This is a genomic window from Pseudomonas sp. FG86 (assembly GCF_057808775.1).
Genome location: NZ_JBMDIS010000007.1, coordinates 1 through 53358, shown reverse-complemented (window position 1 = coordinate 53358; position 53358 = coordinate 1). Strand labels below are relative to the sequence as shown.

Below are 53358 nucleotides of genomic sequence, written 5' to 3'. Positions count from 1 at the left end.
CCTTCAAGGTGGATGACAAGCACATCACCCTGCGGGCCAATGTCGAGAACGTCGCCGATAAGCGCTATTGGAGCTCGGCGGGTGCGTCGGATGACAGCGAGCCGGGGCTGACCCTGTCGACCCCACGCACCTACCTGCTGTCTGCCACCGTCGACTTCTAATACCCGCGCCCCTGTATGGATTGATGGCTTGTTGTGGCGAGCGGGCTTGCCCCGCGTTGGGCTGCGAAGCAGCCCCAAGACACCGTCCCGGAGCTGCCTGACACACTGCAGCGCTCTTATTGGGGCCGCTTCGCGACCCAACGCGGGGCAAGCCCGCTCGCCACAGTTACTGTGTTCTTCCTTTACTGACAGGCATCAGGGCTTGCCCCGGGCGGTCGGAAGCCTTGGAGGATGAGGTACAGCGTTTGAACCGGTTGGACTGCCGCCTGATCGAACGGGAAAGCGCCTGAGCTTTATTTGCGGCCCAGGGGCAATTTGGATACGGTGCAAGCCTGCCCACAAGGACCTCCCCATGACCGAGCCTGCCCCCAAGACCCGCCGCGCGCCCAAAGGTGAAAAACGCCGCGAAGAGCTGCTGGACGCGGCCTTGCAGGTGTTTTCCCTGGAGGGTTACAGCGGCGCTTCGGTGGCCAAGGTGGCGGCCATCGTCGGTATTTCCGTGGCCGGTGTGCTGCATCACTTCCCCAGCAAAATTTCATTATTGATGGGCGTGTTGCAACGTCGCGACGAGGTCAATCAACGGATTGCCGATGAAGTGCGCGCGGAGAAGTCGCTGACCGGGTTGCTCGGAAGCCTGCGCGCGATCAACCGTTCGAACGCCACCGCGCCGGGCGTGGTGCGCGCGTTTACCATCTTGAATGCCGAAAGCCTGCTCGACACCCAACCGGCCTGGGCCTGGTTCCAGGCGCGCTATGCGGCGATTCAGCAACGTATGCAGGGGCAGTTTGCCGACCTGGTCGCAGCGGGGGAGGTGCGCAGCGATGTGGACATCGCCGGGCTGGTGGAAGAAATCCTGGCCATGATGGACGGCTTGCAGATCCAGTGGCTGCGCTTTCCGGAGCAGGTGGACCTGGTGGCGCGGTTTGACAGCTACATCGCGCGGGTCGAGGCAGCCATCAGAACTTGAGTCGAACACAGTCAAATGTGGGAGGGGCGGTGCGACGATTCGACTTGCCCCCGATGGCGGCCTCTGGGCCGACTATTTTTTTGGTTTGGACCGGGTACATATCCGTTGCTGCGGTAACGGCCACTTAGGGTTCCGCCCTTACGGCGGCTCACTTTGGAAAAGCCCCAAAGTAAGCAAAGGGCTCTTGCCCCACCACTCGGCACCTCGCCCAGGCTCGGTGTGCCCGCAATCCGACAGTGATTTGGGGGGCCGCCGCCACGCGCCATCCATGGCGCGGGGCGGCTAAACCGGCATCCCTGCCGGTTTACCCCCCAAATCACTATCGAATTGCGGCCAGCGTGGTTTAACGGGGCGCCTGAGATCAAGATCAAGATCTAAAGCAAGATCAAGGGCGGCTCGCTTCGTGTAAGCGCGCGTCGGATTTGGCACCTCGAAGCGCCACATTTGGCACTGCCTAAAGGGCGCACTCCTTATCTAGGGGAGCAAGATGTTTGGCACCGGTAGACGAGACCTTACGGGCCTCATAACCCTATTAGTGAGGCAAGCCACGTAGGAGGTACTGGGCGCTTCTCTTGTGAAGGGAAGTATGTAGACCCAGGCCAATCGCGCAAGTCCTGCCGGTAGCCCTGCAACTGTTTGTACTGCTCGGCAGTAAGGGTTGTAGGGCGCTCGGCTTCCAGCTCGTCACGGTGACGGGCGATCAGCGGATCGGTCAGCAGCAACACCCGGTCGCGGATGGCCCGCTCGCGGTTTTTCAGATCCTCCACCGTAGGTGGCGGCGCTGGCGCGGTACTCGGACGCCCATCTTTGCCAGGCACAAGGATCGATCCACCCAGCGAAAGCACTCGGTAGATTTCGTCATGTTCTTCCTGGGAAACGTCCACCAGTTCGGACTCTGGCGGGAGCAAACACTTAGGGTTGGGCACAACAACCAGCGGGGGAGAAACGCTGTCATCCGGCACCTCAATCATCGGGGGTACTGCATCAATGTCAGGAACCCAAATGGTTTCAGGCGTCACCGTATCCCCCTCACTCCAATCCGGATTTTTAATCTGAATATGAGGGCGATCCCATGTTGGATCTGGAGTCGCAATGGTTGGTCGCTCCCATTCGGGGTCAGGAACCTGAATAGTCCGAGTGCCGTGGAATATCTCATTGAAGAATGTATTGTCTTTTTCGCTATAGAAAATTTTCATGTATTAAAATCCCCTGGCCTCGACCATCACAACAAGCCCTGTTTGCACTACCCCTACCCATTCCTCGATTCGTAACGTGCAACCATCCACAGTGCCGAGTGAATACGAACCCTGAGTACCACACTGAGCATTAGCCGCCAGTTTGAAGCTCACTCTTGCATTCAAAAATTGATTAGGGAATCGAAAAGGCCAAGTGACATTTATCAACGTAGTCTGACCAAAGTCGCCAAGACTGTATTCCAACCATTGAATTATTTCCCCCGTATCCGCGTTTTTGCTCCACCCATTCGGAGCCAATAGCGCCGTGTCTTTAGGACGGTCCACCTGAAGGCGAACAACTGTTCCATTAACATTTTTCATGTAAGGGGCGGTAATATCCCCACCAATAAATCCAGCCTCAAAACAATTGTTGCCATTGATTTTTAGGGTCACGGCGGCGGCAACAAAAGCGCAGTTAGCAATGTATGGGCCTGCGTATCCAGCGGGCTGATCCCAAACAGTCGTGTTGCCTGCAATAGCAGGCACAGACAACGACTTCGGGACAATTAGGCCGCCATCAGCGCTATAAGACATCAGCGGACCGATGGCTTTATTGTCAGCCGCAACCGTTCCCCACACGAAACCACCTGTGCTGCCGCCTCCCTTATTGCAAATAAATTGCACCGTCCCAGTACCTGACGACCCCCATCCAATATAACCGCCAAGCTCGCTGTAACCCGCCACTTCGGAGTTAAAAGACAACCCCATGAACTTTGGAGAGACGGCGCCGCCAGCTTTAGGCATCAGACCTGAAACGGCTTCTTGAATGGCGACGCCTGTTTCTTTTTTCGTAAAGACATCAGAAAGCTTGTAACCGTCGCGGGAGGTCGGTTTATCAGTGATCTTGTCCCAGGCGCTCGCAAGCTCCTGCAACGCCTTAACAGCCTTCAAAACCTGCTTATCATCTTCCGGCTTCAGATCCTGCCCAGAACCTTGCACCAGGTTAACCAGCTCCCGCTGTATGGCATTCAACCAAGCCACAGTAATCATGGTTGCATCAATGCCGGAGCCAGGCTGGCCTTGGGTGAATTCGCCTGCACCGTTTGCAGTCCCGGTGCTACTGCTAATTTTTTGCATCAGTTATCTCCGTAGCCGAATAGCAAAATGGACTCGGCCGGTTTCAACTGGCTAAGTCGGCATTCAAGTAATTTATTGCCCCAGGACGCCACTGGATCGCCTGCGGCGGTTAGCCCAGCCAGTGCGTAGGTGACAGTTACAGCGGGGGCGTTCACGCGCCAGGTGAAATCCCAGTCGCCGCCGTAAACGCGGTCGCCCGCACGTGCGATGCCCGCACGGGCATGGTGAAAAGTCGTGATGGTTATGTCGTAGCCGAGGGCCTTCGCTAGGGCGATGTAAAAGGGGCTGCTCTGGCCGCCACGTGTTTGCAGTTTGCTAACAACCGCCTGAACGCGCTGTCGGATGGATTGCGGCACGCCTATAAGGCATGGATCGGGTAGTGCCAACACCCGCTCCCAGTCGGCGAGGCCCATACCGGAGTCGGCAAATATCGCGCTGTAAACCGCTTCTGCCTGAGTGTCAGACTGGGTCAGTGCGTTGGCCTCGGCCTCAATGGTGGCAGACAGTAACGTCGCATTACCGTCATAGGAGACAGGAGGCAAGAGCATCCGCAACTGATCGGCAAGCAGGGTCATTTCAACAGGCCCAAAATGATCGTTCCGGGGCGAATCCAACCGATCAGACTTGGATCATCTGATGCCAATACGTTACCTGCCGGTGCAGTAAGAGCACGATCAACCACACCCGCCAAGTTGCCGATCATCGTCTCTATGTGGGAGCGCTTGAGCGTTTCACTGGGCTTCAAGGCCCCCAGCAGTGCGTTGTAACCGGCTTGGGCGGAGGCCTGAACACCTGCCAGCGTGTATCCCGCTGCAAGCTCAACCAGGGCCGACGAATTCACTCGTCGCTCCGCTGGGGGATATGCCCACACATCAGCGAAGACTGAGCACACGCTTGTAACGTGGTCCAAGCACCGCGCTATAACCTCGGCTGACGGGCTTCCAGTGCTGCCAGTGAGAACCAAGTCGATTGAATTGCCACTGCGGCGCTTGGGAATCACCAACACGTCTGCCACGCCGTCGACCTCTTTGGCCCAACGCTTGAAGTCGGCCAGATTGCCTCCTGCTGGTGGTGACTGGATAACATCGAGCAATCGGGCGAGTAACGATTCTGGGCTCTCCTGATCCTCCCCCCCGGTGGTTGCACCGACAAAGCTAGCGTTAGCGTCCATGCCGAGCGGTGGACTGGTGAGGACCAAGTCACCTGTCAGTCTATTGAGCGATGAACCAACGGTGTGAGCCTTGACCAGGACTGTAGTCGTGCCGTCGATGCCAAGTGTCGCGCTAACCAGGCTGTCGAACTGCTCGCCAGTCACGCGATGAGTGAGGGTAGAGCCTTGCAGCAGTTCAACCGACGCAGTGCCTTTCAGAGCGACCACGCCAGTTGCCGCAACAGGGGCTTTGCGCTGAACGCCACGAATGCCGGCAGCGTGCACCAGTTCCTCTACGTCTGCGGTGTCCGGGAAGATCTGGCGGTAAAGCCAGGCCAGCTTCTGATAGATGCCTTCGATTGCGGCAGCAATGGCAGCCGACCGAATGTAGTGGTCACTGTCGGTGCCAATGTCGGCTTCATCGTTGAGCGCTTTAATGTCCCGCAGGATGCCTGCCAGAATGGTCTCAAGGTTTGGCGCGGAAAAGGCCATGTCAAATCACCCTTACAGGTTGGCGAAACACCTGCGGATTGCCGGTGGCGTCGATGATGTCGATTTGTAGCGTGAGCCAACCGTTATGGGGCTGGGTGGCTGTGACGGTGATGGTCTTGGCGCGAAGATCCTTCAGCAGTGGCTTGAGGGCGTCCTCAGCGTATTGCTTGGCAAGGCGCCCCACACGGGGGCGGTCTTTTTCGCGACGAAGTTCGTGCAGGCGGGAGCCCAGGGTGGGATCTTTCCACCAGGTTCCGAGGGGAGTCATGAGGCGTAAATAAACGGCGTTTGCCAGCGTAATAATACGCTGGCCCGTCAAGTCGCCTGTAGTTGGGTTTATGCCTGCGTCCATGGGAATGCATAGTGCAGGGTCATGCGGGGGGAGTGTATTTCAGGGGGGTTTAAGACTCACCGAGGAGGGCCGTAAATTCGATGCCTTTGGGGCGAATCCAAAGCTTCCCGTTTTTTGCTGACTTTCTTAGCGTCCCAAATACTAGAAAATGCATGCCGTCCAGTTGGTCGGTTGTCACCTTATGGTGGGCGAGAAAAGGTTTCAAATCCTCTCGCTCAATCAGAACACTGACGTCATCTTTGAATCCGGTATTGATCCACTGAGGCCCCCCGTAACCCTGCCTAGTATCGAGAATATCCCCCCAAAAGCCCCTAAACTCGCCTACGTGATCATCACTTACGTCTGTAAAGTTCAGGAACAAATCTTTTACTCGATAAGTTCCAACGTCAGGTAGCTCCACCGTCTGGTCAGATTGGGAAAACGCCTCGGAGTAAACCAAGTTTTTGAGGATTGGGCGAAGTCGCCTATGCGATACAGACTTTTTGCGGCCACCTGTTCCGTTATACCGACCACCACTGGAGCCGCCCTTTCCGCCAGCGCCGGGATCTCCATTGATTTGCTCACCTTGACCGTACTTCAAATCAAGAACGATGTGGTCCCCCGGATTATGCAACATGTCCTTATCATCACCGCCGCCTTCGCCTCGCTCAGATTCCGGTGCGGCCAAAGAACAATTCAAGTGAGGACGCGCCCGAAAATGTGGGCCTTGACCACTTTTGGCCTCTTTTACAAACAAGGCTCTTGTCCCACACTTGGTGCAGACTAGGTTGCGCCTCTTTAAGGCAAGCTCAGTTGGCGGAAGTTTGGCGAATTTCGACGCATAATACTCAATACCATCAAGCGTACATTTAGCTATATCCATTGGTGCTTCCTCCTGATCAGGCAAGAGGAATACCAGAAACTCACTGGCTTTGCGATGGCTTGGGGCCACCACCATGGTCGTGCTGGTTATAGATGGCACGGTCTGCTTGCATCGACCGCGTATGATCCTCGATCTCGCCATCTGCCTTGATACTACCTTCCAAATGCAGATCACCCGACATCTCAACCACTGGCGTCTCAAACCGTACCTTGTTCTTGACCTTGAACAGCAGCTCATCAGTCACGACCTCGATGACCCGACCGCGCTTCATATGCACGTAATCGCCCTCATCGGTGTAGAGCGAAACCTCGCCGTCCTTCAGGTTGATCCGATAGCGGCCGTCTTCACTGGCGACCACCACACAGTGGCTGCTGTTACCTCCTATGGGGATCACCACATACTCTGCACCAGGCAGTGGTGCAGAGCTGTAGCCATAGTGCTGTGCCAACTCAGCCGAAACGGACTCACCCGCCAGGCCCTGCAACTCGACGCCAATCAGCGCCCCATGGGTGTTGCTGACCGCCGTGGCGCGGAACGCTTGGCGAACCTTGCTCATCGCCCGCCACACTTGGTCACGCACAAGTTGCGCCATGACACTCATTAAAGCCCCTTGATCATCTGAATAAACGCCGCATCCGGATTGGACTTGCCTTTGTGTTTCTTCACCTTATTACCGTCCAGCACCCACATTTTGTCTTCACGCAAGCGAAGCTCGGTGATAGCCCCTTCGCCACGGGCCAGGCGCAATGTGCGAGACATCAGAAAGTAAATGTCATTCAGACCATGGGGCTCACTGCGCACGTGAACACGCTGGCCTGGGGTCCAGACCTGCCCGTTGGCGGCCCGATGGCCTTTGACTACAGCGCGAATCTCGAAACCCTCCAAGCGACTATCGGCCAAGAGCTTACGAGCGCGGGTTGTCGCCATGTCCTGGCTTTCGCTGGAACTATCCACCACGACCTTGGGGCGAAAGATCCCACGACGGTACAGCGTTTCGTCCTGGACCTGGGAGCTGAGATGGGAACGCTTGGTGTCCAGCCCGTCATTGGCATACTGCCCATGCTGGCCCAGGACGGTGATTTGGCTGTATCGGTTAGCAATAGAGCGGCGCACGGCTAAGCGCTCTACGTTGTTACCTACACCATCCTCACGCATCACCAACGCCCCCACGGGTGGAGTCGTGTAATCAGGCCCGCCGATGATCAGGCGGCCATCCGGCTCCACCCAGGGCCAGAGGCCGTTGGCCTCGGCCACCTGGAGCAGAGCCTCCCAGGCGGTTTGCCCTGGTTCAATCTGTACGCGTCGACGGGTCTTAGCTTGGTCGGCGCGGATCTCGACCTTGTAGGCTCCCAAAGGCTTAACCACCTGGTCCAGAATCTGCGCCAGGGTTGCCTCCCGCATGGACACGAAAGGCGACGAACAGTCCACCAGGGGCGCCGCCAGGTCGCGGCCGTTAATGCGCATGGAGATGCCCCGGCGGGAAATATCGTGTTCAAACTCATCGATCTGGCCGGTGAGTACCCGGTCGCCATCCAGGGTCAGCGAACATGGAGCGCCTTCCTTGATCACGTCTGGTAGGCGCGTAGTGTTCTTGGTGTGTAGCTCAAGCTCAAAAGCATCAGCCGGAGTGAGCAGGTCGGATTCAATCGACCAGCCGTCCCAGGTGTCATGCGCCAGGCCACCAATGGCTAGTCGAATGGACGGTACAGGATCATTCAGCGTAAGCACGCAGAACCCTCCCCGCGGGAATGTTGTGAGGCGTTTTCAGGTCGGGATTGAGCCGGATCAACTCGGTAGCGCGCTCATGGTCACCGTACCATCGGTGAGCCAACAGTCGCAGGCTGACAGGTGATTCAACCTCCCGCTCAATCATCGGCGGGCTCAACAGGATGACCTGGCGAGCACGGGCCTGGATCAGCGCGGCGGTGTTTCGCAGGGCCTCGATCACCGGCCGGGACGTTTCGATGTCGAACAAGCGGCGATGCAACAGGATTGCGCCTTGCACCAACGAGCGCACTAGGTTAACCAGGCCCTCCAGTTCAACCGGGCTCAAGGTGGGCTTTTTACTTTCGTCCTCGATCACGATGGCAACCGCCTGGGCGTGAGCTGCGGCCAGTTCGGTGATGACCAGGACGACCAGGGCAAACCCGCTGGCCTCGACGGGATCATCAGGCATACGGCCAGGCAACAGGCTCGCGTCCGGCGCAACACCTTGACGGGCGCTGATCAAAAAGGCGTTGGCCGCCCGCGCCGGTTCGATGGCCAAGCTATCACCGCCCGGCATGGTTGCCGGAACACCAGTACGAGACAGCAGCGCCGCCGAGTTGCTGGGTGTGTTGTCCTGGATTGAACTGCGGATCTGCGTCGGAGTACGGAACAGGTCGACCAGGGGGTCGAATGCGGCCGACGGATTCTTCGCCATGGAGGTGACGCCGGACACTACGCCGAGGATCTGGGAACGCAGCTGCTGCACGCGCAGGAAAATACCCGGCAAGCCCAAGGCCTTTTCGATCAATCCAACCCAGCCACCACTGATCCACGATTGAATCTCGCCGACCAGGGAGTCGATGCGGCCGAACAGGTCAAAAATCCCATCCTGCCAGCGGTACGCGTCTTCCTGGTCTGACACCCCGATATCAACGAACTCAAACTGACGGGCGAAAAACGGCAGGTCAGGAGTGTCCTCAACAAACAAAAGACTGACTTGGGCTGCGTCGGGGCTGTCAGCAACATGTTTCACCTCGACGTTTTGCGAGACGACGCTCAGGCTGCCATAGATGGGATGAACCAGTTCACCAGGGCCTCGCTGATCGAGCACCCTCAACAGATTCTGTAGCTCGATTTCGTAGTTAACGCCGTAGATGATGAGCTGCATGGGGAAGCGACGAGCGCCGCGACCCAGGTCGACCACACTGTCGCCGTCCTTAAAGGGCGTGCCATGTTCGGACAGCGCTCGTTGCCATTGAAGGCTTTCGTCTAGGACATGGAGCGGCACACCTTTAAAGGATGCGTCCAGCAGGGTTTCTGCCCAACTCATCGGCCGCGCCTCATTTGAATATCAGTACGTTTCTCGACCTCGGCCTGGATCATGGCGGAATCCAGGCGCAGTTCAATGACCAGGGGCTGGTCAAGCAGCCGTTGCAAGCGAGCTGCGGCCGCTGGCGTCTCGGCACCCGCAGAAACGGCGCGGTTTGCGATACCTGCGGCCCACTGATTAGCGCCATCAATGGGCATCCCTGCGGCCGTCATGCCGGTTTGCTGGTGCGCTAGGCGCTGGGCCTGGGACGACAACCAGTCAGCGGTCTGGCTGGGGTTCTGCTCGGCCAAGTCCAAGCGGTTACGGTAAAACGAGGTCTGATAGGTCCGCTGGTCATCGTTCAAAAGCTTGCTGCGTTGGGCATCACGTAGCCGCCCCGCATCGTCGCTTGCACTGTCACCCCCCAGTTGAGTCGCACTGACACCCAATGCAACAGGAGCCAGCCAAGGTGCTATGAAGCCCCCAGGTTTTCCCTTACGCGAAGTCGATCCATCGGGCAGATCGGGCATGCCGCCACCGAGAGCCATCCCACCTGGCCAATTGGTGACGAATACAGATGTCACACCTGTAGCCTCTTCCAGCACCTTTCCAACTGCGATGTTTTTTAGAGTCTCAGGCCCACCCATAAACTTGTTGAGCAAAGCCCCTGCACCCGCTTTGGCACCACGCCCGGCGTAGTAACCGCCAACCCCCAAAGCCGCACCACCGGCAAGCATCTGCTCGCCGGATAGGTTCAGGTCATCAAGCAGGTAATTGCCAAGATCCGCGAACCCTTTGTTCAATGGGGTCGCCATTCGGTCCATGGCCTCGGCCAGCGTGGCCTTCATACGTGCGGCAGTACCACTTGAGCTCTCGGTGTTTTCCTTCAGGTCCTGGCTGTAGATAGGCTCGGCTTTACCCAGTGTTTTAGCGCCAGACTTCATGTCATCCAGCCGATCACCGGTCAACATGCTCCGCCAGCCACGTACTGTGTCCTGATCCATACCTTTGAATACTACGCCCATGAACTTGGCGCGCTGTTCATCGGTTTTCATTGCTTCATACTTGCGTTTTAGTTCGCCGAAAACTTCTTCTGGGTTGCGCGAACTTTTATCTTTGTTGAAGAAATCAATGCCCGTAACTTTAGAAACTTGATCCCTGTACTGCTTGTTGCTGAATACGCGCAAGGTAGATTCGGCCAGTGTGCCAAGTCGATCTGGTTGCAACTCAACCTTGGATAGAGACTCGGTGAACGCCAATGCCTGCTCAATAGACATACCCGCAGCCGCTGCCGCCCCACCAATTTTAGGAAACAAATCGGACAAGTTTTCAAGCTCGGCGTTACCGAGTCGTCCGGCGACTGTCATCTTTTGCAGCAGGTCGAGGGCTGCTCCTTCTTTATTCAAATCAATGTTGAATGCGCCGGATGCAGCAACAACCGCCTTGCCCAGGACTGCTGGGTTTGCACCCGTAATAGCGTTGGCTTGGCCGATGGCATCGCCGGTTTTCTTTGCTGCATCATAATTCACACCCGAAGCAATGAGCGTATTGAATCCAGTGTCTACATCTGCGCGGCTGGCACCGTAAGTTTTGGCTATTCGCCACCCCTCGCTACGCCACTCGTCTTTTTGCCCGTTGGTCATTCCCGCTGTTTGTTTCGTACGGATCAGAACACGTTCCAGATCCGCGCTGGCTTTCAATCCAGCGATTGTTCCAATGCCCACGCCCAGCCCCGCCAGCTTCCCCTGCATGCTTCCACCAAGTCCCTTGATGCGGTCAAACTCCTGACGCACCCCGATGGCGATGGTTTTCAACGTGCGCAGGTTGCGACCACTGTTTTGCGCCATGCGTCGAAAGGATGTTTCCGTCTTGTCCACGCTCTGGCGTAAAGGTTGCACGCCTTGCCGGTCAGTACTCATCAACTCGGTTTTAGTATCACGCGCAGCCTTGCGAGCAGCGCTTGCCATCTCTTTGAGTTCGGCGGAAGTCTTACTGACCTCGATGCGCGTGCCAGCACCTGCCTTGGCAGATTCACGCATGGCAGTGCGCATGACTTTATAGCTGTTGGCTCCAGCCTGACCGACCTTGGTGATGGCCGAGGATGCCTTCCAGCTTTCATCTGCCAGGGACTTTGCGCCTTCCTTGCCAGCCTTCCGAAGGTCGCGGTTGACCTGTTCAATTTCGCGGCGGCTGTTGCCTGAGGTGGCTTGAATACGAAGCGCGACGCGCAGATCGGAACTCATGATGTACTCCCGGAAAGGGCCTTGCAGGAATAGGAAAGGCCCTGGAGCGAGCCAGTCACTTGGGTTTGGGTAGCGCCTTACGCATACGCTGGCTGACGTAGCGTGTGCCCTTGACCTTGCCGACGATCAGATCGACACGGGTATCGATCTCGGCTTTGGTCATGTTGCGGACTTCGGAGAGCCGATAGCCGTTTCGGATGAAGGCGTGTTCGATGCGGCGCCAGTCGGCGTTGCCGCGCTCGGCGGCGTGAGCTTTTTTTCCAGTTCTTCATCAGCTTCGGCAAGGATGGCCAAGTCGATTTCGGTCAACGCCTCCCGCAACAGTTCGACCGTCAGACACTCGGTCGGTATGTCTCCGAGGTTCAACAACTGCCGACGGAATACCTCAAGTGCACCCAGTTGGAATGGACTGCTGGGATATGTCTCGTGGGCAGCGATCCAGTCACCTGCAACGCCCACACGCAGGGTGAAGCGCTTGTGTCGAGTCCCCGCAAAGTACACACCGAGGGTCAACTCACCAGTGGTCGTAAGGCCGTCCCACTGTTTATTCAGTTGTTCAGTCATCGCATTATTCCGTGTAGTAGTTGAGAGCGGCGATGGTCAGATCGCGGGTGGCTTCACCTTCAACCTGGTACTTGCTACCCATTTCCATCAGGGAACAGCCGGTCCAGGTCTGCCGCTTGCTGCCGCCGTCCTGCGGATAGATGGTCAGCTTGGCATCCATCAGGGCGCGCCAGTCCGGCTCGCCGGTTTTCGGGATGGGTACCGAAATTTTTAACTCGTGTTCCTCAATGCCCTTTGCCGTGCCCGAAGGTCGACCCGTGCGGTTCATGGTCTTGACCACTTTGCGCCCGGTTTTGAGGCTCGGCTCAACGCTAGTCACCTCATAGTCGGTGCCGTTGATCTCGAGAACGATCTGCCCTACGTAGTTATCAGCCATCTAAAATCACCTCTTACAAGAGCAGGTCAATACGACCGGCGAACACGTGCAGGCCGTTTACAACATCGGCGGGAATTGAGCTGTTAAGGCGGTTCGCGTCCTGGGCCGAACGTTCAACCACCAGCCCGTCCGCGTTGGCCTCGACTTCCTCGACGATCTCAAGCTCCTGCGCTTTGAGCAGCACGTCCAGCAGCTCGCCGCGCACCGCCTCTGGGGTTTTCTTCGAAAGTTTGGAGCGCGGGAAGCGCAGACGGATACGGTCACGGCACGCCATGCGGATGTAATACAGGGTGCGGATGGTGGTCAGGTCCAGGAGCGACACGTCCGTGGCGCCCGCCGCAGACTTGGTGTACGTGGTCACGGCGCGGACGATCTGAATGACATCACCAGCCGCGACTTCCAGCGGCGTGACACCATTCGCCAGAGCGGTTTCCTGCTCGGTGCGGCCGAGACGTTGAGTGATGGGCGGCACTTTAATCCCGGCCAGTTCCAGGGTGTTCAGCGGCCGCGCTGGATCTTCTTCCGAGGCGATCATCGCGGCATAGGCCGCGGCCACTTGGTGCGCTTTCGATGCAGTGCCTGGCAACACCGCCAGACTGATCGCGCCGGAGTTCAGCGACGTAGCCAGGGTGGTGGCGGCGGACAGCGTGCTGGTCAAAGCCGCAACGCCGATAATGCCTTGCTGCTCCATCGAGTTGGTGTAGACCTTGATGTGTTCGCGTAGCGCAGTCAGTGCTGTGCTGCTGTTCCAGGCTGGTACCAGAATGGTAAATCCACCCAGCGCGGTAGCGTCCAGTGCAGGCTTGATATCCGGTTCTACGTCGCCCTGGACGACCACTCCCACGGCCGACACGGCGGCGTAACGATAAGCCGTGATAAAAGCGTGGGCCATTTCTTCGGCAATGGTGCCACCGAACAAGGCTTTGGCCTCCGGCGCACTGTAGAACTGCGTCGGCACATTGGCCTCGATGGTTGCACCTTCACCCAAGGGAACGATCAGACACACGCTTTGCTTGTTGGTCGGCAGATTCCGTTGTGCCAGGCTGGTATTGAACTCCATGTAAACGCCTGGCTTACGGATAGACGCCGGGATCGTGTCGAATTCGATGCTCATTCAGTGGATTCCTGTGCGGGTTGTTTGGCACTGGCACGCGTTTTTTTATCAACCGGCGGCTCTTTAAGCGCCGACTGATCTACCGGAATCAGCAGCTCTTTTGCAGCCAGACGGCGACGGTAGTAGGAGGTGTCCGCCACGTCGACGGCCTTGGCCTCCCCGATGTACTTGTACGGATCTTCTTCAGTGGGCACCTGATGACCAGGTGCAGCAATAACTTGCATTACACGTCCCTCAATTCAATGTTGTCGGTGGCCACCGGCTCGGGGTTACCCGATGGGGTGTGGTACTGCATGTCGATGCTGAGCAGATCTGGCAGATCAAGCTCAGGTTTTTTCCAGTCCAGTTCGATGACGAATGACTGCCCCAGGACAGACATGTGGTCACTCTCAAACTTGCCGTTGACCAGGTTGGAAAGCTCGGTCGGACGGATAGCCGCACGATCTGTCCAGGGCTGCCATTCCACCAGTTGGTGCATACAGGCCTCCCACAGGTCGTAGCTACCTATGTCCTTTGGGCCGCTACCGCGCCGGGTTTCCCGCTCGCCACGTGGGTGTCGTGTGACAATCACTAGGCGGAAAGTAATCGGCACTGTGTAGCGATCATGACTACGCCGCTGAAACATCACCTTGGGCACCATGACCAGAACGGCCGGACAGCGCTTGAGCAACCCAGACAACAGGTCCGGGTCGCTCAGTTCACCGCCGTAGCTTTCCACAACCAAGCGCGGGATCTTGACAACCAGCTCCTTCAGGCGCGCCTCAATCAGATCCTCCAGTTCGCCCAACATCAGAGCGACCTCAAGGTGGTGCGAGACATGAGCCGTGGCTGACTGGTGAGCTGCATGCCCGACCGGCCCGCCTCGGCGGCACCACGTTCCTTGTCTTCCTTCGCTAGGGTCTCAAGGCGCTTGATTACATCCTTGTAAAGCACCCGCACCGTCGACTCTTCCTTACCAGCATCGTCATACAGGTGATAACGGGCGATCTCGGCCAGATCATCGACCACCCACTCCGGGGCGTCCTCGCCAACAGGGCGAAAGCGCAGGTAAAACGAAATCTCACTGCGCGCCCGAGTCACGGCATCGGCAATCCGTGCCAGAGTCACGACTGCAATTGCCACATCTTCCGCGTCCCAACTATCCAGCGGCTCGCCAGCAGCGGCAGCCACCAACAGTTCTGGCTCAATGTTCCGCTTGTCATCAGGAACAGCTACCTGAGTGATATCACGGGCGCCGAAGCGAATCAGGAGCTGGGTGGCGGACGGCAGTGAGAGGTTCATTTACCTTCGCCCTCGACCTTGGTTGCCTTGGGTTTTCCTGGTTTGACTGGCGGTTTCGATGCCTGCGCCTTGGCGTCTTCACGCGCCTGATCTTCCTGGAGGGCGTTGTCCCAGAGGGATTCAAGTTCTACATCAGACGCTGCTTGCGCCTTGGCCACTTCACGCGCCCGGTCTTCCAGGAGGGCATCCTCCCAAAGGGAATCAAGGTCGCCCGCCACCGGGGCTACGGGCAGAACCACTCCAACACCCAGCGCTGTAACGTTTGCTTCAAGCGTCTGCGACTGATGGTTTTGTGTGGTGCCGGGCGCTTTCGATACATCGACTTCCTGGAAGCTTTCATCGCGGCGGTCCTGTACCTGGTCGAATTCATCCTCCTCATAAGCGAGGATCAACTGAGGCTCTTTTGACAGAGCCCGCAACTGCGCTTCCGAAAAGAAGTCATCCGGGTAACGCGCAACCGTGCTGGAGTGGGCAACCCCGCAGCGGCGGAAGCCGTCGCGTTTTGAGGTGATAATGATGGTCATAACGCCCCCTTATCCCAACCAGCTCGGCGCCAGGATTTCGGCGGTGCCTGCCCATTCGTTGCCACTGTTGGCATCCTTGACCAGGAGCTTGCGCGCAGCGCCTTCGAGCGGGGACGGCACCACCAACAGGCCAGGGTTAACACCGAGTGGACGGCCACCGTCAGCATGGAAACCCTTCATGGCTGCACGCGCTGCGGCGTAGTTCTCGGCGTTGAGCGGTGCTTTCGAGCAGAACGCGAACTGCCAGAACCCAAACCCGACGTTCGCACGGGCATCCACGCCATAGCGGTACTCATCGCGCATGAAGACATTTTCGTCGTCCATGCTGGTCATAGCCTTGAGGTCGTACTTACGGCGCAGTTGGAAGATGATGGGCTTAATTGCCCGGCTGACATCGAGCAGATACCAGGCCGGACCTTCACCGTCCTGATAGTTGCTGACGGAGATTGCCGTGCCGGTGCCGTCGGTGTTCGGGTAGACCGGGTGGTCGGTGTCGAAGAAGTTCTGGCCGTCATAGCACAGAGTTGTCACGCCAGCTTTCAACAGACTAAACACCAGCTCGTCCGGGTGCGCTGTGGAGGCCCGGCCCATCTCGGCAAACAGCGGCTTATAGACGCCGATCTGGTCATCTTCGATGGCGTCACGCGGTACACCTACGGACGACTCATACTTCTTGTTAGTGATCGAGTAGCTATGCGCCGCCATGTTCTTGAGAACACGGTCGCCGATCCACTCGCGGAAGTTCGGGAACTGGCCCAGCCAGCCGTAGGTGTTGCTGGCCGACGTCGACGGCACGGTCGTGGCAATGCGCGCCCAATCGGTCGGCGTAGCTGCCTGGGCGTTTTGGAACTCGGCCCGGTACGCGGTGAACAACGCGGTCAAGGTGCCAGAAGTAATGATCATGAATCGCTTCCTTTATATAGAGGGAGTTACGCCTTTCCCTTGATGAAGTACTCGTCGCTCATGTCCAGCAGCTTGGCGACGTGCTGCTCTTCGGCGTTGAGCGCGGTGGTGGTTTTGTCGGCCTTGCGCTCGTCCAGGTTGGAGGGGGCAGCAACGACCGGCGCCGCATCGACGAATGCCTTGAAGCGCGCCAGGCCGGTTTCGTCCTGGCAGGCGGCGCGGTGGTAGTCGACCGTTGCCGGGGTAATCTTCCCGGCTTGGGTGGCCGAGGTGATCAGCGCATCGACTTGCTTGTTGTGTTCGGTTCTCTTCTGCTCGGCCAGGGCTTGCTCGGCGTTGGTGGCACGCTGCAAAACGCTGTCGTAGTCCGCCCGTGGCATGAACTGCTCAAGGTTGGGCTTCTCGGTGTTGGTCGCTTGGGCGGTTGCCTTGAGTTGGGTGGTGGCCGCAAGGGCCTGTTCTTCGGTCGCCGTTGAAGGCAAGCCGAGTGCAGTCAAAAGCGCAGGTGAAAGCGTCACAGGCGTGACCTCCGTGTTTTCTTGATTAAGGGCGGTCAGCAGGAAGTTAGGTTTATTCGTCAGGCCCGCGCTGACCAGGCGAGCAATACGGGTGGTATCAGGGTCGAAGTCGAAGACAGGGGAAAGGAAGCGGTACTCGCGATTGATGACTTGCGCAGAGGCCCGAGGGGTCCAGTCAACCAGGCCCCATAGCGCGCCGTTGCGTAGCTCCAATTGCTTGATCCAGCCCGCAGCCGGGGCGGATTCGCCCTTGCTGGCTCGGTGCTGGGTGGCATGTTCCCAATCAATGGGCAGGTCGATGGCGCGACCGAGGAAGCTGGACTGGACCAGCGTCCCGGCTTGTTCGTCGAACAGCCATTGCCGACCATCGCGGCCGGTGACGTTGGGACCAGGGGGGATTAGTTCGACCCACTCCGGGGCCTTGCCGTCAGAGACGGTGGCGGAAAGGTCGGTGTTGAGTGCGAGTTGAGTTTTCATGCCGCCAGTGTGTGAGGACTGGCGGGATGAGGGAGTATCAGCGGGGTTTAAGGTTTAGCGAACAGCAGCAACCTAGTTTTTAGATTAGGTCATCATATTTACGTTTAGCACGCAGTCTGGTCATCACCGTGTCACCGTAAGGGGTTAGCGTCCAATACGTCGCTGTATCTTTAACGCTTCTGGCTTTACTGCTTTTTGCAATATAGCCGAGCGCGCGAAGTTGTATCTTAATGGTTTGATAGTCCGAGTCAGAAACTTCGAAATTCATAATCTTTTTCGGGCGATCATCTGCTGGTAAGTTCGTTACCATCAGGCTTTCAATTGCTTCGCTCAGCGTATGCTTTAATGTGGTATCTGATGCTTCATCAATCATGAGCGGGGAAAGTAATGCATGAATATAGTTCCAGCTAATCTCCAATTCGCCATATAAATTCCCAGATGTGCCGTTTGGCGCTCCGTAAGCGAAATAAGTATACCGCACGCTGTACTTATCATTCCCCTGGGCCAAGTATTCTGCACCTTCCGGCTCAGAGGTTTTTATAGACTGATTCTCAAGCTCTAACTCATCTATACGGCGACGGAGACTTAATATTTCTTCCGCAGCACTTTCGTTAGGCACTAGATTTCCGCGAACCCAACCAATAGCCGGATGACTTTTTGTAAGCTTAATCAGGCTTCGGCTTACATGCCCGCCAAGTTCCGCCGGGGTCTCCCAGAACTTGCACAGCTTTTGCTTTACCAATTCATGAAAGCTTTCGAGCTTTTCTCTGTTCTCTGTACTTGTTTCGCTGAACTTGGCAGGCAGCTCACCAATATTACGATGAATAAAGCCAAGGATAGGCTTGCCGGTCTCTAAGGCATACCGATACTCCATCTCGGTGTAGCTTTGCCCTGAAGGCCCTACTGAACCATACCTTCCGGCCAGTACAACGATGTAGTAATCGCTATCATCAATCACCTTTTTGATGAGACTCCATTGATCTTCATTCGTCGCGGGGAACAGTTCCATACCTGATGGCATGCAGTCTTGCTCCAGTAGCGCCTGCATTACTTCTTGCCGTGCGTCCTCAAGATCCCAGAACGTAGAGCTGACAAATACCTGATAACGTTTTTCCATTTCTTGAGGCTCCTTTTTTCTGCTCGCCCGACAAAGCAGGATAGTACGAGCGGTTGGAGCCAATCTAACGCAGGTCTAACGCCTCTTCGTAACATTATTTGCGCCGATGTACCGCCCAAGCAAATCGGCTCCTACAGCGCGCTTGCAGCCGTCAACCTGTCAGTGGCTCGTTAAGGTAGTCATGGATGATGAACAGCACCTCTGTTTCATCCTCGGTAGAGAGCCCTAAGTACTCCCTCGCAGGGATATCACCCCATGGAATAGAGCTACTCTTGCTCGTTTTACCGGACGCGCCTTTCTTCTGCCCGAACTGATGGACCGCACCATAAGGCCGGTCCGTACCGAACGCCAGCTCCGTACTGGTGGCTTGCTTGCGCAGGGTGTCCTGGAGAGTACCTTTCTCCCGGAGGATGCCTGTGCCTTTCTTTCTGGCTAGGGTCACAGGCGAGAGCGGCGCCCAGGGCGAGCCGTCAGGCGCGACCTTACGGCGGAATCGTTCGTCGGTTGACTGGTGAAGGTATTCACCGATGTCATTAAGCGGTGTGGTGAAGTCGTCCAGGCGGCGGCCCAACTCTTCCAGGGCTTTGCCAACCAGACTGCTATCGATGACGACATCAAGCATTGCACCGGCCATGGGGATCTCCTATTCAGGGCGGCTATATAGCAGTACGCCAAGGCGAAGCTGCTCAAGGTACTCCGTGCTGCCTGCCTCTTGCACAAAGGAACTGACTCCGGCCCAGCCATCGCCGCCGACTTCGAACACCGCAAGGGCCGGTGTAGGCTGACCCTCGACCTTGAAGCGGCGGAGGTAGCGGCGGCGCACTACGGCCTTGCTCTGACCTTCTAGCCATTCCAGGCGGACCCACACTTCGTCGGGGGCTTTCAATGTGTCGGCCAGGATAGGCAACTCCCGCGCAACGCCGGAACGCCTAATGAGTAACGGCCCCGTGGGCGTGTTGCTGAACATGTCCCGGCCGATCACCACGGCATCCCCGGTCACGTCCTTGAACACTACGGGGGCTGACTCTGTTGCGCCGAACTCGCCGAGGAATTGATCCAGGTACTTTTGGTCAGTTAGCCCTTCGGGTAGTACACGGGTTGCGGGGACTGTCCGGGGTGAAGGCATGGCGTCTGGTAGTCGGCGGTTTGAGAGACCCGTCGTCGTGGCGCTGTATTTGGCACCTGGTACGGGCTGGGGTAATGGGTCGTAGGCCCGCAACGGTGGTACGGCTGGAGTCAGGCGTGATTGACCTGGTGCGTATTCAAAGCCGGGATCAATGCCCTTGGGTATCCGCACCGTGCGCGGGCCATTGGGGCTGTTCTTGCCGATGACCCGGTCTTCCCACTCAATAGCGGGCGCTGGGCCAATCGTCAGGCCCTGGCGTTCTATGTCCCTGGCCGAGGCCATGAACTTCTTGCACTTGCAGCCCCAGCCGTTTTGCGGGGTGTGCGTCGACCACCATGGATCATCTAGCGGGAGCGTGGTGCCGTTCCAGGCCAGGTGCATTGGACGCGGGTGTGCGCTGTCACCGTGGCGGTAAATACCGTAGGGACGGCGCTTGCGTAATTCCGGGTCCGCCATCTGAGCTTCACGACCGGCGTTATAGGACTGGCGTAGGTTGGTTTCCCAAATGACATTGGTGCGCCAACCGCGCTCGCCCTGGTACTGCCAGCCATGTTTGCCGACGACCTGGTCGAAGTCTTTGCGGAACTGTTCTAGGGTGGTTCCGTTGGCGATGGACTTCTCAACGGCGCCACGCAGATCGGCGAGCAAGTCACGTTTGACTGCGCCAGCCACAACAAAGGCGTAGTCGTGTTCGGCGGTGTACACGTCCGTCCAAGAACGGGTTGGCAAATCGACCTTGCCGCGAAAGTAGTCGATCTGCTCTTTGAACGGTAGAGATCCATGGGACACGGCCATTACGCACGTATCCATTTGATGGATAAGTCTGACGCAACCCTAAATATTTCTTCTCTGTGGCCGATCATATGCCTCTAACCCGTAATTTTTGTGGAGTGATTTTCAGATGATTAAAGAGTTCATGTTTTACTCGTTCCTTCTCGGTGCATTGTTGTTCTTTGTGACGTGGCTGCTGGCAAAAAAAGATAAAGGTATTGCGTGGATCGTCACTGCTATCGTTGGCTTTTTGGTTGTAGCGTTTGTTTTCCCAGGCCCCCAACATGCAGCAGACCTCGCAGGAATTGCAGATAACATCAGTCTGCTGATCTCCAAGGGGTTGTACGTAATTGCCTGGGGTGGTGCAGCAGCCCTACTGCATAAACTTCTTCCTTGAGCTTTGGTGCTTACAGCCCCCGCAATATATCGTCGCGTCCAGCCAAGCTGGCAGCTACGAGCCCGTCAGCAATAGCATCTGCTAGCTGATTAGTAGTCATATCTGGATAGGTTTCAATCAACCGATCCCGAAACTCTTCCAGGCTATGAACGGTGTCGAGCAGTTCCTTGATCTGCTCGACCATGTCATCCAGGTACACCCCTACAGTTCGCTCCATCGTCCGCACCTGGTTATCCACGATATCCCGCACTACTGCCGGTTTCGCGGGCGTTTGCTCTCTGTTGGCTGCCTGTGCCAGCACCGGGGTGGCAACAGGCGAAACAGCGCCCAGCAGTTCCGCACCTGCGGCCGGAGCCGGGATGTTGAGCTTGTCGCGGATAACTGACTGTTCAACCTTCAACCCAAGCGGTACCAATTTTTCCAACGCTTCGATCAAGATCTTGGCGTTTTCGGGCTTGGGTACGTCGAGGATCAATCGCGGATATGGACGACCAGGTGTAAAGTTCAGATCGCACCAAGGGCGCACAAAGTAGCGGTTCAGCGTATTGGATTCGGCCTTGGCATCGGCTTGCAGCAAGTCCAAACGAACTTCGTTATGGATCGTCGCCTGGGCCTGGCTGGAGCCATCGTCGGTGGACATCGTCTGACCGACCACGGCCTTGCTGACCTGCTTATCCCACCACTCGGCCAGGCCCCTGAAGAAGTCCCCGGCGCCGGTCACATTGGCCGCCTGGGTAAAGTCGATGCGCATACTGTCCGGGATCACCGCCGCCGCATCGCTGCCCAAATTCGCCACAGCTGACATCAGGGTGGCGATATCGTCCTTGCTCGCACCAGGCCCGTAGCGACCGACACGCATAGGCATGCCGAAGATGTCAGCGAAGCCCATCCAGTCCTTCCAAGTCCATGCCTTGCACATGTATCCCACCGCAGCCAGGCGCGCCAGACCACCCCGGATCGGCAGGCCCGAACGAATGCGCGGTAGGTGGACAATGAACTTGTACGGTGTCAAAGGAATGCCATCGACCATGTCGGTTTCATCCAGCAGCCGCAGTTCCCGGCCGGTGTCGCGGTCGAACTGGAAGAAGCGCTGGTCCCGTGGTTCAAAGCGCGATGGGTTCCAGGTCTTGCCGCTCCGATCCCACATGATTTCAGAGACGGCATAGCCCTTGCCCATGGCGTCGGTGAGGTCGGCTTGAAGCTCGCCGAACTCAGGGGAGTCGACTATTTCCTTGAGCTGGTCGGCGCGGCGTACATCTTCGGCATCGTCGCTGGCGGCTTCGATACGAATGGCTAAGCCGGACACAGCTAGCTTGCGAGTGCCTAACACCGAGGCGTAATGCAGATCCCGTTCTTCCATTTCCTCGGCAAGGGTCAAGTAGTCATGGGCGCTACCTTCTGCAGCCGCCTGCAGGATGGCAGCAAGTCGACCAGGTGTCAGGCCGCTTGCTACCGACTGGTGCCAAACCTGGCGAATGCCGGTGGTACGGGCTGCGGCCAGTTCTTCGGTGAGCTTGTCGTACTGGATCGGGCGACCGTATTGGTCGACGATTTTGGATTCAGCCATTACCAAATGCCTTTTGTGGAGCGCCAACCGGCGCCGATCTGGATCTCGCGATCATGCTGGGACGCGGGTTGGACTCGGTGATACTCGATGATCTCGACTTCCTGGCGGGAGGCGTAGTCGGCCAACACGGCGGCGATACCGGCGTCGCCGTGGCGCTTGGGGCCAGATCTTTCGCCTTTCTCGTTGGTGCGTTTTTCCGGGATACGGGCCACGCCCTTGACCATCCGAAAGGCGCGCACGTCGCTGACCACGTCCTTGTCGGCAGGGATGTCGTAGAACGTGTCGTCTTCCAGGGAGGCCTTGAACGGCGGCATGTTGTCGCGATACCAGCCCTCGGTGAGCATCACTCGCTCGATGCGGTTGAAGCCGAACTCGACGGCGGTGTCTTCCGACAGTTGCGAGCCGTTGCCCCTGGCGTCGTCAGCGCCTTTGAGGAAGTTGGGTAAGCGACGAATGATGTAAAACTTAATCTGGAGTTGTTGCTTGAACGGGACGTTACGCAGCTCGACCACAAAGGGCGTGCGTTTGCGCAGATTCTGTTCTTTGAGCAATGGCCAGAAGACCGAGAGGTCGCCGGAGCGGCCGAAGTCCATGCCATAGAAGCTCTGAACGTCCAGCGGAATCGCCGAAAGCAGCGGGAGCAAATGCTCTTCGCACCATTCCAGGGACTCGGCCAGGCGCAGGTGTTCGGCGATGGTTTCGTAACCCTGCGGGTACGCCAGGCGCAGTACCGGCACGTCGCGGTTACTGCGCTGCTCAACCAGCGCCATGCTGAGGAAGGCACCGCCGCCTTGAGACGGTACGCAATCCAGCTCCTCTTCAGCAGCATCGCCGTAGAAGTCGTAAACGTCCTGTACCCAGGCAGCTTCTTCCTCGGGCTTGTACTCAATGCCTTTGCGCAGGCAGACCCTGTTGTAAAGCCCATCAGATACGGCTTCGCGGAATGGGCAGCGGAACAATGCCCCCTTGCGCTTGCCTGCACGGATATCGTTGATCAGTTCATTGAAGGCGTTTTCGGTGCCGTCGTGCGTGCTGATCACATGGACTTCACCGCCCCAGATCAATAGCGCCAGTGCGGCTTTCAGCAGCTCGGCCAGATCCTGGTGGAACGCCGCTTCGTCGATCACGACAACACCCTGACGGCCCCGGAGGTTGGACGGTCGGCTGGTCAGCGCGACAATGCGGTGGCCGCTGGGGAAAACGATGGTGTAGGTCTTGATATGTTTGTCGGGGTCGCTGTCGGGCCAGATGCCTTCCTCGATCTCTTCCGCTGCGTAGTTGAAGGCTCGTGCCCACATGGCACAGGCCTGGATGTACTCCACGGTCATGTCCTGGTTGTAACCAAGGTAATAGACCGTCTGACCTGCGGCTGCTTTCTGAGCTGCTGCAACTAGAACATTATCTGCTGCTTCGGCCCAAGTAAGACCAATACGACGTGACTTTTCTCCAACTTTAAGGGGCGCTCGAATGCCAATCCATCGCTTCTGATACTCCAACAACACCGCAGGTGCACCATCTAAAACATTAGAAGATGTCATCGTCTCCAGTGGGGATACAGTCACACGACCTGCCGCTTCCGATGGGGGCTTCACGCTCTCATACCCCGAGTGCTAGGCTTGCGGTGCCAAATAATGTGCAAAGGAGCGCCTTCATGTTTGAATGGTTTTCGAGTGCTGTAGCAAGCGCAAACGCCGCAAAAGAAATAACTCAGTCTCTGCTCACCTTGCGTGACGAAGAACTGGTTCGAAGCCGGGTTTTTGATCTCACAAATAATCTCATGGAGCTGCAACAGCAGCTTATGAATGCGCAAGTTGAGCAAATGGGACTGGTTCAGCGAATTACTCAGGTGGAGGAGCAACTTAGACTTTCTCAAGCTAAAACTAATGTACTGGATCGTTACGAGCTGCAAACCGTAGGTGGGGGTAAGTTTGTATACGCCATGAAATCGGAGTACGCGGGGAGCGAGCCCGAGCACTTTTGCTGCACCAAATGCTTTGATGATGGAAAGCGCTCGATAATGAAAGGAGGTAGGCCTTATGGCGCTCAAGGCTGGATGAAATTTATCTGTCCTAATTGCGATTACAGTTTGGGCATCGATTTTGCATTTATTCCAGATAGCATGAAAAGCCGTTAGCTTAGGAGTCATCCGGCAACCCCCAGTATCTCTCGTCGGATCTCTGCAACTGTTGCTGCGTTTAGCCCGCCCTTTTGGGCGATCTTTTCGACTCTAGATGCTGCTGCCTCGGCCTTTTCCCGCCACTCGGACTGCCACTTCTTCTGCACGACCGACGCTTTGCCCAGTTCCGCCACGGCCTTGGCTACCTTGGGCAAGTCCATCTGGTCGCCGTCGCTCATCAGCAGCTTGAATAGATGTTCCTGGACCAGACGCATCAGCGCTTCGTTGACGGCACCTTCTTCATCCGGTGCCGCAGCCACCACAGCACGCGCCTGCTCGCTCGCCATCTTCAATGCCGATAACTTGGACTCAAAGTCCTGACCATAACGATGCAGCGCCGACTTGCTGATCGAAAAACCCTGGGTGGATAGCTCGCTCGCCAGGGCTTCGTAGTCGCTGAAATTGTTCTCGGCCAGGGCTTTGTCGAGCCAGGTTTTGACCGACTTCGGCAGACTGGCGACTTTGCTGCGCGGGGGCATGGCGTCAGCTCCAGTATTTTTCTGGGCGAGCTACGCCTGGATTGCATGGGATCGTGTACTCGGCAATGTCGACGCCGTAGTGGGTCAGCCCACAAACCCATACGCCACTCGGTTGCTTGTTCAGCGTGACCAGGCCACGGTCGGCAAGGTAGTCCAGTTCGCGCCGCAACTCCAAGCTGGTGGCGTCCGGGAAGATGCCCTGGATCGTAGACAGCACCACAGCTTCGTGGGGATCGACGGGGCGCGACGTGTTGAGCGTCAGGATGATGTACCAACGCAGGGATTCCCGGCGTACCTTGGCTTGATCAATGTTCATGGGCGTAGTCCTTTGAGCTGAACGTTTTCTAACTTGAGCGCCAGGCCGTCGAGCTTGGCTTCAATAATGGATTGATTGCGCACCCAGTCTTCGCGGCGGACGTAGTTCAAAGGCATTTCACCGCGAAGGCGCTCCAGCCCGATCTCGACCTGGCGCAAGCGCTCGCTGTCCTTGTCCACGATGGCGAAGCGTTGATCCAGGCGGCGCTCCATTTGCACCAGGAGCATTTTCATCACGCCGACAAACGCACCGAGGATGGTCACGGCGATACTGATCATCTGCCATACCGGCATTTCAAACGTCGCCATCAGTGCTTGCTCCTTTCGCGACGGGTTTGGCACTGCGCGCAGCGCTGCACACCGGGCATGGCCTGGCGTCTGTCTTCCGGGATGGGCATGTCGCAATCGGCCACCTGACAGAACTCGGCCGATGGGCCTGTTAATACTTCTTGCTGTGCCAAATGGGTCGCTAAAGCGCTTTCGTTGTGCAGGGTTTCCAACACGCTGGCGTAGTCACTTGCTTTCATTGCGGGTCCAATTGATCAGGCGGGTGAGCTGTGCCCGGCAGATTCCGTACAGCTCGCCATTGCGCACCTGGTTGGTCAGGAGTTGTTCCTGGGTGACGCCTGAGTCGAGGTCGTCAGCGGTTCCGGTTCCGCTGGTAGGCGCAGGAGTTCGGCCGGGGCCGTTCGGGGTTGGCATGCTGGCGGTGGGGGCAAAACCGTTGGCGGTGTTCCACACGCGGATAAAGCCAGTAGTGAACACAGCAACAGGCAGTGCCTCCGGCTTCGTATCCAGGGCGCGGCGATAGAGTTTGGTAACACGGGCGATATCTCCCTTTAGTCGGTCGGTGGTTTGACGCAGGCTTTCTTTAGCGTCGGCGAGTTGAGTTGCCAGCGCGTTGCCCTTGTCCTGTTCGGTGCGCAGCTCAGAGAGCGCGGTCTCTGCCGCCAATTGCCTTTCCTTGGCATAGACCTTTTGCAGCTTTTCGACGTCGGTTTGCCCTTGGGATTTAGCCAGGCTGTAGCCCTCGTCATAGCCGTCTTGCCGATTCAAATGCAGTCCATACACCACGATGGCGATCACGCCGACGTACCAGAGCAACGGCTTGACCAGGTCAAAGACACCTTTCATTGGCACACCCCTTGGCCCCACCCATCGCCGACGTACAGGGCTTCCCAGCGCAACAGGATCAGGCGCGGGTATTGACGGTTTTCCTTAAAGGCAGCGGCCGAGCGGCCGTTGTTGAACCGCTCGACAGAGTCGAACCAGGTCAGCGGATCGGCACCCTTAGCCGATGCCAGCTTGCGGTCTTTGATCACCCAGCCCAAACCGCCGTTATAGGCAGAAAGGATCAGCGCTCCTTGTTCGCAGGGGCTACGAGCCTGGATGCGGTTCGCCAGCCAGCGGTCATAGCTGACAAGCGCCTGCATGGACCAAACCGGGTTATACGGTTCGATCTTGCCGAGGGCCTTGGGGAACAACTCGGCGAGCCAGGTGGCGGTCGAGGGCATCACCTGGCCCAAGCCTTGCGCACCGACGGGCGATTTCGCGTTGAACTTCCAGCGGCTTTCCTGGTGGATCTGGGCGGCGAAGGTGGACACCGGGGCATCCAGGCCCCACTCGGCCTGGGCGATGCGGGTTAGATCGCGGCGATAGCGGTCGGCCTGGTCCGGGATCTTGGCCTTGGCGGGTGGACTGGCGGCTAACACCACGAGCAATCCCATGCACGCGGCAGCTATGTAGAGAAGAGAGCGAGAGCGCCGCATGTCAGAGCCCCAACGTCAGGCCGAGGACACAGCCCAGCACGACCAGGGCACGCCGGATGCCAGCCATGGAACGTTCGCAGCTGGGCACCATGTCCGGTCGGGCGTAGGGGAACAGCGCTCGATCCAGCCAGTAACCCAACACACAACCCAGCGTGACCAGGCCGCATTTATAGAGGACGACGGGCAGCTTTGTCGGGGCGACGATGGCCAGGCAGAACAGCAAGGCGATGGTGATCAGCGCCCAGAAGGTCATACGGGGCGTCCGGGGACGCCGCTTCGGTTCGGTGGAAGTCATTGGGATGCTCGCGGTGAGTGGATGGTGGCCCGCAGTGCGGCCAAGTGTTGAGCGGCGACCACGGCGTTGCCGGGTACATGGACGGGTGCCCGGTACTTGGCGAAGGTCGGCGTGATGGTTCTTACAGCGGGGCGCAACTTCTCTTGTTGGCGCACGTGCTGCTCGGTGCGGCCGTCAGCCTGTGCGATATGCAGTTGCACCAACTCCCGCCAGTCGGCCGGAACCTTGGCCCATAGCACCGCCCGCGCAGCATCGTCACCAGCGGAGAGAATGAGCTGGGCAAACTGGCGTGGCCATCGAGGTCGGGCGACTTTGGAGAGAGCGGGAGCGGAGTGCATGGTGCGAACCTGCCGTTGGGGGAACGGTGCCAGCTTCACGTATGGGGGTAATTGGTTGAGTATCAGCGGGGTTTAAGAAAAAGCCCCGCTCGGTGGCGGGGCTTGAAGTCACAAACGAATAAGTTGGGGCACGATAAACAGTGAGACTTTACATACAATCCAAGCAATCATCGGAAGGTAATTCGCCTTCAAGCGACTGGACCTTATGTAGAGATATACAGGTGGAATGAAGCACCACCAAATACTCGGCGGGTTGTGGCCTGCTTGATGAAACTTTCGAGAATCCAGGCCGCATAGGGCAATGACCACTACCAAACCGATGATAACGCCGACACTTGTGTTGATACCTAAATCAACAAATCCCAGTAGAGGCGACAGTGCCAGCAACCAAGCCCAGTGGTTTGATATTGAGTCCTTGTTTAATGGAGGCGGGAGTATCGTGACTTCCGCTTTTAGTTCGGTCGTTTCTATTGGAGCCCAGGTGTCCATCCCGGTCCTCCAAACAAGAGTCCCATGTCTGATTTTGCTGACTTTCAAAAGTTCTTTGATATCGCTTTCGGTGAACGGTCCTACGCGAGAGCCGCCATCGTCATAAAACCATAGCGCCTGGTTCATCAGTGAATACTCCTTCCTTGATCGTCTTCGTAGCCAAATAGGTCGGGCTCACTCTTTCGATGCAGCGCCCGTTGTCGGCGAATGATGTCATAAATTGTTTGGTTCGCAAGGTCGTACTTGCTGACCAGATCAGGGATCGGGGTGTTGTTATTTTTCCAATCCCGATAGATTTTGGCGTCCCGCAAGGCCCGCTTGAGTGCGTCACCCCGTGGCAAGTAAACCACTCGACCGCCCATCACAGAACAAATCGCAAAGACAACATGCCGGGCTAGTTCAGCGGCTTCCACTCCCGGCTTAATTTCGACCAGGAGCTTGGCCTCGGCAATTTCAACCATTTCCCGCAATGAGCCCTCCCAGCGGGATATAACCGTGGGATCTTGCATGTTCGCCAGTACTTTCTTGGCGTCCAGTTGATCGATGTCATCCGGGAACAGTTCTTCGTTCATCGCTCTGGCCTCGCGTGTCGGCGGGCATCATAGGTCAGCGCCGCAACCATTTTCTGAAGTTGTTGAGGGTTCAGCCATTCCACCCGCTCGACCTTGAACATGCGCAGGGCCATACCGTCGGCATAGGCCCAGGAACGCTTGGCCTCGGCGAGAAAGGCCTCTATTTTGCCCACAAGTTTTACTCGGTCTGGCGCCGCCGTCGGCGCTTTGCGACCTTGCTTCTTAGCCGGTGTAGGCTCCCAGCCCAAGCGGGCGAACTCGGCCAGTACAGCGCCGATCTGGTGGGGCGTCAGGTCTTTGGCCGAACGCGCACCCGCCACGCGGCTCAACAAGGCGCGGTAGGTTTCGTCATCCAGTCCAAGGTCCTTCTTGGCGATGTGGATCTTGCTCAATTGCAGGTTACGTGTAGTCATGGTCTTCCTCCTTTGATCAGTAGCTGGAACGCTGCCGGGTCGGTTCGAGACAGTGCGGCTACACCATGAATAGTCATCGTGAGCGCATGCTCTGTTTCGTCGAACTCCCCGGCAGTGCGGATATGTTCCAGCTCGTTTTGGGTGCCGCTGTAGATTTCCATCTTGAGCTTGCTGGCCCCCATAGCCAGGCGCTTATCACTCTCACGTTTGCGCTGGGCACGCTTTCGCTCTCGTGCCAGGCGGGTTTTGCGCTGCTTGGGTGTTTCGTCTGTCATGGGTGGCTGCTCATCAGTACCGGACAACCACGTCCGGCAGACCATCCCGGATGACCGGGACGGTTTCGCTTATTGAAGAGTTGTGGTGGTGGGTTGCCAGCGACAGGCAGGAATGGCACCCAACATCTTTTCGCTGGCAACCAAGTCGAACAGCTTGTTGAAGATGCGTACGGCTTCAGTCGAGTGAGGTGTTCCCAGGTGGGTAGTAGGTACACCTGTCATATCGACGGCGACCGAAGGTTTGCCGTTGTCGTCGCGGTGGTCTTCCAGGGTGATAGTTATCTTGGCCATGTGGATTCCTAGCGCTGCTTATGGAAGGTGATGTGATAGTCGCGAGCGACCTGGCGGACGTACTTTTCAGTCATGTGATGTTTGCGGGCGATCCATTTGGGCGAGTTGCCCAAGGTGGCATCGGCCATGATCAATGCCGCATGCTTGCGGACATCGTTGTGGGGACCGTCAACCTCGGCGGGCATTACGGTCTCCGGTGTTGCCACCGAGGTGGCAGGCGCAAACAGATGGGCATACACCGGCGACCGCTCCGGGTTAATGGTGAACGTCGCCGGGGCGCTGCTCATCTGGTGACCAACTTTCTGGACCTTGCCGCCGCGTGCCAGGAACTCCGCAGTCAGGCGGTCGAGGTTGGTGCGCTCGATGTCGTGTTGCGGCGAATGCATCGGCAACGGATCGCTTCGGGTGTCGTGATAGCGCTGCATGTCAGGCCCCCAATGCTCGGAAGCCAGACTGGTTGCTTTTGGCAAGCTGTTGGATGAAGTGGGCTACAGCGGTGATGCCTTCGCGCTGGCTCGCTGCCTCGGGCACACCAGGAACAAACAGCGTTTCGTTATCTAAGAGGGACAGACGCGCATTCACACTGACGATATCGCGGACTGTCTTTTCTTCGCCGATGGCGAGTGAAATGGCACCCTCTGGGAGACTGACGCCGAAGTCGATATGGCCCGACGCGAAGCAATAGGCAGTGATGGTTTTTTTCATCTCAGACTCCCGCAATATCTAGGCTGATGGGTTCGTACTGGTCGGTATCACCAACACGCTGATACACGCGGATGTAGGACTTGGAGCCAACCACCTGGCAGGCGTCGCCGATGGCTTGCATGGCGCGCTGCCAGCGTTCATCGGTAATTTCCATACGGCGCAACGCCAGGACGCGGGCTGTTCGGATGTCGCCTTTTTGGTCAGTCCGGAAGGCGTCATTTACCAGCGTGACCACTTCGGGGCGCGCCCCGGTGGTCCAGTCCCGCAGGCATTCGTCAATCAATGCCCGCGCAGCCTGCAGGCGTTCGTCGAAAGCGATGCTTTCCTGAACGGCACGCATGATCTTGAAACGCCCGTCGAAACTGATCAGGCTGACATTTCCCTTCTTCCCGCCGATCTGGGCGCCGTACTGCTCGGCGCTGAGTTCGACAAAGGCTTCAATATCACCGAAAGCCGAGGCCTTGAACTTCGCCAGCACATCGCTGGCGGCGCGGGCTTTTTCAACCAGACCGAGTACCAGGGCATCCCGCTCCAGGTCGATAGGCTTGATCAGGATTTCCGGGATCAGTCGCTTTTGCGCGTCGACGCGATAGCCTTCGGGAATAGTTTGTTGTTGTGTCATTGCAAGGTTCCTCAGTGGAGAGTCTGACGCGACCAGTCGGCAGGACGGGAGGCGCTGATGGGTTCGCGCCACTCCAGGGTCACGCCCTGGAATTGCACGTAGAAACGGGTGCTACCGGCCGTGCCATGGCGTTGATAGCCCTCGGTATGACCTAGGTTGATCAGGCGCTGACCTGCTTCCGGGGTGATCACCAGGCGGTTATCAGCCGGATGAAAGCCCTGCACACGAATGCCGTGAGCCTGCAAATTGCGGGCGGCGGCGTTGAACACTCGCAGACGGTCTGCCAGCGTTGGGGTCAGGACTTTCAATTGCGTGCGGTTAATGGAGGCGAGCATGGGCGTTCTCCTGGTTGCAGCAGTCGGGGTTGATTGGGCAGTGTTGGCAGGCGCGCCAGTGCTGCATGGCCTGCGGGTTGTGGGTAGGCGCGGGTTTTTCGCGATAGCTTTGGCATTGGTCTGTGGTGACCGTCTCGTCCAGGGCTACGCACTCAATGCGGCCGAGGGTTTCCATTACCCGCCGCTCGACACCGGCCGTGCTGGGCGATGCATAGCGGTTGGAAAGAATCAGGCTGACGGCCGTACGGCTCATGCCGATGCGCTGGCCGGCCTTGGTTTTGTTGGTGGCCGCAACCTCCGCAGCAAGCAGGCGCACAAACAGCGGCGCGTCCTGGCCCCAGGCCGCAAGATTGACCTGGTTCACTGGGCCACCTCCTGGTCAGCCTTTCGCCACACCACCTGATCCAAGTTCGGGTCGTAGACCTGATCGAAGTCACGCTGGTAGATAGGATGTTTGGGGCCGGTATACCGCGACGGCACCAGACAAAAGCGCGTTTTAACGCCTGGTGTTCCGCCTCGGCGAGTCACGTAGCCAGCCTTTGCCAGGCCCGACAAATAAACCTGAGCGCCATACTCGCTTATGGATACGCCGTTAACGCTGGCAGCGGCTGCGGCCTCGGCGGCGGTGAACTCCCCAAGGATGCGCAACGCCCGCCAGACGTTTTCTACACCACCTGCGTGGGTCGAACGCTTGCCGTGATGGTTGACCCGTGGCGCTTCGACGCCTTCGTCTTTGAGTAGCGTCCATTCGGAATCGCGGCGGTCTATGTTGCGGACTTTGCTGACAATTCCGGCCTTTTCCATATCTCGGAAATAGGCACGTACGGCCTGATCGTCTTGGTTCGATTTGCGCGCAACAGCGTAGGTTGTCAGTGCTTTAGGTCCGGCGTTGACAGCGCGGATAGCTTCCCAAATGTATTGGCGAGGGGACTTACCGCCCACCATCACCAAATCAGCTCTGGCTCTAGGCATCCCTCAAACCCTCCGCACGGGCGCTTCGCCGGTAAACCAGCTGTCGGAGCCCCAGCTAGCCAGGTCAACACGGTCAATGCAGCGGGCGCGTGCTTCGCTGTAGACCTTGTAAAGGTTGACCGCCACGCGACGCAGGCAGCCATTCACCTTCTTGCGCAGGTCATCCAGCAAATCATCGGCGAAGTGCAATTCCGGGTAGCTGGACTCGGCCAGGGCGCGCAGATCGTCGAGGGTGGCTCGCTGTGCAGGCACCCACTCCAGCACTCGGTTGTGCAGGCGCTCCAGCTTCGCCAGGCTACCGGGCACACGTTCTTCGCCGATCAGGACAATGGTCCCTTCGCTGGCGTTGTAGATGTCGGTCAGGACGTTAGCTACGGCCTTTTCGAGCAGGTATTGCACGTCATCGATCAGCAGCGGGCGCCCGCTCTTGGACAACTGCTCGGCGATCTGGTCGACCATCACCGACATGGTTGGGGCCGGTTGGATGCTCATTTCGCGAAGGATGGCGTGCAGGAAAGCCTTTTTGCTCCAGGTGTCGCGACACTCCACGTAGTAGGCACGGTGCTGGTTTGCGGCGAAGGCAGCGCCAACGCTTTTGCCCAGGCCGCTTGCGCCGTACATCACCACCAGGCCAGGCAATCCGGCTGGACGGTTGTGGGTGCGTGCAATGGCGGCAGACAAAAGGCCGACGTTAGTCAGGGGAACAATCTTGGTAACACTCATAATTCGACTCCTAAAGGTCTTGGGTTAAGCGCGGGCCTGCTCGGCGAACGCGAACATTTGCTGAATTGAGGTGAAGTCCGGGTGCTGCGGGTAGCGGGAATGCCACTGCGTTTCCTCTGGCGACAGCGGCTCGCCGCTGGTGAGGCGGGCGTCGAGCTGGTTCCAGAGGCGATAGCGGGCAGTTGGGTCGGTGGGCAGGTCGAAGGCTTTGGGCTTTGGCGCTGACAGTTCAGCGAAACGGCGGGCATCGGCCATCTGTTCAAGGCTTAGCTGCGCCGACGGTGCGCTGGTCGGTGCAATCATTTCCACGCGCTTGCCTGTCAGCGTTTCGAGCTTGTCTACAGCGCGTTTCATCTGGCCGCTTTCGCGCTTGTCGTAGGCCTTCTCAATCATGGCTTTCGGCATGTAGTCGCAGGCGTTGCCGTCGACCAGTGCCTCACCGATCAGGTCGCCCTCAAGCGTGCGGACCCAAACGCGGGACGCGTCACGCACGTCGTAGGCCAGACGGATTTCTTCGCCATGAAAGCTGCGCAAGGCATCAAGGAAGTAGGTTTCACCTGCCCAGGTGACTTCTCCGCGACGTGTCGGACGAACGACTTGTGGGCGCGACAGGTCGTTGAGCAGCTCGGCCGGAGCAATAATTGGCTCCCAGCCTTCGGCGCGTGCGGCTTCCCACGCTTCGTTCGGACTCATGTGCCGCAGCTTGCCGGTCAGTGGATCGCGGAATTTGGCGAGCCCTCTGTGCGGGCTGTTGTTGTAGGTTTCAATTTCGTATTCGACACCGGCCATGAACTCGGCAAAGGTCGGAATCAGGCGGGTACGACCGGTTTCGCGCAGCTCTTTCCGGCCTATCCGATGCACCTTGGTGCCTGCATGCTTGTCCATGTCGGCGCCGATATAGCTGGTCAGTTTCTTGGCTGCGTTGACCCAAATCGTCTGGTGGGAACGCTCGATAAGGCCGCGGGCCTGGCTGTTGTACGGCAGCGCGTGGGTCATGGTGCCGCCGAGACGGTCGACCACTTCACGGACGGTGTCGTTGGCAAAGCCTGAGCCGTTGTCGACGTAAAACATGGCGAACATGCCGTGCTGCATAGCATCACGCAGTGCGTCCATTACGCCGATGGTGGACTCGGCTTCACCAATGGAAATGCCTAAGGCTTTGCGTGTTGCGACATCGAGGACCGTGGTTGCTTCCGGGCGGTAAGGCTTGCCGGTGCGCGGGTTCAATACCTCGGCGTCGAACTTGTGGCCGTCTGCGGTGAATACGTCGCAGGGGTACATGCTTTTGGTAGAGCGGCGCTTGAACGGTTGCAGGGCTTTGAGTTCCTGCGGCGTACGACGGCCGCGCTCGCGGGCTTCGGCGCTGAGCTTTTTAAGGAAGCGGCGGACCACGTGGATGCTTGGGCGCTCGGCTGGGTTCTTTTGGGCGAACTCGGCATAGGCTGATTCGACGCTGGGCTTGGTTGGGCGCTGGTAGCAGGCCAAGAACGCCGCCGCCCACGTAGGGAGGCTCATGTCTTTCTGACGGCGAGCAGGTGCCAGGCCGGTTTCACCTTCTTTGCGGTAATCGGCCAGCCAACGCTTAAGCGTGCGCTCGCTCAAAGAGCGGTCGCCGGTCTTGCGGTCGTTGGCGCGCTGCACCAGGCCATTCAAATAGGGGGTGAGCTGTTCAGCTTTTGCCAAAGAGACCAGGGTGTCGATGGCGCGTTGCTGGCTGATGGTCTGGCTCATACGTTCGATTTCACGTACGAAGGCCAGACGAGCAGTCATCACAGAGCGTTGATCTTCACTCAAGCGTGACGCCGAAACAGCGTCACGCTGAGTAGTTATTAAATCGGTAAGCGGCGCGCACTCTGGTGCTACATCAGATACAGAGGCAGCGATTAACGCGGCTTGGGTTTCTGGCGGCAGTGCAGCGAAACGATACTCGACGGCCTTACTGCCAAGACGGCCTTGGCCTTCCCATCGTTCGCGTTTAGCACGCAGTTGAATTGCCCGCTCTGTTCCCGGCATGCCAGGCAGACCAGCCAATTCACGGGCGGAATACCAATTATGCATGGCCGTCACCCAGCAGCTTCTTAAGCTCGCGTGCTTGCCTAGTCGCGTCAGCGGCAACTCGCGCCAGACGACCAAGCTCCGCGTTGAGTGCATCGCGACCGTAAGCCACGCGGCCACCACGTTGCTCAACCAGCCAGTCGGTTAAAACGTGACTGCTACAAACTTCTTCAAGCAGGGGGGCTCTATAGAACGGCAGGTTATGGTCTGTTCGGGCTGGGCTCGACCAGGCGTCAAGCATGTGCTTACTGACGTCATCGCCAGATAAGCGAGACATGCGTGCACCAATTTCGTAACGGTCCAGATCGGAACCTTTCAGAATCTCACTGATCAGTTCACTGACCTGTGCAGCATTGTTGCCATTCCCTGGGATAGCCAGAACTGGCTGTGGGACAGAGAAGATGTCTAACGTACGATCATCCTTTACACGGCGCATGTTTATCCCTCCGTGCCGGTTTTACGGTGTCGAAGGGCATAAGCTGGGTTATGCTCTTGGCTAGAAGTTGCGTTGTGTTCTGCGCGCTGTACCCGAATACGGTGTGGGGTGCCGTTTGCGTTCCAACGTTCGGGCCACAAGTCGATTGGCTTGAGGCCTAGCGCACGGGCAATAGCTCGCTCCATTCGCGGATATGCGGTGCGCTTGGCGTTCTTGACGGCAGCATCTGTAACGTCAAGCTCACGCGCCAAGATAGCGAGTGACGTACCTCGGGTACGAAGTTGGTATTTGATCCATTCCCATCGCTGGGCTGGATCAAGCGGGATTTCGGTTTTGTTCATGCCTAGCGTCCATTCATAACCACCGGCAAGGGTGGTTTTTTTGGGATGTCTAACGTTACCTAGGGCATAAACATAGCCAAATATAACTACGTGGTAAAGCGAAAAATGGCGTTTCGCTTTCCATCTTTGGCTAGATGGTGGTTGATTTTGTCTATCTCTTTGATCTGTAAGGCTTTATCGAGAAAGCGAAATTTCGCTTTGTGCAGGGATGCCGTTTCGGATAGCTCAAGGGAGAAAGCGAAATGAGTGAAGGGCTGGCGGAACGTATCCGGCAATGCGCTGAGATAGCTGGAAGTGGCGATGAGTTGGCGCGACTTACCGCTATCCCGCGACGCACCCTTGAGTATTACCTGACCGGGCAGAGTGAGCCCAAGGTAGCGCGGTGCGTAGACATCGCTAAGGCGGTCGGCGTTGATATTGGCTGGCTGGCCTCTGGTGAGGGGGAGAAGTTGAAAGGAGCTGCGTCCCAGTCCATTAGGGACGACAAGTACGCCTATGTGCCCTTGTACGACGCTCACTGTAGTGCAGGGCACGGCGCCTGGAGCGAAGGAGCCACTGTCCTAACACAGCTTGCGTTCACGGCGTACTCCCTTCGCAAGCAAGGCCTGGACGCTGCGCGACTGTCCGCAATCCGAGTGGACGGGGATTCGATGGAGGGGCTTCTAAGCGATGGCGATACGGTGATGATTGACCACAGCCGCAGCTCGCTTGAGGGAGAGGCTGTATACGTCATCCGGCTGGATGACCATCTCTATGCGAAAAGGCTCCAGCGGCAGTTCGACGGGTCTATTCACATCATCAGTGAGAACAAGGCCTACCGCGATATGGTTGTCCCCAGGGATCAGTTGAACAACCTGGAGATAATTGGCCGCGTGGTATGGGCTGGCGGTTGGATCTAACGGACACGGTGTAATAGCACTGTACCGAGACGGCGTTGACGCCCGGTGCCAAAGATTCCGCTAAACTGGCACCAGGCCAACGCCTGAACTGAATTTGATCTGTTTATTGCTTGGCGATGCTTTGGCATCGGTTTGAGGGTCGGCTCTTTCCTCAAACCCTTACCCCGCCTGGCCCGTCGCACTATCTCCCGCTATATCCCGCCTCATCCCACTGACTTCCTGCCAGTGCCATATCTAGAACCTCCCCACACTTCGCATCGTGGTTACCGTTGGCTAATACAACGTTGTGTAGATACCCATGCTCATCGGGGGCAAGTCGAATCGTCGCACCGCCCCTCCCACAGAGGTCAGTTACCGGTGGCACTGCCCTGGCTGCTGTCATCGCTCATGTCATAGCCATCACCGTCGCTGGTGCCGCTATCCCCTTCATTTTGATGCAGCACACCGCCGGTCTTCACCGCCGATTCACGTAGCGTCGAGTTGAGCGCCGAGCGCGGCAGTGGGTTGCTGGTGGTGGTCGACAGTTCCTGGCGGAACGGGTTGACCAGCTTGGCGTTCAGGCGAATGTCCTGGGACGACGCGCCCACCGACAGGTTGAAGCTGTCGGCATCCACGACCCATTGCTTGCTCGCCACGTCGTAGTAGGCCAGCGAGCGATCGTTGAGCTCGATAGTCACGCGCTTGCTCTCGCCCGGCTTCAAGAACACTTTCTTGTAGCCCTTGAGTTCCTTGATCGCGCGTTCGACTTTCGGGTTGTTCTGGCCCACGTACAACTCGGCCACTTCGGCGCCCGCGACCTTGCCGGTGTTGGCCAGGTCGAACGACACCTTGATCGGCGCACCGGCCACCGCCACCCCAGGGGTCACGCTGATGTTGCTGTAGCCGAAGGTGGTGTACGACAAGCCGTAGCCGAACGGGTAGAGCGGCTTGATGCCCTTTTTCTCGTAGCCGCGATAGCCCAGGAACAGGTCGTCCTTGTAGCTCATCTCGGCCAGGGTTTCCTGGTTGTCGAACTTGGGGAAGGTCGCGTAGATCGGGTTGTCTTCGATGTTGCGCTCGATGCTGATCGGCAGCTTGGCCGACGGGTTGACCTTGCCCAGCAGGATCTCCGCCAATGCCTGGCCGCCGTTCTGCCCAGGGTAGAACGCATGCAGCGCGGCCGGTACCTGGTCGATCCAGTCGCTCATCTTCAAGCCGGTACCGCCGTGCAGGGTGACCACGGTATTCGGGTTGACCTTGGCGATGCTCTGGATCAGCAGGTTCTGGTACTCGGGCAGGTCGAAGCTGTGGTCGAAGCCTTCGCCTTCGTATTCATTGCTGTTACCGGCCGCGACCAATACCGCGTCGTACTGGGCCAGGTCCTGCGGTGCCACCAGCGAGGCCCAGCTCATCTGCACGCCCACCAGGCCGCCCATGGTCGACAGGTAGCCGTTGCGGCGTGAGTATTCCAGCTTGATGTCGACCGGTTTGCCGGCTTCCAGGTTGACCTTGGCAAACACCGGAATGGTCGGCGGAATACTGTTGTTCGGCAGCGGTTTGCCGTCGCCGTTGTCGAGGACTTTCTGGCCGTTGACGTAGAGGCGCACGGCGCCGTCGGCACGCACCTTGAACACCTGCTCGCCGCTGACCGTCGGGGTGATCTGGCCGCTGTAGCGAATCGAGGTGGCGGCGGTATCGCCGTTCACTGGGAGGCTGTCGGTGGACCAGTCCAGGTCGACATGGGTGTCGGTGCGGCTGGCGGCCGGGTCGCCGGACCAGTTGGTGTTGCTGAAGAACTCGGTCTTCAAGCCTTTGACGCGGTTGCCATGGCTGTCGGCGTGGGTCCAGGTCGAGGTGGCGGGGTCCAGGGACAGCCCGTCGATGAACTCGACCTTGGCGCCCGGCGCCAGTTGCTGCAAGCCGCTCAGCTCACTGATGTAGTTGGCGGCCATGACGTTGGCGCTGCCAAAACCGGTAGGTGGCGCGTACTTGGCCAGGGTGCCGACCACGGCGATGCGCTTGACCTTTTTGGCGTCCAGCGGCAGCAGGCTGTGCTGGTTTTTCAGCAGCACGATGCCTTCGCGGGCAGCGTTCAGGGCCACGCGGTTGCTGGTGGCGCTGTTCATGTTGTGGCTGGTCAGCGGCGCCTTGCTGTCGAACTTGTACAGGTAGATCTGCTTGAGGATGCGGCGCACCTTGTCATCGATGGTCGCGCTGCTCAGCTCGCCGCTGTCCAGGTACGGCTTGAGGATGGTGCTGTTCATCTGGTAGCCCATCATGTCCAGGTCGGTACCCGCCTGTGCCGCCGGCAAGCCGTTGACCACTGCGTTGTAGTCGCTCTGCACGAAGCCTGGGTAGCCCCATTCGGTCTTGAGGATGTCACGCATCAGGTGCTTGTTCTGGCAGGCGAACTCGCCGTTCACCTGCTGGAAGGCGCACATCATCATCGCGACCTTGCTGTTCTTCGAGGCGGACTCGAACGGCGGCAGGGTCATCTCGCGCAGCACGCGCTCGCTGATGATTTCATTGAGGTGGAAGCGGTTGCTTTCCTGGTCGTTGGCGGCGAAATGCTTGGCGTTGGCCCACACACCACGCGACTGAATGCCGTTGATCACCGCCGGCCCCAGGCTGGCGCCCAGGAACGGATCTTCACCGGACAAGTACTCGAACGCCCGGCCGCTGTACGGCATGCGGTAGAGGTTCACGCCTGGGCCGGTGACGAACTGATAGCCGCCACTGGCGGTGTCATAGCCCAGGGCACGGCCCAGGTCGATGGCGCGACGTGGGTTCCAGCTGGCGGCCAGGTTCGGCCCCGACGGGTAGACCACGCCCTGCGCATTGCCTTCGCTGGTGTAGCGCACGCCCACGCCGCCATCGGCGCCGTGAATCTGCGGGATGCCGTACTGGGTCAGTGGCTTGACGTCCCAGCCTCCGGTGCCGCCGATGTAGGCGAGTTTTTCTTCCATCGTCATCTTCGCCAGGGTCTTGTCCGCGGCTTTTTCCGCGCGGCTTACCCGGCCTTCATCCAGGGCGGGGCTGGTGGCCGCATGCACCTGGGACACGGCCAGTGCCAGCAGGGCGAATGCCGACTGTGCACCGATCATTTTGCGTTTATTCATGGGACTCTCCGACAACAGTTCAGTAAACATGGCGCGCCGAGAAGTGCGTATTGCACTGCATCTCGTCACTTTTTTCTGGGCAAAAGTTGCCCGTGATCGCAATTTTTAACCGATGGCTAATTGCAACTATTTGGCGAAATTCGCAGTTTTATAAGTGTAATAATTGTATTGGTTATTGTTGTAGGTAGTGTCTAAGCGATATCACGGGATGGCATTTTGAACCGCGAAAACGGCATAATTAAGGCAATTCTTGCGCTTGTAAGTCAAACGAAAGCTAATTTTTGCGTGAAATAAGAAATAATTTCTTACGTTCTGGAACTAAGACTAAACCTACCAGTCGATTGGTTTAACAAAAAACATCCTGGCATGGCTAACTAATGGCATTGCTCGATGGTTCTAAAGTGCCATGTTTACACAAGCTGTCATACACAACGCTTTGGTGTAGGGTCTTGATCGAGTTCAAGGCGCCACTTGGGCTATTTGCTGTTTTTGATCTGGAGAAAGTTGATGAAGATTTCCCTGTTGGGTGTCGGTGTTGTATTGGGCGTTGCGCTAAGTGGTGCGGTGATGGCGGCTGATGCCACCGACGCGGATGCCAAGTCAGGCGCCGCTGATTCCACCGTGCTGACCCAGAGCCACGATGCCAAGGCGGCCAAGAAGCAGAAGACCGAAACCACCAAAGGCGGGCGGCCGCTGAACAGCAGCCAGGCCGCGCCGAAGACCTCGAACTAACGGGGAAACGCGGTCCCCTGTGGGAGGGGACTTGCCCCCTCCCACAAGGGTTTCCCATAGCCCTTTAGAACATCGCCCCTCAGATTTTTACCCATGCCCAGTTCCTCAACGCCCATCGATGCCTGCCAACTGCACATCCCGCACACCGAACAGGTCTGCGCGTGGCTGATGCAATACGCTGGGTTGAAAACCGTTGACCTGGAGCGCGCCCGGCGCCTGTCCCAGGAGGGCGGCGATGCCGAGTTGCTCGGCCTGCTCACACGTTTAGGGCTGGTCTCGGAAGTGGAACTGGCCCGTGCCTGGGCGGACCTGCTCGGCGCACCGCTGCTGCTGGCCGATGCGGCGCCGCCGCTGCTTGATCCGTTGCCGGTATTGACCGAACGCTTCATGCACCACTACCAGGTGGTGCCCGTGGGCTGGAGCCAGGGCGGCCTGCGGGTACTGGCGGCCAACCCGTCGCTGGTCTACCCGTTCCAGGCCATCGCCTATGCCTGCGGCGTATCCGTGTGGCTGGCCGTGGGCCCGCGCAACGAAGTCGAAACCCTGATCGAGCGCTACTACGGCCAGGGCCGTTCGGCCATGGGCACCCTGATCGAAAACCTCGACGAGCAGGGCAGTGCCCTGGAAGACATCGAACACCTCAAGGACATGGCCTCCGAAGCGCCGGTGATTCGCCTGGTCAACCTGATCCTGCAGCGCGCGGTGGAACATCGTGCCTCGGATATTCATATCGAACCCTTCGAAAACCAGCTCAAGGTGCGCTACCGCATCGACGGCGTGCTGCACGAAGCCGAAGCCCCGCCGTCCAGTTCTTCGGCGGCGGTGATTTCGCGGGTGAAGATCATGGCGCGCCTGGACATCGCCGAGCGGCGCCTGCCCCAGGACGGGCGCATCATGCTGCGCATCCAGGGCAAGGAGCTGGACTTGCGGGTGTCCACGGTGCCCACCAGTTTTGGCGAATCGGTGGTCATGCGTTTGCTCGACCGCCAGACCGTGCAATTCGATTTCCAGAGCCTGGGCTTTGATGGCCAGCGCCTGGAAACCTTCCTCGAAGTGCTCGAGCGGCCCCACGGCATCCTGCTGGTCACCGGGCCCACCGGCTCGGGCAAGACCACCACCCTGTACACCGCGTTGTCACGGCTCAATACCGCCGAGCGCAAGATCATCACCGTCGAAGACCCGGTGGAATACCAGCTTGAAGGCATCAACCAGATTCAGGTCAAGCCGGCCATCGGCCTGGACTTCGCCGGTGCGCTGCGCTCCATCGTGCGCCAGGACCCGGACGTGATCATGATCGGTGAAATCCGCGACCTGGAAACCTGCCGCATCGCCATCCAGTCGTCCCTCACCGGCCACCTGGTGCTCTCGACCCTGCACACCAACAGCGCGGCCGCGAGTATCACGCGCTTGCTCGACATGGGCGTCGAAAGCTACCTGATTGCCTCGACCGTCAACGGCATCCTCGCCCAGCGCCTGGTGCGACGCCTGGACCCGGCCACTCGCGAAGCCTTCGAAGCCCCTGCGGAATTGATCGCCGAGCACGGCCTGGATCGGTTTACCGAGCAGCGCCCGATCCTGCTCTATCGCCCCCGCGCCGATGCGCCGGGCGGTGGCTACCACGGCCGCAGTGCGATCACCGAACTGCTGGTGATGAACGACGAACTGCGCAGCCTGCTGATGCGCCAGGCCGACGCCGCCACCCTCGAACAGGCCGCCCGCCGTGGCGGCCTGCGCACCTTGCATGAAGAAGGCCTGCGCCAGGCCGTGGCGGGTGTCACCTCCCTTGAAGAAGTGCTGCGCGTCACCCGTGGAGAGGGCGCATGAGCCTGTTCAAATACCGTGCCCTCGACGGCCAGGGCCAGGCGCAAAACGGCACCCTCGAAGCCAAGGACCAGGACGCCGCCGTCGCCGCGCTGCACAAGCGTGGCTTGTTGCTGTTGCAGATCGAGGTGGCGGGCGCCCAGGGCCTGCGCAAGGCCTTCGGCCGGGGCCAGTTGAACGGCGCGGCGCTGGTCAGTTTCACGCAACAGTTGGCCACCCTATTGGGCGCCGGTCAGCCGCTGGAGCGTTCCCTGGGCATCCTGCTCAAGCAGCCCGGCCAGCCGCAGACCCGCGCGTTGATCGAGCGCATCCGCGAACAGGTCAAGGCCGGCCAGCCGTTATCCAAGGCGCTGGAGGCGGAGGGCAGTCAATTCTCGCCGCTGTACTTGAGTATGGTCCGCGCCGGTGAGGCGGGCGGCGCCCTCGAAGACACCCTGCGCCAGCTCAGCGATTACCTGGAACGCAGCCAGTTACTCCGGGGCGAAGTGATCAACGCGTTGATCTACCCGGCCTTTCTGGTGGTCGGCGTGCTCGGTTCGCTGGCCTTGCTGCTGGCGTACGTGGTGCCGCAGTTCGTGCCGATCTTCAAGGACCTGGGCGTGCCGATTCCGCTGATCACCGAGGTGATCCTGGGCCTTGGCCAATTCCTCGGGGCCTACGGCCTGGTGGTGCTGGCCGGGTTGATTGTCGGCGCATGGGCCCTGGCCGCACGTCTACGCGACCCCCAGCGCCGCGAACGCTATGACCGCCGCGTGCTGGGCATCCGCATCATCGGCCCGCTGCTGCAACGGGTCGAAGCCGCCCGCTTGGCCCGCACCCTCGGCACGCTGCTCAGCAACGGTGTGGCGCTGCTGCAAGCGCTGGTGATTGCCCGCCAGGTCTGCACCAACCGCGCCCTGCAAGCCCAGGTCGCCCAGGCCGCCGAGTCGGTCAAAGGCGGCGGCACCCTGGCCAGCGCTTTCGGCAGCGAGCCGCTGTTGCCCGATCTGGCGTTGCAAATGATTGAAGTCGGCGAACAGGCCGGCGAACTCGACAGCATGCTGCTCAAGGTCGCCGAGGTGTTCGACGTCGAAGCCAAACGCGGCATCGACCGCCTGCTCGCCGCGCTGGTGCCGTCCCTGACCGTGGTCATGGCGGTGCTGGTGGCGGTGATCATGCTGGCGATCATGCTGCCGCTGATGAGCCTGACCAGCAATATATGAACCCTTAAGGAAACACGCTGATGCGCCATACCCGATTCAAGCCCGCCCGCCGCCAGGGCGGTTTTACCTTGCTGGAAATGCTCGCGGTGATCGTGCTGCTGGGCATCGTCGCGACCATCGTGGTCCGCCAGGTCGGCGGCAACGTGGACAAGGGCAAGTACGGCGCGGGCAAGGCCCAACTGGCCAGCTTGAGCATGAAGATCGAAAGCTACGGCCTGGACGTTGGCTCGCCGCCCAAGACCCTGCAGCAACTGGTCGACAAGCCGGGCAACAGCGCCGGTTGGGCCGGGCCGTACGCCAAGCCGTCAGACCTCAAGGACCCGTTCGGCCATGCCTTCGGCTACCGCTTCCCGGGTGAGCACGGTGCGTTCGACCTGATTTTCTACGGCCAGGACGGCCAGCCCGGCGGCGAAGGCTACAGCGCCGACCTGGGCAACTGGGAATAACCCACGACCATGGCCAACGCCCAACGCGGCTTTACCCTGCTGGAAATGCTGGTGGTGATCGTCTTGATCAGCATCGCGGCCGGTTTGGTCGGGTTTGGCCTGCAACAAGGCCTGCGCGCCGCCAAAGAACGCCAGGCCGTCGGGCAGGTGGTCGAGGCATTGCGCAGCACGCGGGCGCGGGCGATTGTCAACGGCACCACCGAAAGCACTGTGTTCGATTTGCGCAACCTCAGCGTGCAGGCGCCGGACCGTCCGAAAAAGTATTGGCCGGCCGGGCTGCAAGTGACCCTGCACACCGCCGAGCAAGCCGGTGCGGCAGTGGATTTCTATCCCGATGGCAGTTCCACGGGGGGCCATGTGTTGCTGGCCAACGGCAGTCGGCGTTGGCGCATCGACATCGGCTGGCTGACCGGCAGCGTGCAGTCCAAGGCGCTGCCATGAAGCGCCAGGCGGGTTTTACCTTGCTGGAAATGCTCGCCGCGCTGACGCTGATGGCGATCTGTAGCACGGTGCTGCTGGTCGCCTTCGGCCAGAGCGCGCGCTCGTTGTTGCAGGTGTCCCACAGCGACCGCCTGACGCATGCGGCCTTGAGTGTGATGGATCAGGAAGGCACCGGGCCTTTGGCCAGTGGCATACGCCAGGGCGAGTTGGACGGTATCGCCTGGCAACTGCGCATCGCCCAACAGCCCAGCCGCGTTGGCCAGGCGCATCTGTTTCGCCTGGATCTCACCGTCAGCGAAGGCCCGCGCCGTGCCAGTTTCAGCACCTTGAAACTGCGCGCTGCCGGCCTCGGGGCTGGCTTGTGAAGGCGCGTCAGCAGGGCTTCACCTTGCTTGAGATCATGATCGTTCTCAGCCTGCTCGGGGTGTTGCTGACCCTCGTCGGCGGCGCCTTGCTGGGCGCCAATCGCGCCGTGCTCAAGGCCCAGCGCTACACGGTCAGCCTGGATGAAATGCGCGCCGCGCAACAGTTTTTACGCACCGCCATCAGCGAGGCGTTGCCGTTGGATGTGACCGAGGACGACAGCCAGACCGATGGCTTTTTTGCCGGTGGCCCCCAGCGCATGCAATTTGTCGCGACCTTGCCGGGTGTGCTCGGTGGCGGGATTCAGCGCTTCACCTTGCAGTTGGTGGGGCCTGAATCGCAGCGCGACTTGCAGGTGGCGTTCGCACGGTTTGAGTCCGCGGCGCAAGTCAGCGTCCCGGCCTCGCGCAGTGAGCCGCAAGTGTTGTTGAAGGATGTCGAGGATCTGCAATTCAGCTATCGCGGCGTGTCGCCCAAGGGCCAGGCCACCGGCTGGATCAGTACGTGGCCGTGGACCAAGCGCCTGCCATACGCGGTGCGGATTGACGCGCGGGTGAATGGGCCGGTGCCATGGGTGACCCAGGTGGTTGCCTTGCGCCTGAACCTGTCCGGCGGGGCGCCCGAATGATCAAGCATCAACGCGGTGTGGCCCTGCTGCTGGTGCTGTGGGTGCTGGCCTTGCTCAGCCTGTTGTTGGGCGGCCTGGCCGGCTGGGTGCAATTGGAAACGCGCCAGGCCGCCTGGCACCGTCAACACACCCAGGCGGTGCTGGCCGCCGAGGCCGGGGTGGCGCTGGCAATGCAGGCCGTCGCGGACCCGTTGCAGCGCAAGCAGTGGATTGCCGACGGGCGTGAAATCGCGCTGGTGTTCGACGATGCGCAGCTGCGCGTCAGCCTGCACAGCGAGCGCGGTAAGTTGTATTTGAACAGCGCCGAAGTGGGCGATTTCGCCCGCCTGGCCCTGGCCTGCGGTGCGACCCAGGCCCAGGCCAAGCAGCTTGCCAGAGCCTTGGAAGTACGCCGCAACCAGGGCCTGGCGCCGTTTCGGGTGGTGGAAGAAGTGCGCCAGCTGCCGGGCATGACCCAGGCGCTGTACAGCGAACTGGTGCCCGAGATCAGCCTGTGGAGTGGCCTGGACCGGCCTGATCCGGCATTTGCCAGTGCCGTGATGCGCCGCGCGCTGAACCTGCCGCACCCGAGTGCGGTGGGTGCCGATCCCGGCGACGTGCTGGTGGTCAGCAGTCGCGCACAACGCCCCGGCGGTTACCACGCCCAGGTGCAAGCCACCGTGTTATTGAGCCCCGCGCAAGGCAGCGCACAACCTTATCGAGTCCTACGTTGGCAAGAATGAACGAACAGCTAACCGCGCGGCTTCAGGCGCTGGCACAGCCCATCACCCAGCGCTGGCGCGGCAGCCTGCTGCAACTGGGCTGGCGCCTGTGGCTCAAGGAGCTGCGTGGCTGCCTGCCGGCGTGGTTGTCGTTCGCCGATATCCCCGAGCGTGTCTACGCCTGGCCGTTGACCGCGGCGGTCGAAAAGCGCCCTGGCGAAGCGCGTCAGGTGCTGGTGCTGCCCCCGGAAACAGTGCTGGTGCAAACCCTGCAATTGCCTCCGGCGGCGGCGCGCAACCTGTCGACGGTGGTCGGCTATGAACTGGACCGCTTCACGCCGTTCGACGCCGCCCAGTTGTACTTTGTCGCGCGCCAGGAACGCCGCACCCCCAGCCACCTGCATGTCACGCTGGTAGCGATCCTGCGTGAGCGCCTCGACCAGATCCTTATCGACTGCAGCGCCCTCGGCTTGCAGCCCCATGCCGTGGATGTCGCCGATAGCGCAGGCAACCCCATGGGCATCGACTTGCTGCCGGCGCCATTGCGCCCGCGCCAGCGCCCCCAGGGCAAGGGCCTGCAACGCAGCCTGCCGTGGTTGTGCGGCGCCTTGGTGATTGCGGCGATGCTGTTGTGGCTCAACGACCGCCAGCGCGTGCTCGATGCCATGCAGCACAGTGTGCGCGAGCAGAGAGCCCGGGTCGCCGAGATCCAGGCCCTGCGCCAGCAACTGCTCAATACCCGTGGCGCCGCCCAGTACCTGATTCGCCGCAAGGCCGCTCAACCGCCGCTGGCGGCGCTGCTCAACGAGCTGACCGCGTGCCTGCCGTCGGACACCTGGCTCGACCAGTTGGAAGTCAACGACGGCGCCGATGTGTCCTTCTCCGGGCAAAGCGCCAAGGCCAGTGCGCTGATCACCCGGATCAAGGCCTGCCACAGCCTGGAAAACGCCCAGTTCGAAGGGGTGATCCAACCCGATGCGCAAACCGGCAAGGATCAGTTTTCCTTGCGCGCCCACCTGCACCAGGAGGCCGCCGATGCGCCGACCACTGACACCCCGTGAACGCCGTGGCGCGGCCCTGATCGCCCTGGCCCTGGTGCTCGGCGCCGGTTACTGGCTGTTGATCGACAGCTGGTTCGCCGGCCCCCTGCGCAGCATGGGCGAGCAGGCCGAGCAGTTGCGTGAACAGCAGCAACGCTACGCCGGTGTGTTGCGCCAGGGCGACAGCCTGCGCCAACAGCTGGAGCAAGCGCGGCAGGACCCGGCCAGCAGCACCAGCCTGTTGCCCGGCGACGACCCCAGTGCGGTGGCGGCGGACCTGATGCAGCGCATCGCCGACCTGATCAACAGCCGCGCCGGCCTCGGTGGCGGTTGCAGCCTGACCCAGCGCATGCCCATCACCCCGGAGCAGGACGACGCCGAGCCCTATCGCCAGGTCAAGGTCAGCCTGACCCTCAACTGCGCCATCGAGCCGTTGACCGCGATCCTGCATGAACTGGAGTACCAGCGGCCATTTCTGTTTGTCGACGAGATGAGCATCCGCCGCCCGCCGAACGCGCCGGCCAGCGGCGGCGCCGGACAATTGGTGGTGCACCTGTTGGTGCGCGGTTACCTGCAACCGGCCGCCGCCCGGCAGGTGCAGCGATGATCAATGCATTGCGTCCCCTGGAATGGCTGTTGCTCGGTGTGGCCGGGCTGCTGGGCCTGCTGATGGTCGGCATCCTCAGCAGCATCGGCGATGCGCCGCAGTGGTTGCCGGCGCCGGCCCCCGATGCGCGCGCCAATACCGCCGCCAAGGTACTGGTGGCACCCAGCGCGACCCTCGAAAGCCTGGCCGGCACCTGGCAAGCACCGCTGTTCAGCCCCGACCGCAGCCCTGACCGTGCGGTGGGCCAGGCGGCCGTCTCCAGCCTGTCGAGCCTGGTGCTGACCGGTATCGTCCTCGACGGCGACCTGCGCGTGGCGCTGCTCAAACGTGCCGATGGCCCACCGCTCAAGGTCCACCAGGGCCAGACCCTGCCCAATGGCTGGCGCCTGGAACACCTCACGCCCCGCGATGCGCGCTTTGTACTCGACGGTCGCACGCAAACCCTGAGCCTGCGTGCCCTGCGTTTGCCGCCGCCGTCCACTACCGCCCCGATTACCCTTCCTCACGAGTCCACCCCTTGATCGATACCTTCCCTGGCGCCTTGCGCACCACCGTGTTCTGCCTGGCCACCGCCGTTTCCCTCGGTGGCTGCGGCACATTCCCTGAGCATCTCGACCCGGACGAGGCCCTGTTGCATGAGGCGATGCAGGGCACCGGTTCGCAGCGCCCGCCCGTGGACCCGGCCAGCGAACAGGCCCCGGTCGACAGCGGCCAACCCCAGGCGAAAACCCCGCCCCAGCGCCAGTTGATACGTGGCAACCAGCAGTTCGTGCGCCAACCGGCCGCGGTCTCGGCCGCCAAGGAGGAGGGCAGCGGCGACATCGTCTTCAACTTCGCTGACCAGCCGATCGAAGCCGTGATCAACAGCGTGATGGGCGACCTGCTGCACGAGAACTACAGCATCGCCCAGGGTGTGAAGGGCAATGTCAGCTTTTCCACCTCCAAGCCGGTGAACAAGCAGCAGGCCTTGTCGATTCTGGAGACCCTGCTGTCGTGGACCGATAACGCCATGATCAAGCAGGGCAACCGCTATGTGATCCTGCCGGCCAACCAGGCGGTAGCGGGCAAGCTGGTGCCGGAGATGCGCGTGTCGCAACCGTCCAGTGGCCTGTCGGCGCGCCTGTTTCCGCTGCACTATATCTCGGCTACCGAGATGCAGAAACTGCTCAAGCCGTTCGCTCGCGAGAACGCCTTCCTGCTGGTGGACCCGGCGCGCAATGTGCTGAGCCTGGCCGGCACTCCCGAGGAACTGGCCAACTACCAGGACACCATCGACACCTTCGACGTGGATTGGCTCAAGGGCATGTCGGTGGGCGTGTTCGGCCTGCAACGCGCGTCGGTGGCCGAGCTGATGCCCGAGCTGCAAAAAATGTTCGGCCCCGACAGCGGCATGCCCCTGGCGGGCATGGTGCGCTTTTTGCCCATCGAGCGGACCAACTCGGTGGTGGCGATCTCATCGCAGCCGCAGTACCTCAGCGAAGTCGGCGACTGGATTCACACCATCGACGAGGGCGGCGGCAACGAGCCGCAGATGTATGTCTACGACGTGCGCAACATGAAGGCCACCGACCTGGCCAAGTACCTGCGGCAGATCTACGGCACGGGCGCGATCAAGGACGACACACCGGCCAAGGTCGCCCCCGGTTTGCGCACCGCAACCTTGTCCTCGGCGGGCACCAACAGCACCTCCGGCAGCACGCCGGGTGGCCTGAGCAACAACCTCAATAGCAACCAGCCGCCTGCGGAGGATGACGAGCAGGCACCCGAAGCCGAGCAGGACAACGCCGAGCAGGGCGCGAGCGAAGACGCCCCGGCCAAAAGCCTCGACGCCGGCACCCGCATCACCGCGCAAAAAAGCAGTAACCAACTGCTGGTGCGCACGCGCCCGGTGCAGTGGAAAGAGATCGAATCGGCGATCAAGCGCCTCGACAACCCACCGCTGCAAGTGCAGATCGAAACGCGCATCCTCGAGGTCAAGCTCACGGGTGAGCTGGACCTTGGTGTGCAGTGGTACCTCGGTCGCCTGGCGGGCAATTCCACCAGCACCACCGTGGGCAACGCCGCCGGCAGCCAAGGCGCCTTGGGCGGCGGCGGGGCAGGGTTGGGGGCGACGGATTCGTTGTTCTATTCCTTCGTCAGTTCCAACCTGCAAGTGGCCCTGCACGCCCTCGAAACCAACGGCCGCACCCAGGTGCTGTCGGCGCCGTCGCTGGTGGTGATGAACAACCAGCCGGCGCAGATTCAGGTGGGCGACAACATCCCGATCAGCCAGACCACGGTCAACACCGGCACCTCCGACACCACGTTGAGCAGTGTTGAATATGTGCAGACTGGGGTGATCCTCGACGTCGTGCCACGGATTAATCCGGGTGGTTTGGTGTACATGGATATTCAGCAGCAGGTCAGCGATGCCCAGGACCAGCAGGCGTCCAGCAACGACACCCAGGCCAACCCGCGTATCTCCACGCGCTCGGTATCGACCCAGGTCGCGGTGCAGAGTGGGCAAACGGTGTTGCTGGGCGGTTTGATCAAGCAGGACAACGCAGAGAGCGTCAGTGCGGTGCCTTACCTTGGGAAGATTCCGGGGTTGCGCTGGTTGTTTGGCAATACCAGCAAGTCCAAGGACCGCACGGAGTTGATTGTGCTGATTACGCCCAGGGTGATTACCAGCAGCAGCCAGGCGCGGCAGGTGACGGATGATTATCGCCAGCAGATGCAGTTGTTGAAGCCGGCTAACTGAAATGTGGGAGGGGGCTTGCCCCCGATGGGCATAGGTATCTACACAACGTTGGCTCAACGTTGAGCGCCCGGCAGATAGGTCTGTTGTGGCGAGCGGGCTTGTCCCGCGTTGGGCTGCGTAGCGGCCCCAGTAAAGAAGAACGCGGTGTATCAGACACTCTGTAGAGGCTGGTTTTGGGGCTGCTTCGCAGCCCAACGCGGGACAAGCCCGCTCGCCACAGGGGGATTTGTCGGGGGCTGAAAAGTTGTGTAGATACCTATGCCCCGATGGGGGAGTGTCAGTTGATGCTTCTGTGGCTCACCCTCTGCGGGAGCAAGTCGAATCATGGGGGGGGCAATGGCTTGCCAGAGTCAGTTCGACAGCTTGCGCGGCGCCGGACGGGATGTCTGTGATGTAGGACAGGTGGTTGCTGCGCAGCAGGCCCACCCTTATAAAACGCATGCAACGCAAACACATCCAAAAACAGCGTGGTATTCCCCATTGCCAGCTTTTCATACACATGCAGGTAAAGTTGTTGGATGCTTGAAAACGCCTCACCCTCTTGCCTCCAGTCAATAGTTGGCACTGGGTTGTTGCGGCTGGCCTGCTTATATTCCGCCTGAGTCTTCTCGATAGACTCAGCCGCCACTTGTCTCAGAGAGGCATTCATGGAGGCCCCCAAGGGGGGGCTAGTGAAAGCGTCATTAGATAACGCTCCTCTGTCGGGCGTTTATCGTCCTTGAATCGTCCCACCACTAGCATCACTTGGTACTTATCACTTGCTCGCCAATAGGACGTGCCGCCCCGGTTCACGTTTCGCAGCCGGGCACGCCATTCCGGAGTATCGGCGAATGGAGGGTTAGACGCGACGCGGATGGGCTCCCAGCCCGCCTTACGCCATTGCTCCTGCAAATCCAGAATGACCTTTAAGGTGTCGTCTAGCAGCAAGGGTTCGACTTGAGGGGACATGCGAACACCGTCGACTCGCTCATCCTCGAAGCCTATTGTGAAAAAGCGGGCTAAAGGAGTCATGAATCCGTATTGAGGGTCTACGAGACGTAGTCGGGCATCGGACTTGGGAGCCCTGAACCAGTGATGTCCCGGAATAGTAGGGCCAATCTTTGCGCTGGAGCGTTGGCGCATGTCTTCCCAGGGTTCGCCAGGCGTCAACGCAATCTCCGGTTCATCGGTGCCGAGGTGCATCGCTAACCACGTGAGAAGTATCGTAATGACGCCTCCGAGCACGATACGTCGCAGCCCGATCTGCGAAACCTCGATCATCGGAGGCCCCGTCCTTCAGCGATATCTTCTAGCGCCAATTCGACTCGATGCCGCTCACGACTATCCAGCAACCTGTCAAACTGGGTCGCAGCCCTGAGCACGAAAGCCATTCGTTGTTCGATATCGGCTAGGTTGGCGACGGGTGATTTGCTGAATTTAACGGTTCGTCCGTCTTCAACAGCGCGGCATTGGCTGGTCAGTGTCAGTTCAATGGCTTGAGCGACCCCTGACGGTATTCCTGTGACGTAAGAAAGATGGTTGCTACGCAGCAGCGCGACCAATTTTTGGTCGGTATACATTGTTGGTTGAAGGATATTTCGTTGTTCATGGTCTGCTAGATATTCAACACTCTTGGCGATATTGCCTTCGTCAATTGCTTTGAAGGCTTGCAATATTTCCGGATAATCAGCCCCAAACTTTAACTTCTCCTGTCCCGCCGGCCATAACACCGGCTGCGACCCGTTCTCAAAAATGTTCTGGCGAAAAGACAGGCAAGTTTCCAGCAACTCCAACCCCCGCTCCTTATAAAACGCATGCAACGGAAACACATCCAAAAACAGGGTGGTATTCCCCATTGCCAGCTTTTCATACACATGCAGGTAAAATTGTTGGACGCTTGAAAACGCCTCACCCTCTTGCCGCCAGTCAAAAGTTGGCACTGGGTTGTTGCGGCTGGCCTGCTCATGGTCTCGCCGACGCTGCTCGTACTCCTGTAGTTTCTCCCGCCGCTCACGCTCTTCGGCACTGAATAACCCCCAAAATCCTTTTCGAGCGCGGCTTCTCAACTGCCGCTCAGCCTCGTATTCCGCCTGAATCTTCTCGATGGATTCAGCCGCATGCAGCAGGCCACAGCCCACTTGCTTTGAGGCAAAGGCCGCCAGCCCAGCCCATTGAAAACGATTGTCGAGCCGCCAGAGTTGGGCGTAGGCAGAGTTGATGATTCGGTTGCGCAGCCTGGGGTCTGCGATCAGCCTGCCGCCCGGTGCTATGAGATCTTCCGCCTGTTTCTGATAGAACCGCCAATTGCGTTCGCAGCCTGATTCGATGATGTCGTTGAGCTTTGCCGAGGAAGAGGAGGGGGTGGGTGTATGGCTTGGCGAACGTGCTGTGGCTGGCGCGTGAGTTGCGGTTTGCTCAGGGGCGGATCTGGTTTGTGTGGATGTTGCGGTGGTAATGGTCTGACCCCGTTTGAACTGGTCGGCGATCAGGCGAGGGGGCGGGTCGCATTTGCAGCGACAGATGTCGTCCGACAGCGCGATTTTTCGCCCGTGCACGTTCGTGTTCAGGCGCGGGCCGATACAGACAATGACGCCCGTGGCCTGGCATGCCGGGCAAAGCACCTCGTGGTCTTCAAGGGCAATGTCTACCCCGTCGACGCCGAAGCCCCTAAAACCTTCGATGACGGTACCGCCAGCGGTGGTCTTCGCTCCTCGCGTAATAAAATAGCGTCGCATGCCAGATATGTCCTTTTGTTAACTGGGACAAGCAC

Annotated in this window: 68 protein-coding genes and 1 other RNA gene (1 of these 69 only partly in view); 17 read left to right on the top strand and 52 right to left on the bottom strand. The window is 59.3% G+C overall.

From position 1 onward, the window contains the following. Positions 1-161, top strand: the end of a protein-coding gene (locus ACODSV_RS06855; RefSeq protein WP_150056206.1) for a TonB-dependent receptor. 2245 nt of this gene lie to the left of the window's left edge; 161 of the gene's 2406 nt are visible here — the last part of the coding sequence; the start codon falls outside the window, past its left edge; its stop codon occupies positions 159-161. 352 nt (positions 162-513) lie between these two features. Then, entirely contained in the window at positions 514-1128 is a 615-nt protein-coding gene (locus ACODSV_RS06850) for a TetR/AcrR family transcriptional regulator (protein WP_024076417.1), read from the top strand. A gap of 521 nt (positions 1129-1649) precedes the next feature. On the opposite strand, the gene ACODSV_RS06845 is transcribed toward ACODSV_RS06850, so the two are convergent. The 22 genes from ACODSV_RS06845 to ACODSV_RS06740 all read right to left on the bottom strand — a co-directional run bounded on the left by ACODSV_RS06845 (position 1650) and on the right by ACODSV_RS06740 (position 20350). Then, on the bottom strand, positions 1650-2324 hold the full coding sequence (locus ACODSV_RS06845; RefSeq protein ID WP_223817858.1) for a phage tail assembly chaperone: 675 nt from the start codon (positions 2322-2324) through the stop codon (positions 1650-1652). A 3-nt stretch (positions 2325-2327) separates the two neighbouring features. Next, a complete protein-coding gene (locus tag ACODSV_RS06840) occupies positions 2328-3440 on the bottom strand; it encodes a hypothetical protein (protein WP_150055133.1) in 1113 nt (370 codons plus the stop codon). Then, positions 3440-4015: a YmfQ family protein gene (locus tag ACODSV_RS06835; RefSeq protein WP_150055134.1), complete on the bottom strand. Its 576-nt coding sequence runs from the start codon at positions 4013-4015 to the stop codon at positions 3440-3442. The genes ACODSV_RS06840 and ACODSV_RS06835 overlap by 1 nt, the downstream gene beginning before the upstream one ends. After that, positions 4012-5082: a baseplate J/gp47 family protein gene (locus ACODSV_RS06830; RefSeq protein ID WP_150055135.1), complete on the bottom strand. Its 1071-nt coding sequence runs from the start codon at positions 5080-5082 to the stop codon at positions 4012-4014. Before ACODSV_RS06830 ends, ACODSV_RS06835 begins: the two co-directional genes overlap by 4 nt. Before the next feature lies 1 nt (position 5083). Next, a complete protein-coding gene (locus tag ACODSV_RS06825; protein WP_150055136.1) occupies positions 5084-5434 on the bottom strand; it encodes a phage GP46 family protein in 351 nt (116 codons plus the stop codon). 49 nt (positions 5435-5483) lie between these two features. Beyond that, the gene (locus tag ACODSV_RS06820) at positions 5484-6296 is read right to left on the bottom strand and encodes a hypothetical protein (RefSeq protein WP_190300981.1); all 813 of its coding nucleotides are present in this window, start codon (positions 6294-6296) and stop codon (positions 5484-5486) included. 40 nt (positions 6297-6336) lie between these two features. Further along, a complete protein-coding gene (locus tag ACODSV_RS06815; RefSeq protein WP_454844058.1) occupies positions 6337-6888 on the bottom strand; it encodes a phage baseplate assembly protein domain-containing protein in 552 nt (183 codons plus the stop codon). An 8-nt stretch (positions 6889-6896) separates the two neighbouring features. Further along, a complete protein-coding gene (locus tag ACODSV_RS06810; protein WP_150055139.1) occupies positions 6897-8024 on the bottom strand; it encodes a phage baseplate assembly protein in 1128 nt (375 codons plus the stop codon). Beyond that, positions 8008-9333, bottom strand: coding sequence for a DNA circularization protein (locus ACODSV_RS06805; protein ID WP_150055140.1), 1326 nt, complete (start codon positions 9331-9333; stop codon positions 8008-8010). The genes ACODSV_RS06810 and ACODSV_RS06805 overlap by 17 nt, the downstream gene beginning before the upstream one ends. After that, positions 9330-11555, bottom strand: a complete 2226-nt coding sequence (locus tag ACODSV_RS06800; protein WP_150055141.1) for a phage tail tape measure protein — start codon at positions 11553-11555, stop codon at positions 9330-9332. Before ACODSV_RS06800 ends, ACODSV_RS06805 begins: the two co-directional genes overlap by 4 nt. A gap of 159 nt (positions 11556-11714) precedes the next feature. Then, the gene (locus ACODSV_RS06795) at positions 11715-12119 is read right to left on the bottom strand and encodes a hypothetical protein (RefSeq protein WP_150055142.1); all 405 of its coding nucleotides are present in this window, start codon (positions 12117-12119) and stop codon (positions 11715-11717) included. Positions 12120-12123: 4 nt separating this feature from the next. Continuing rightward, the gene (locus tag ACODSV_RS06790; protein ID WP_150055143.1) at positions 12124-12495 is read right to left on the bottom strand and encodes a phage tail protein; all 372 of its coding nucleotides are present in this window, start codon (positions 12493-12495) and stop codon (positions 12124-12126) included. A gap of 13 nt (positions 12496-12508) precedes the next feature. Beyond that, positions 12509-13609, bottom strand: a complete 1101-nt coding sequence (locus ACODSV_RS06785) for a phage tail sheath C-terminal domain-containing protein (RefSeq protein WP_150055144.1) — start codon at positions 13607-13609, stop codon at positions 12509-12511. Further along, entirely contained in the window at positions 13606-13833 is a 228-nt protein-coding gene (locus ACODSV_RS06780; protein ID WP_190300982.1) for a DUF2635 domain-containing protein, read from the bottom strand. Before ACODSV_RS06780 ends, ACODSV_RS06785 begins: the two co-directional genes overlap by 4 nt. Then, a complete protein-coding gene (locus tag ACODSV_RS06775) occupies positions 13833-14399 on the bottom strand; it encodes a phage protein Gp37 (protein ID WP_150055145.1) in 567 nt (188 codons plus the stop codon). Before ACODSV_RS06775 ends, ACODSV_RS06780 begins: the two co-directional genes overlap by 1 nt. Beyond that, entirely contained in the window at positions 14399-14890 is a 492-nt protein-coding gene (locus ACODSV_RS06770) for a phage protein Gp36 family protein (RefSeq protein WP_150055146.1), read from the bottom strand. Before ACODSV_RS06770 ends, ACODSV_RS06775 begins: the two co-directional genes overlap by 1 nt. Continuing rightward, complete coding sequence (locus ACODSV_RS06765) at positions 14887-15414, bottom strand: HI1506-related protein (RefSeq protein WP_150055147.1); 528 nt, start codon at positions 15412-15414, stop codon at positions 14887-14889. The genes ACODSV_RS06770 and ACODSV_RS06765 overlap by 4 nt, the downstream gene beginning before the upstream one ends. A 9-nt stretch (positions 15415-15423) precedes the next feature. Beyond that, positions 15424-16317, bottom strand: a complete 894-nt coding sequence (locus tag ACODSV_RS06760; protein WP_150055148.1) for a Mu-like prophage major head subunit gpT family protein — start codon at positions 16315-16317, stop codon at positions 15424-15426. A gap of 26 nt (positions 16318-16343) precedes the next feature. Further along, positions 16344-17312 (bottom strand): phage protease, encoded by a 969-nt coding sequence (locus ACODSV_RS06755; protein WP_454844055.1) that lies wholly within the window; start codon positions 17310-17312, stop codon positions 16344-16346. A gap of 79 nt (positions 17313-17391) precedes the next feature. Continuing rightward, positions 17392-18429 carry a DUF4062 domain-containing protein gene (locus tag ACODSV_RS06750; protein ID WP_150055150.1) on the bottom strand — a complete coding sequence of 346 codons (1038 nt, stop codon included), beginning with the start codon at positions 18427-18429 and terminating at the stop codon, positions 17392-17394. A gap of 151 nt (positions 18430-18580) precedes the next feature. Next, a complete protein-coding gene (locus ACODSV_RS06745) occupies positions 18581-19063 on the bottom strand; it encodes a phage virion morphogenesis protein (RefSeq protein WP_150055151.1) in 483 nt (160 codons plus the stop codon). 9 nt (positions 19064-19072) lie between these two features. Continuing rightward, positions 19073-20350 carry a PBECR2 nuclease fold domain-containing protein gene (locus ACODSV_RS06740; protein ID WP_150055152.1) on the bottom strand — a complete coding sequence of 426 codons (1278 nt, stop codon included), beginning with the start codon at positions 20348-20350 and terminating at the stop codon, positions 19073-19075. Positions 20351-20456: 106 nt separating this feature from the next. On the opposite strand from ACODSV_RS06740, the gene ACODSV_RS06735 reads away from it, so the two are divergent. Further along, positions 20457-20723, top strand: a complete 267-nt coding sequence (locus ACODSV_RS06735) for a hypothetical protein (RefSeq protein ID WP_150055153.1) — start codon at positions 20457-20459, stop codon at positions 20721-20723. 10 nt (positions 20724-20733) lie between these two features. On the opposite strand, the gene ACODSV_RS06730 is transcribed toward ACODSV_RS06735, so the two are convergent. Together ACODSV_RS06730 and ACODSV_RS06725 are read right to left on the bottom strand one after the other, a co-directional pair. Beyond that, positions 20734-22290 carry a DUF935 domain-containing protein gene (locus ACODSV_RS06730; protein ID WP_150055154.1) on the bottom strand — a complete coding sequence of 519 codons (1557 nt, stop codon included), beginning with the start codon at positions 22288-22290 and terminating at the stop codon, positions 20734-20736. Next, the gene (locus ACODSV_RS06725; RefSeq protein WP_263398866.1) at positions 22290-23618 is read right to left on the bottom strand and encodes a hypothetical protein; all 1329 of its coding nucleotides are present in this window, start codon (positions 23616-23618) and stop codon (positions 22290-22292) included. The genes ACODSV_RS06730 and ACODSV_RS06725 overlap by 1 nt, the downstream gene beginning before the upstream one ends. Before the next feature lie 323 nt (positions 23619-23941). Between ACODSV_RS06725 and ACODSV_RS06720 the strand changes: the two genes are divergently transcribed. Then, a complete protein-coding gene (locus ACODSV_RS06720; protein WP_150056243.1) occupies positions 23942-24424 on the top strand; it encodes a hypothetical protein in 483 nt (160 codons plus the stop codon). Between the two features lie 8 nt (positions 24425-24432). Here the strand turns inward: ACODSV_RS06720 and ACODSV_RS06715 are convergent, their stop codons facing one another. The 24 genes from ACODSV_RS06715 to ACODSV_RS06600 all read right to left on the bottom strand — a co-directional run bounded on the left by ACODSV_RS06715 (position 24433) and on the right by ACODSV_RS06600 (position 35891). Beyond that, positions 24433-24945 carry a DUF3486 family protein gene (locus tag ACODSV_RS06715; RefSeq protein ID WP_150056242.1) on the bottom strand — a complete coding sequence of 171 codons (513 nt, stop codon included), beginning with the start codon at positions 24943-24945 and terminating at the stop codon, positions 24433-24435. 4 nt (positions 24946-24949) lie between these two features. Next, the gene (locus ACODSV_RS06710; RefSeq protein WP_150056241.1) at positions 24950-25261 is read right to left on the bottom strand and encodes a hypothetical protein; all 312 of its coding nucleotides are present in this window, start codon (positions 25259-25261) and stop codon (positions 24950-24952) included. Further along, positions 25258-25569 (bottom strand): hypothetical protein, encoded by a 312-nt coding sequence (locus tag ACODSV_RS06705; protein ID WP_150056240.1) that lies wholly within the window; start codon positions 25567-25569, stop codon positions 25258-25260. Before ACODSV_RS06705 ends, ACODSV_RS06710 begins: the two co-directional genes overlap by 4 nt. Further along, positions 25569-25787, bottom strand: a complete 219-nt coding sequence (locus ACODSV_RS06700; protein ID WP_150056239.1) for a TraR/DksA C4-type zinc finger protein — start codon at positions 25785-25787, stop codon at positions 25569-25571. Before ACODSV_RS06700 ends, ACODSV_RS06705 begins: the two co-directional genes overlap by 1 nt. Continuing rightward, on the bottom strand, positions 25774-26394 hold the full coding sequence (locus ACODSV_RS06695; protein ID WP_150056238.1) for a DNA-packaging protein: 621 nt from the start codon (positions 26392-26394) through the stop codon (positions 25774-25776). Before ACODSV_RS06695 ends, ACODSV_RS06700 begins: the two co-directional genes overlap by 14 nt. Beyond that, positions 26391-26987 (bottom strand): transglycosylase SLT domain-containing protein, encoded by a 597-nt coding sequence (locus ACODSV_RS06690; RefSeq protein WP_150056237.1) that lies wholly within the window; start codon positions 26985-26987, stop codon positions 26391-26393. Before ACODSV_RS06690 ends, ACODSV_RS06695 begins: the two co-directional genes overlap by 4 nt. 43 nt (positions 26988-27030) lie before the next feature. After that, positions 27031-27282, bottom strand: coding sequence for a putative holin (locus ACODSV_RS06685; protein ID WP_083263058.1), 252 nt, complete (start codon positions 27280-27282; stop codon positions 27031-27033). A gap of 38 nt (positions 27283-27320) precedes the next feature. Beyond that, a complete protein-coding gene (locus ACODSV_RS06680; protein WP_150095479.1) occupies positions 27321-27662 on the bottom strand; it encodes a hypothetical protein in 342 nt (113 codons plus the stop codon). A gap of 108 nt (positions 27663-27770) precedes the next feature. Further along, the gene (locus ACODSV_RS06675) at positions 27771-28277 is read right to left on the bottom strand and encodes a DUF4339 domain-containing protein (protein WP_150056235.1); all 507 of its coding nucleotides are present in this window, start codon (positions 28275-28277) and stop codon (positions 27771-27773) included. Then, complete coding sequence (locus ACODSV_RS06670; protein ID WP_150056234.1) at positions 28277-28723, bottom strand: Mor transcription activator family protein; 447 nt, start codon at positions 28721-28723, stop codon at positions 28277-28279. The genes ACODSV_RS06675 and ACODSV_RS06670 overlap by 1 nt, the downstream gene beginning before the upstream one ends. Further along, the gene (locus tag ACODSV_RS06665) at positions 28720-29136 is read right to left on the bottom strand and encodes a gp16 family protein (protein ID WP_150056233.1); all 417 of its coding nucleotides are present in this window, start codon (positions 29134-29136) and stop codon (positions 28720-28722) included. The genes ACODSV_RS06670 and ACODSV_RS06665 overlap by 4 nt, the downstream gene beginning before the upstream one ends. Next, a complete protein-coding gene (locus tag ACODSV_RS06660) occupies positions 29133-29411 on the bottom strand; it encodes a hypothetical protein (protein WP_150056232.1) in 279 nt (92 codons plus the stop codon). Before ACODSV_RS06660 ends, ACODSV_RS06665 begins: the two co-directional genes overlap by 4 nt. Next, positions 29412-29482: hammerhead ribozyme type II (locus ACODSV_RS06655), an RNA gene on the bottom strand. Next, positions 29481-29702: a hypothetical protein gene (locus ACODSV_RS06650; protein ID WP_150056231.1), complete on the bottom strand. Its 222-nt coding sequence runs from the start codon at positions 29700-29702 to the stop codon at positions 29481-29483. The genes ACODSV_RS06655 and ACODSV_RS06650 overlap by 2 nt, the downstream gene beginning before the upstream one ends. An 8-nt stretch (positions 29703-29710) precedes the next feature. Further along, positions 29711-30127 (bottom strand): hypothetical protein, encoded by a 417-nt coding sequence (locus tag ACODSV_RS06645; protein ID WP_150056230.1) that lies wholly within the window; start codon positions 30125-30127, stop codon positions 29711-29713. A 1-nt stretch (position 30128) separates the two neighbouring features. Further along, positions 30129-30407: a host nuclease inhibitor protein gene (locus ACODSV_RS06640; RefSeq protein ID WP_150056229.1), complete on the bottom strand. Its 279-nt coding sequence runs from the start codon at positions 30405-30407 to the stop codon at positions 30129-30131. A gap of 1 nt (position 30408) precedes the next feature. Beyond that, a complete protein-coding gene (locus tag ACODSV_RS06635; RefSeq protein ID WP_150056228.1) occupies positions 30409-31029 on the bottom strand; it encodes a DUF3164 family protein in 621 nt (206 codons plus the stop codon). Positions 31030-31040: 11 nt separating this feature from the next. After that, entirely contained in the window at positions 31041-31364 is a 324-nt protein-coding gene (locus tag ACODSV_RS06630; RefSeq protein WP_150056227.1) for a hypothetical protein, read from the bottom strand. Then, complete coding sequence (locus ACODSV_RS06625) at positions 31348-31728, bottom strand: hypothetical protein (protein WP_150056226.1); 381 nt, start codon at positions 31726-31728, stop codon at positions 31348-31350. The genes ACODSV_RS06630 and ACODSV_RS06625 overlap by 17 nt, the downstream gene beginning before the upstream one ends. Beyond that, a complete protein-coding gene (locus ACODSV_RS06620; protein ID WP_223817928.1) occupies positions 31725-32336 on the bottom strand; it encodes a hypothetical protein in 612 nt (203 codons plus the stop codon). Before ACODSV_RS06620 ends, ACODSV_RS06625 begins: the two co-directional genes overlap by 4 nt. A gap of 3 nt (positions 32337-32339) precedes the next feature. After that, positions 32340-33059: an AAA family ATPase gene (locus ACODSV_RS06615; RefSeq protein WP_150056225.1), complete on the bottom strand. Its 720-nt coding sequence runs from the start codon at positions 33057-33059 to the stop codon at positions 32340-32342. Positions 33060-33083: 24 nt separating this feature from the next. Then, positions 33084-35117: a DNA-binding protein gene (locus ACODSV_RS06610; RefSeq protein ID WP_150056224.1), complete on the bottom strand. Its 2034-nt coding sequence runs from the start codon at positions 35115-35117 to the stop codon at positions 33084-33086. Continuing rightward, a complete protein-coding gene (locus ACODSV_RS06605; RefSeq protein ID WP_150056223.1) occupies positions 35110-35550 on the bottom strand; it encodes a hypothetical protein in 441 nt (146 codons plus the stop codon). Before ACODSV_RS06605 ends, ACODSV_RS06610 begins: the two co-directional genes overlap by 8 nt. Before the next feature lie 2 nt (positions 35551-35552). Then, positions 35553-35891, bottom strand: coding sequence for a helix-turn-helix domain-containing protein (locus ACODSV_RS06600; RefSeq protein ID WP_150056222.1), 339 nt, complete (start codon positions 35889-35891; stop codon positions 35553-35555). A gap of 242 nt (positions 35892-36133) precedes the next feature. Between ACODSV_RS06600 and ACODSV_RS06595 the strand changes: the two genes are divergently transcribed. Beyond that, positions 36134-36790 carry an XRE family transcriptional regulator gene (locus tag ACODSV_RS06595; RefSeq protein ID WP_150056221.1) on the top strand — a complete coding sequence of 219 codons (657 nt, stop codon included), beginning with the start codon at positions 36134-36136 and terminating at the stop codon, positions 36788-36790. 347 nt (positions 36791-37137) lie between these two features. On the opposite strand, the gene ACODSV_RS06590 is transcribed toward ACODSV_RS06595, so the two are convergent. Continuing rightward, positions 37138-39888, bottom strand: a complete 2751-nt coding sequence (locus ACODSV_RS06590) for a beta-glucosidase (protein WP_150054225.1) — start codon at positions 39886-39888, stop codon at positions 37138-37140. A gap of 507 nt (positions 39889-40395) precedes the next feature. Between ACODSV_RS06590 and ACODSV_RS06585 the strand changes: the two genes are divergently transcribed. From ACODSV_RS06585 to gspD, 12 genes are all read left to right on the top strand, one after another. Further along, positions 40396-40620 carry a hypothetical protein gene (locus tag ACODSV_RS06585; RefSeq protein ID WP_150054226.1) on the top strand — a complete coding sequence of 75 codons (225 nt, stop codon included), beginning with the start codon at positions 40396-40398 and terminating at the stop codon, positions 40618-40620. Positions 40621-40713: 93 nt separating this feature from the next. Further along, entirely contained in the window at positions 40714-42444 is a 1731-nt protein-coding gene (gspE, locus tag ACODSV_RS06580) for a type II secretion system ATPase GspE (RefSeq protein ID WP_150054227.1), read from the top strand. Further along, entirely contained in the window at positions 42441-43643 is a 1203-nt protein-coding gene (gspF, locus tag ACODSV_RS06575) for a type II secretion system inner membrane protein GspF (RefSeq protein WP_069076599.1), read from the top strand. The genes gspE and gspF overlap by 4 nt, the downstream gene beginning before the upstream one ends. 20 nt (positions 43644-43663) lie before the next feature. Beyond that, positions 43664-44089, top strand: a complete 426-nt coding sequence (gene gspG, locus ACODSV_RS06570) for a type II secretion system major pseudopilin GspG (protein ID WP_024076412.1) — start codon at positions 43664-43666, stop codon at positions 44087-44089. 9 nt (positions 44090-44098) lie between these two features. Continuing rightward, entirely contained in the window at positions 44099-44530 is a 432-nt protein-coding gene (locus ACODSV_RS06565; protein WP_150054228.1) for a type II secretion system protein, read from the top strand. Continuing rightward, positions 44527-44895: a type II secretion system protein gene (locus tag ACODSV_RS06560; RefSeq protein ID WP_069076602.1), complete on the top strand. Its 369-nt coding sequence runs from the start codon at positions 44527-44529 to the stop codon at positions 44893-44895. The genes ACODSV_RS06565 and ACODSV_RS06560 overlap by 4 nt, the downstream gene beginning before the upstream one ends. Then, positions 44892-45521 carry a type II secretion system protein GspJ gene (locus ACODSV_RS06555; RefSeq protein WP_069076603.1) on the top strand — a complete coding sequence of 210 codons (630 nt, stop codon included), beginning with the start codon at positions 44892-44894 and terminating at the stop codon, positions 45519-45521. The genes ACODSV_RS06560 and ACODSV_RS06555 overlap by 4 nt, the downstream gene beginning before the upstream one ends. Then, on the top strand, positions 45518-46243 hold the full coding sequence (locus tag ACODSV_RS06550) for a hypothetical protein (protein ID WP_024076408.1): 726 nt from the start codon (positions 45518-45520) through the stop codon (positions 46241-46243). The genes ACODSV_RS06555 and ACODSV_RS06550 overlap by 4 nt, the downstream gene beginning before the upstream one ends. Beyond that, positions 46240-47283, top strand: coding sequence for a PilN domain-containing protein (locus tag ACODSV_RS06545; protein WP_150054229.1), 1044 nt, complete (start codon positions 46240-46242; stop codon positions 47281-47283). The genes ACODSV_RS06550 and ACODSV_RS06545 overlap by 4 nt, the downstream gene beginning before the upstream one ends. Beyond that, complete coding sequence (gene gspM, locus ACODSV_RS06540) at positions 47258-47869, top strand: type II secretion system protein GspM (protein ID WP_024076406.1); 612 nt, start codon at positions 47258-47260, stop codon at positions 47867-47869. The genes ACODSV_RS06545 and gspM overlap by 26 nt, the downstream gene beginning before the upstream one ends. Beyond that, complete coding sequence (locus ACODSV_RS06535; RefSeq protein WP_024076405.1) at positions 47866-48390, top strand: general secretion pathway protein GspN; 525 nt, start codon at positions 47866-47868, stop codon at positions 48388-48390. Before gspM ends, ACODSV_RS06535 begins: the two co-directional genes overlap by 4 nt. Beyond that, positions 48387-50609 carry a type II secretion system secretin GspD gene (gene gspD, locus ACODSV_RS06530; RefSeq protein ID WP_150054230.1) on the top strand — a complete coding sequence of 741 codons (2223 nt, stop codon included), beginning with the start codon at positions 48387-48389 and terminating at the stop codon, positions 50607-50609. The genes ACODSV_RS06535 and gspD overlap by 4 nt, the downstream gene beginning before the upstream one ends. 322 nt (positions 50610-50931) lie before the next feature. Here gspD and ACODSV_RS06525 read toward each other — a convergent pair whose 3' ends face one another. The 3 genes from ACODSV_RS06525 to ACODSV_RS06515 are packed head-to-tail and all read right to left on the bottom strand — an operon-like array spanning position 50932 to position 53323. Next, on the bottom strand, positions 50932-51258 hold the full coding sequence (locus tag ACODSV_RS06525) for a DUF2515 family protein (RefSeq protein WP_454844053.1): 327 nt from the start codon (positions 51256-51258) through the stop codon (positions 50932-50934). Further along, positions 51255-51869 (bottom strand): hypothetical protein, encoded by a 615-nt coding sequence (locus ACODSV_RS06520; RefSeq protein ID WP_150055098.1) that lies wholly within the window; start codon positions 51867-51869, stop codon positions 51255-51257. The genes ACODSV_RS06525 and ACODSV_RS06520 overlap by 4 nt, the downstream gene beginning before the upstream one ends. Beyond that, a complete protein-coding gene (locus ACODSV_RS06515; RefSeq protein ID WP_454844052.1) occupies positions 51866-53323 on the bottom strand; it encodes a PAAR domain-containing protein in 1458 nt (485 codons plus the stop codon). Before ACODSV_RS06515 ends, ACODSV_RS06520 begins: the two co-directional genes overlap by 4 nt. Between the last annotated feature and the right edge of the window lie 35 nt (positions 53324-53358).

Excerpts from the sequence above, each read along its gene's own strand:
- ACODSV_RS06850 (WP_024076417.1), top strand. The coding sequence starts at position 514 with ATGACCGAGCCTGCCCCCAAGACCCGCCGCGCGCCCAAAGGTGAAAAA.
- ACODSV_RS06845 (WP_223817858.1), bottom strand. The coding sequence starts at position 2,324 with ATGAAAATTTTCTATAGCGAAAAAGACAATACATTCTTCAATGAGATA.
- ACODSV_RS06840 (WP_150055133.1), bottom strand. The coding sequence starts at position 3,440 with ATGCAAAAAATTAGCAGTAGCACCGGGACTGCAAACGGTGCAGGCGAA.
- ACODSV_RS06835 (WP_150055134.1), bottom strand. The coding sequence starts at position 4,015 with ATGACCCTGCTTGCCGATCAGTTGCGGATGCTCTTGCCTCCTGTCTCC.
- ACODSV_RS06830 (WP_150055135.1), bottom strand. The coding sequence starts at position 5,082 with ATGGCCTTTTCCGCGCCAAACCTTGAGACCATTCTGGCAGGCATCCTG.
- ACODSV_RS06825 (WP_150055136.1), bottom strand. The coding sequence starts at position 5,434 with ATGGACGCAGGCATAAACCCAACTACAGGCGACTTGACGGGCCAGCGT.
- ACODSV_RS06820 (WP_190300981.1), bottom strand. The coding sequence starts at position 6,296 with ATGGATATAGCTAAATGTACGCTTGATGGTATTGAGTATTATGCGTCG.
- ACODSV_RS06815 (WP_454844058.1), bottom strand. The coding sequence starts at position 6,888 with ATGGCGCAACTTGTGCGTGACCAAGTGTGGCGGGCGATGAGCAAGGTT.
- ACODSV_RS06805 (WP_150055140.1), bottom strand. The coding sequence starts at position 9,333 with ATGAGTTGGGCAGAAACCCTGCTGGACGCATCCTTTAAAGGTGTGCCG.
- ACODSV_RS06800 (WP_150055141.1), bottom strand. The coding sequence starts at position 11,555 with ATGAGTTCCGATCTGCGCGTCGCGCTTCGTATTCAAGCCACCTCAGGC.
- ACODSV_RS06795 (WP_150055142.1), bottom strand. The coding sequence starts at position 12,119 with ATGACTGAACAACTGAATAAACAGTGGGACGGCCTTACGACCACTGGT.
- ACODSV_RS06790 (WP_150055143.1), bottom strand. The coding sequence starts at position 12,495 with ATGGCTGATAACTACGTAGGGCAGATCGTTCTCGAGATCAACGGCACC.
- ACODSV_RS06785 (WP_150055144.1), bottom strand. The coding sequence starts at position 13,609 with ATGAGCATCGAATTCGACACGATCCCGGCGTCTATCCGTAAGCCAGGC.
- ACODSV_RS06780 (WP_190300982.1), bottom strand. The coding sequence starts at position 13,833 with ATGCAAGTTATTGCTGCACCTGGTCATCAGGTGCCCACTGAAGAAGAT.
- ACODSV_RS06775 (WP_150055145.1), bottom strand. The coding sequence starts at position 14,399 with ATGTTGGGCGAACTGGAGGATCTGATTGAGGCGCGCCTGAAGGAGCTG.
- ACODSV_RS06770 (WP_150055146.1), bottom strand. The coding sequence starts at position 14,890 with ATGAACCTCTCACTGCCGTCCGCCACCCAGCTCCTGATTCGCTTCGGC.
- ACODSV_RS06765 (WP_150055147.1), bottom strand. The coding sequence starts at position 15,414 with ATGACCATCATTATCACCTCAAAACGCGACGGCTTCCGCCGCTGCGGG.
- ACODSV_RS06760 (WP_150055148.1), bottom strand. The coding sequence starts at position 16,317 with ATGATCATTACTTCTGGCACCTTGACCGCGTTGTTCACCGCGTACCGG.
- ACODSV_RS06755 (WP_454844055.1), bottom strand. The coding sequence starts at position 17,312 with ATGAAAACTCAACTCGCACTCAACACCGACCTTTCCGCCACCGTCTCT.
- ACODSV_RS06750 (WP_150055150.1), bottom strand. The coding sequence starts at position 18,429 with ATGGAAAAACGTTATCAGGTATTTGTCAGCTCTACGTTCTGGGATCTT.
- ACODSV_RS06745 (WP_150055151.1), bottom strand. The coding sequence starts at position 19,063 with ATGGCCGGTGCAATGCTTGATGTCGTCATCGATAGCAGTCTGGTTGGC.
- ACODSV_RS06740 (WP_150055152.1), bottom strand. The coding sequence starts at position 20,350 with ATGGCCGTGTCCCATGGATCTCTACCGTTCAAAGAGCAGATCGACTAC.
- ACODSV_RS06735 (WP_150055153.1), top strand. The coding sequence starts at position 20,457 with ATGATTAAAGAGTTCATGTTTTACTCGTTCCTTCTCGGTGCATTGTTG.
- ACODSV_RS06730 (WP_150055154.1), bottom strand. The coding sequence starts at position 22,290 with ATGGCTGAATCCAAAATCGTCGACCAATACGGTCGCCCGATCCAGTAC.
- ACODSV_RS06725 (WP_263398866.1), bottom strand. The coding sequence starts at position 23,618 with ATGACCGTGGAGTACATCCAGGCCTGTGCCATGTGGGCACGAGCCTTC.
- ACODSV_RS06720 (WP_150056243.1), top strand. The coding sequence starts at position 23,942 with ATGTTTGAATGGTTTTCGAGTGCTGTAGCAAGCGCAAACGCCGCAAAA.
- ACODSV_RS06715 (WP_150056242.1), bottom strand. The coding sequence starts at position 24,945 with ATGCCCCCGCGCAGCAAAGTCGCCAGTCTGCCGAAGTCGGTCAAAACC.
- ACODSV_RS06710 (WP_150056241.1), bottom strand. The coding sequence starts at position 25,261 with ATGAACATTGATCAAGCCAAGGTACGCCGGGAATCCCTGCGTTGGTAC.
- ACODSV_RS06705 (WP_150056240.1), bottom strand. The coding sequence starts at position 25,569 with ATGGCGACGTTTGAAATGCCGGTATGGCAGATGATCAGTATCGCCGTG.
- ACODSV_RS06700 (WP_150056239.1), bottom strand. The coding sequence starts at position 25,787 with ATGAAAGCAAGTGACTACGCCAGCGTGTTGGAAACCCTGCACAACGAA.
- ACODSV_RS06695 (WP_150056238.1), bottom strand. The coding sequence starts at position 26,394 with ATGAAAGGTGTCTTTGACCTGGTCAAGCCGTTGCTCTGGTACGTCGGC.
- ACODSV_RS06690 (WP_150056237.1), bottom strand. The coding sequence starts at position 26,987 with ATGGGATTGCTCGTGGTGTTAGCCGCCAGTCCACCCGCCAAGGCCAAG.
- ACODSV_RS06685 (WP_083263058.1), bottom strand. The coding sequence starts at position 27,282 with ATGACCTTCTGGGCGCTGATCACCATCGCCTTGCTGTTCTGCCTGGCC.
- ACODSV_RS06680 (WP_150095479.1), bottom strand. The coding sequence starts at position 27,662 with ATGCACTCCGCTCCCGCTCTCTCCAAAGTCGCCCGACCTCGATGGCCA.
- ACODSV_RS06675 (WP_150056235.1), bottom strand. The coding sequence starts at position 28,277 with ATGAACCAGGCGCTATGGTTTTATGACGATGGCGGCTCTCGCGTAGGA.
- ACODSV_RS06670 (WP_150056234.1), bottom strand. The coding sequence starts at position 28,723 with ATGAACGAAGAACTGTTCCCGGATGACATCGATCAACTGGACGCCAAG.
- ACODSV_RS06665 (WP_150056233.1), bottom strand. The coding sequence starts at position 29,136 with ATGACTACACGTAACCTGCAATTGAGCAAGATCCACATCGCCAAGAAG.
- ACODSV_RS06660 (WP_150056232.1), bottom strand. The coding sequence starts at position 29,411 with ATGACAGACGAAACACCCAAGCAGCGCAAAACCCGCCTGGCACGAGAG.
- ACODSV_RS06650 (WP_150056231.1), bottom strand. The coding sequence starts at position 29,702 with ATGGCCAAGATAACTATCACCCTGGAAGACCACCGCGACGACAACGGC.
- ACODSV_RS06645 (WP_150056230.1), bottom strand. The coding sequence starts at position 30,127 with ATGCAGCGCTATCACGACACCCGAAGCGATCCGTTGCCGATGCATTCG.
- ACODSV_RS06640 (WP_150056229.1), bottom strand. The coding sequence starts at position 30,407 with ATGAAAAAAACCATCACTGCCTATTGCTTCGCGTCGGGCCATATCGAC.
- ACODSV_RS06635 (WP_150056228.1), bottom strand. The coding sequence starts at position 31,029 with ATGACACAACAACAAACTATTCCCGAAGGCTATCGCGTCGACGCGCAA.
- ACODSV_RS06630 (WP_150056227.1), bottom strand. The coding sequence starts at position 31,364 with ATGCTCGCCTCCATTAACCGCACGCAATTGAAAGTCCTGACCCCAACG.
- ACODSV_RS06620 (WP_223817928.1), bottom strand. The coding sequence starts at position 32,336 with ATGCCTAGAGCCAGAGCTGATTTGGTGATGGTGGGCGGTAAGTCCCCT.
- ACODSV_RS06615 (WP_150056225.1), bottom strand. The coding sequence starts at position 33,059 with ATGAGTGTTACCAAGATTGTTCCCCTGACTAACGTCGGCCTTTTGTCT.
- ACODSV_RS06610 (WP_150056224.1), bottom strand. The coding sequence starts at position 35,117 with ATGCATAATTGGTATTCCGCCCGTGAATTGGCTGGTCTGCCTGGCATG.
- ACODSV_RS06605 (WP_150056223.1), bottom strand. The coding sequence starts at position 35,550 with ATGCGCCGTGTAAAGGATGATCGTACGTTAGACATCTTCTCTGTCCCA.
- ACODSV_RS06600 (WP_150056222.1), bottom strand. The coding sequence starts at position 35,891 with ATGAACAAAACCGAAATCCCGCTTGATCCAGCCCAGCGATGGGAATGG.
- ACODSV_RS06595 (WP_150056221.1), top strand. The coding sequence starts at position 36,134 with ATGAGTGAAGGGCTGGCGGAACGTATCCGGCAATGCGCTGAGATAGCT.
- ACODSV_RS06590 (WP_150054225.1), bottom strand. The coding sequence starts at position 39,888 with ATGAATAAACGCAAAATGATCGGTGCACAGTCGGCATTCGCCCTGCTG.
- ACODSV_RS06585 (WP_150054226.1), top strand. The coding sequence starts at position 40,396 with ATGAAGATTTCCCTGTTGGGTGTCGGTGTTGTATTGGGCGTTGCGCTA.
- gspE (WP_150054227.1), top strand. The coding sequence starts at position 40,714 with ATGCCCAGTTCCTCAACGCCCATCGATGCCTGCCAACTGCACATCCCG.
- gspF (WP_069076599.1), top strand. The coding sequence starts at position 42,441 with ATGAGCCTGTTCAAATACCGTGCCCTCGACGGCCAGGGCCAGGCGCAA.
- gspG (WP_024076412.1), top strand. The coding sequence starts at position 43,664 with ATGCGCCATACCCGATTCAAGCCCGCCCGCCGCCAGGGCGGTTTTACC.
- ACODSV_RS06565 (WP_150054228.1), top strand. The coding sequence starts at position 44,099 with ATGGCCAACGCCCAACGCGGCTTTACCCTGCTGGAAATGCTGGTGGTG.
- ACODSV_RS06560 (WP_069076602.1), top strand. The coding sequence starts at position 44,527 with ATGAAGCGCCAGGCGGGTTTTACCTTGCTGGAAATGCTCGCCGCGCTG.
- ACODSV_RS06550 (WP_024076408.1), top strand. The coding sequence starts at position 45,518 with ATGATCAAGCATCAACGCGGTGTGGCCCTGCTGCTGGTGCTGTGGGTG.
- ACODSV_RS06545 (WP_150054229.1), top strand. The coding sequence starts at position 46,240 with ATGAACGAACAGCTAACCGCGCGGCTTCAGGCGCTGGCACAGCCCATC.
- gspM (WP_024076406.1), top strand. The coding sequence starts at position 47,258 with ATGCGCCGACCACTGACACCCCGTGAACGCCGTGGCGCGGCCCTGATC.
- ACODSV_RS06535 (WP_024076405.1), top strand. The coding sequence starts at position 47,866 with ATGATCAATGCATTGCGTCCCCTGGAATGGCTGTTGCTCGGTGTGGCC.
- ACODSV_RS06525 (WP_454844053.1), bottom strand. The coding sequence starts at position 51,258 with ATGAATGCCTCTCTGAGACAAGTGGCGGCTGAGTCTATCGAGAAGACT.
- ACODSV_RS06520 (WP_150055098.1), bottom strand. The coding sequence starts at position 51,869 with ATGATCGAGGTTTCGCAGATCGGGCTGCGACGTATCGTGCTCGGAGGC.
- ACODSV_RS06515 (WP_454844052.1), bottom strand. The coding sequence starts at position 53,323 with ATGCGACGCTATTTTATTACGCGAGGAGCGAAGACCACCGCTGGCGGT.